Here is a 57,317-nt window from a genome sequence, read left to right on the forward strand (position 1 = left end):
GCATCGCGGGAGGCGGGCTTCCTGCCGTGTTATTTCGCCTCCATCGAACTATCGCTGGTGTCCGAGGACTATACCAACACGACTTAAGTGAGCTCAAATTGACTCGCGCCCTAAATGCCGTGGTTGAGGACTGCGTGAACGCGGTTGGCGTGGATCTCAATACCGCATCCAGCCCCCTGCTCGCTCGCGTTGCCGGCATCGGCCCGGGCCTGGCCGACAGCATCGTTACCCACCGAAACAGCAACAGCCCCTTCCGTTCGCGCAAGGGCCTGCTCGCCGTGCCGCGGCTCGGCGCCAAGGCGTTCGAGCAGTGCGCCGGCTTCCTGCGCATCAGCGACGGCGAGGATCCGCTGGACCGTTCCGGCGTGCATCCGGAAGCCTATCCGATCGTTCGCAAGATTCTCGCGGCGACCAAAAGCGACATCAAGGCGCTGATCGGCAATGCCGAAATCCTGCGCCAGGTGCAACCGAAGGCCTATGTCGACGAGACCTTCGGCCTGCCGACGGTGACCGACATTCTGCGCGAGCTTGAAAAGCCCGGCCGCGATCCCCGACCCGCCTTCAAGGCCGCGGTGTTCATGGAAGGCGTCGAGAAGCTGAGCGACCTGAAGCCCGGCATGATCCTCGAGGGCACCGTGACCAACGTCGCGGCATTCGGCGCCTTCGTCGATATCGGCGTGCATCAGGATGGACTGGTGCACATCTCGGCGATGTCCAAGACCTTCATCAAGGATCCGCGCGAAGTCGTGAAGTCCGGCGACATCGTCAAGGTCAAGGTGCTGGAGGTCGAGGTGCAGCGTAAACGCATCGCGCTGTCGCTGCGCATGGACGACGCCGTCGGCCCCAAGGCCGACCGCCCGCAGGCCGACCGCGGCCCGCGCGTCAACGAGCGCCAGTCGATGACTTCATCGGCGCCACGCAAGCAGGGCGAAGCCCCGGCCGGCGGCGCCTTCGCCGAAGCGCTGCGCCGCGCCGCGGAAAAGGGTGCGGGGAAGTCGAAGTAAGAGAAGCGGCGTCCCTGTTTCTCTCCTCGCCGCGCGAAGCGATGCTTCGCAAGGCGGGGAGAGGTTAGGAACAGCGCGCCGCTACTTCACGTCCTTCAGCAGCGCCACGTTGGCTGCGATCTCCTTGGCCACCTGCGCGTCGATTTCTTTGGGCTCCATCGGCATCGGCTCGACGCCGAGTTTCTTCAGGCTGGCTTGCACGTCAGGCTTGGCCAGCACCTTGAGGCCGGCATCCCGTATCTTGCCGATGATCTCGGGAGGCGTCTTCGATGGCACAAAAACACCGATCCAGGTGTTGCTGACGCCGTCCTTCAGGCCGGCTTCGGCCAGTGACGGAACATCGGGCAGTTCCACGATTCACTGCTCAGTCGAAACGACGAGCGCACGCACCTGTCCTTCCCTGATCAGGGGCAACGCGGTCGATGACGGACAGAAGTAGAAATCGATACGTCCGCCGAGGATGTCCGCGATCACTTCCGGTCCACCGCGATACGGCACATGGGTCGCCTCAAAACCGCCGGCGAGCCGGAATTTTTCGGCGCTTATGTGCACGGCGCTGCCTATGCCGACCGAGCCGAAATTGATCTGCGAGCCCTTGGCCCGGGCCGCGGCCAGGAAGTCCTGCACGGTCCTCCACGGGCGGTCGTTCGGCACGATCATGATATTGGCGCTGGAACCGAGCATCAAAACCCCGGAAAGGTCCTTGCTGGTGTCATACGGCAGGTTGGGAAAGATCGCCGGTGTAATGGCGATGGCCGATGAATGCGCCAGGATCGAGTAGCCGTCAGGCTCGGCCTTGGCGATCGCCCCGGTGCCGACCGAGCCGCCGCCGCCAACACGGTTTTCCACCACGATCGGCTGGCCGAGCTCGACGCCGAGCCGCTCGAACACGATGCGCGGCACCACGTCAGTGGCGCTGCCGGCGCCGAACGGGATGGTGGCCTTGATCATTCTCGACGGCCAGTCATCGGCCTGCGCAGCCACAGGAGCCAGCATCAACGTGGCGACACACGACCACTGCACAAACTTCATCATCACGCGCTCCAGCTCTGCCATTCCCAGGGAATAACGGCCCCGTGGAGGAGCCGATGGCTGGAAACGGTGCAAGAAATGGACCGGTGATGGAGATCGTCATTCCGGCGTCGGGCGAGCGAAGCTCGCACGACCCCGGAATCCGGAGGTGTTCATCACCCTATCGAGGTTCCCGCTCGCGCCCGGGAATGACAAGGTGTGACGTAATGAAGAATTCAGTTCTTCAGCGCCGCCAGCGCGACGCGCACGTTGGGGTCCAGTCCTTCGCCGCCGGCCTCCAGATGCGCCATGATCTGCTTGCGCATGCGTGGGTCCCAGAATTTTCGGATGTGCTCGGTGATCCCCGGCACGGCCTTGTCCTGGCCCTGGCTGTTGAAGAAGGTACCGATCTGGTTGGCCATGTAGATCAGCCGGTCAGGCGACGTCGATGTGTGCATGGTCATTTCCGTGATCAGTTTCTTTGTTGTTTTCCTGCGCGACCCGGTCGATCGCGACGCGGTGCGGATGCGTGAAGATTTCAAAGCCGTCGGCGCGCGCGATCGCCACCAGCGTGATGTTGGCGGCCTCCGCCATGCGGATCGCCAGCGCGGTCGGCGCGGAAACCGAGACGATGAGCGACGCGCCGATCGCGGCGGTCTTCTGCACCATCTCGACGGAGACGCGGCTGGTCAGCAACACCATGCCTTCGGACGCATCGACCTTGTCCTGCGCCAGGTGGCCCGCGAGCTTGTCGAGCGCGTTGTGGCGGCCGACGTCCTCGCGCAGCGCCACGACGCCCTGCGCGGGCGTCCAGAACGCCGCGGCGTGGACGGCGCGGGTCTCGATGTTGATCTTCTGCAACGGCGCCAGTGACGCCATCGCCGCCATGATCTGCTCAGGCGTAAACGCCCTGCCCGGCCCGACGACCGCCGCGGGCTTCACCGCTTCCGAGATCGAGTCGATACCGCACAAGCCGCAGCCGGTGGGACCGGCGATCTGCCGGCGTCGCGCGCTGATGCCTTCGGCGGTATCCGTCGCCAGCCACATTCGCAGTTCGATACCGTCGTCGAAATCGACTGCCTCGAACGACTGGATTTCGGAGACCGAGCGCACCACGCCTTCGCTCAGACTGAAGCCAATGGCGAAGTCGCGCAGGTCCTGCGGCGATCCCATCATCACGGCATAGGTGCCGCCATTATAGGTGATCGCCAGCGCGGTTTCTTCCGGTACGGCGCGCAAGCCCGTGCTGGCGCCGTCGCGGCGCCAGATCGTGCGTTGAACCGAGCGAACCGGGTTGTGCATCCCTACTCCGCGGCTTCGACCACCGGCATGGCGATGCGGCGCGACTGGCGTGCCTGCTCGTCATATTCCTTCTGCCATTCCGACGGTCCGTTCGACGGCGAGATCTGCACCGCCGTCACCTTGTATTCCGGACAATTGGTCGCCCAGTCCGAGAACTCCGTGGTGATGACGTTGGCCTGCGTGGTCGGATGGTGGAAGGTGGTGTAGACGACGCCCGCCGCAACACGTTCGGTGATCAGCGCGCGCAACGTGGTCTCGCCGGCGCGGCTCTGCAGCCGGCACCAGTCGCCATCGCGGACGCCGCGCATCTCGGCGTCGTGCGGATTCATCTCCAGCCGGTCTTCCTCGTGCCAGACCACGTTCTCGGTGCGCCGCGTCTGCGCGCCGACATTGTACTGGCTGAGGATGCGGCCGGTGGTGAGCAGCAGCGGGAAGCGCGGCCCGGTGCGCTCGTCGGTCGCGACATATTCGGTGAGCATGAACTTGCCCTTGCCGCGGACGAAGCCGTCGATATGCATGATCGGCGTACCCAGCGGCGCCTTCTCGTTGCACGGCCACTGCACCGAGCCGACTTCGTCGAGTTTGGCAAAGGACACGCCTGCAAAGGTCGGCGTCAACGCGGCGATCTCGTCCATGATCTCCGAGGGATGGTTATACTTCATCTCGTAGCCCAACGCCCGAGCGAAGCCGAGCGTGACTTCCCAGTCTTCCAGGCCGTTCTTCGGCGACATTACCTTGCGGACGCGCTGGATGCGGCGCTCCGCATTGGTGAAGGTGCCGTTCTTCTCCAGGAAGGTCGAGCCCGGGAAGAACACATGGGCGTAGTTCGCGGTCTCGTTGAGGAAGAGGTCATGAACGATGACACATTCCATCGACGACAGCGCGGACACCACATGCTTGGTGTTCGGATCGGACTGCAGGATGTCCTCGCCCTGCACGTAGAGGCCCATGAAGGTGCCTTCGACCGCGGCGTCGAACATGTTGGGAATGCGCAGGCCCGGTTCGGGATTGAGCTTGACGTTCCACATCGCCTCGAAGGTCTCGCGCACGGCGTCGCCGGCGATGTGGCGATAGCCCGGCAGTTCGTGCGGGAACGAGCCCATGTCGCAGGAACCCTGCACGTTGTTCTGGCCGCGCAGCGGGTTCACGCCGACGCCGGAACGGCCGATATTGCCGGTGGCCATTGCGAGATTCGCGATCGCGATCACCGTGGTCGAGCCCTGGCTGTGTTCGGTAACGCCGAGCCCGTAATAGATCGCGCCGTTGCCACCGGTGGCAAACAGCCGTGCCGCGCCGCGCAACTCCCGGGGATCGACGCCGGTCATGATGGCGGTGGCTTCGGGGCTGTGGTTGGGCTGCGCGACAAACGCCGCCCAGTCCTCGAACTCGCTCCAGTCGCAACGCTCGCGCACGAAGGCTTCATCCGCCAGGCCTTCGGTGACGATGACATGGGCGATCGCGGTGAGCACGGCGACGTTGGTGCCGGGCATCAGGGGAAGATGGTGCTGCGCCTCGATATGCGCCGAGCGCACGATGTCGGTGCGGCGCGGATCGATCACGATCAGCTTGGCGCCGGCGCGCAGCCGCTTCTTCAGCCGCGAAGCGAACACCGGATGACCGTCGGTCGGGTTGGCGCCGATGATCATCACGACGTCAGTGTCTTCCACCGAGTCGAAATCCTGCGTGCCGGCCGAGGTGCCGAAGGTCGAGGACAGGCCGTAGCCGGTCGGCGAATGGCAGACGCGGGCGCAGGTATCGACGTTGTTGTTGCCGAAGCCGGCGCGGATCAGCTTCTGCACCACGAAGACTTCTTCATTGGTGCAGCGCGACGAGGTGATGCCGCCGATGGCATCGCGGCCGTACTTGGCCTGAATGCCTTTGAACTTCTTCGCGGCGAAATTGAACGCCTCGTCCCATGACACTTCCTGCCACGGATCGGTGATCTTCTCGCGGACCATCGGGTTGAGGATGCGTTCCTTGTGGTTGGTATAGCCCCAGGCGAAACGACCCTTGACGCAGGAGTGACCGCGATTGGCCTTGCCGTCCTTGTACGGCACCATGCGCACGACTTCCTCGCCGCGCATTTCGGCCTTGAAGGTGCAGCCGACGCCGCAATAGGCGCAGGTGGTGACGACGGAATGTTCGGGCTGGCCGATATCGATCACGGCTTTCTCGGTCAGCGTCGCGGTCGGGCAGGCCTGCACGCAGGCGCCGCACGACACGCATTCCGAGCCGAGGAAGCTCTCGCTCATGCCCGGCGACACGCGGCTCTCGAAACCGCGGCCGGAGATCGTCAGCGCGAAAGTGCCCTGCACTTCCTCGCAGGCGCGGACGCAGCGCGAGCAGACGATGCACTTGGAGGGATCATAGGTGAAGTACGGATTCGACTCGTCCTTCGCCATCCAGTGGTCGTTCTCGCAATTTTCAGGCGAGTGATCGTGCGAATGGGAGTGCCCGTTCCTGGTCTTGGCGAAGACGTGGTTCTCGCCGTCATAGCCGTAGCGCACGTCGCGCAGGCCGACCGCGCCGCCCATGTCCTGCAATTCGCAGTCGCCGTTGGCGGCGCAGGTCAGGCAGTCCAGCGGATGGTCGGAGATGTACAGCTCCATCACGCCCTTGCGCAGCTTCTTCAGCCGCTCATTCTGCGTGTGAACGACAAGGCCTTCCATCGCCGGCGTGGTGCAGGAGGCCGGCGTGCCGGCGCGTCCCTCAATTTCCACCAGACAGAGCCGGCAGGAGCCGAAGGCGTCCACCATGTCGGTCGAGCACAGCTTGGGGATCTGCGTGCCCATCTCCATCGCGGCGCGCATGATCGAGGTGCCCTCGGGCACCGAAACGCTCTGCCCGTCGATAGTCAGCGTGACCATCTTTTCGGACTTCGAGCGCGGCGTACCAAAATCGATTTCGTGAATGAGCGACATGAGGTTGCTCCTTTATTCTGCAGCTTGCTGGCGGGCCGGCGGCGGCCCGAAATCTTCACGGAAGTGCTTCAGCGCGCTCATCACCGGATACGGCGTGAAGCCGCCCAGCGCGCACAGCGAACCAAACTTCATGGTGTTGCTGAGGTCTTCCAGAACGGCGAGGTTCTCGGCGACGCGTTCGCCGCGGCGAATCTTGTCGATGGTCTCGACGCCGCGCGTCGAACCGATCCGGCACGGCGTGCACTTGCCGCAGGATTCGATGGCGCAGAACTCCATCGCAAAGCGCGCCTGCTTCGACATGTCGACGCTGTCGTCGAACACCACGATGCCGCCGTGGCCGATCAGCCCGTCGCGCTTGGCGAAGGCTTCGTAATCGAATGGCGTGTCGAACAATTCGCGCGGGAAGTATGCGCCCAAGGGACCGCCGATCTGCACCGCGCGCACGGGCTTGCCCGTGAAGGTGCCGCCGCCGATATCGTCGATCAACTCGCCGAGCGTGATGCCGAAGGCGACTTCGAACAATCCGCCGAACTTGATGTTGCCGGCAAGCTGGATCGGCATGGTGCCGCGCGAGCGCCCCATGCCGAATTCGGCATAGGCCTTGGCGCCGTCATCGAGGATGAAGGGGATCGCCGCGAACGACAGCACGTTGTTGATCACGGTCGGTTTGCCGAACAGGCCCTTGTGCGCCGGCAGAGGCGGCTTGGCGCGGACGATGCCGCGGCGGCCTTCCAGGCTCTCCAGCAGCGAGGTTTCCTCGCCGCAGACATAGGCGCCGGCACCGACACGGACCTCCATATCGAAGCTGTGTGCGGAGCCGCGGATGTTGTCGCCGAGATAGCCGGCGCGCTGCGCCGCGGTGATCGCCTCGTTCATGGCGATGACGGCGTGCGGATATTCCGAGCGGATGTAGATGTAGCCCTTGGTGGCGCCGACCGCGATGCCGGCGATGGTCATGCCTTCGATCACCACGAAGGGATCGCCTTCCATGATCATGCGATCGGCAAAGGTGCCGCTGTCGCCCTCGTCGGCGTTGCAGACGATGAACTTGCGGTCGGCCTGGGTGTCGGCCACCGTCTTCCACTTGATGCCGGTCGGGAACCCGGCGCCGCCGCGACCGCGCAGGCCGGACGTGCTGACGTCGGCCAGAATGCCGGGCGAGCCCAGCGTCAGTGCGCGCTCCAGCCCCTTGTAGCCGTCATGAGCGCGGTAGTCCTCGACGGAGCGGGGATCGATCACACCGCAGCGCACAAAGGTCAGCCGCGTCTGCTTCTTCAGCCACGGCATCTCGTCTGCGACGCCAAGACGCAGCTCATGTTCGCCGCCAGCGACCATCGCATCGAGCACGGACGCGACGTCGTCCTCGGTCACCGGACCAAACGCCACGCGGCCTTCCGGCGTTGCGACTTCGACCATAGGCTCGAGCCAGAGCAGCCCGCGCGAACCCGGCCGAACGATTTCGATGCTGAGCTTGCGCTTCCCGGCCAGCGCTTCAAAGGCAGTGACGAGTTCATCGGCGCCGACCGATACGGCGGCTGCATCGCGCGGAATGTAGATCTTCAGAGTGTTCCCGGACGAGGTCATCGCTGCGCCTCCGCAACCAGCGCATCGATGCGCTTCTCATCGAGCCGGCCGACGATGCGGCCGTCGAGCATCGCCGACGGCGCCGTGGCGCAAAGCCCGAGACAATAGATCGGCTCCAGCGTAACCCGCTGATCTGCCGTGGTATTTCCAATCTTGATGCCGAGCTTAGCTTCGGCGCGCGCGGCCAGCGCATCGCCGCCGGCAGCCTGGCAGGCCTCGGCGCGGCAGATTTTCAGCACATGCTTGCCGGCAGGCTCATGGCGGAAGTCATGATAGAAGGTGAACACGCCGTGGACCTCGGCGCGCGACAGGTTGCGCGCCTCCGCAATCATCGGAATGGCAGGCTCCGGCACGTAGCCGAAGGCTTCCTGCAGCGCATGCAGCATCACCAGGGTGCCGCCTTCGACATGGGTCAGCCCGGCGATGATCTCCGCCCCGCGCGTTTCGTCCCATGGTTCGTAGACTGAGGTCATCGCGTTTCCGATTGTTGTTCCCAGAAACGCATGAAAGTTGGAATCGCTCCAAAGATCAATAAAGCAGTCTCATGCTGCGATACGGAAAACCAATCGACAGCCATGAATGCGATGGATTTTGAAGGGGTTGGTTGAGCTGCAACGCAACATACCCAGCAATCAGGAAGGCCTTCGCCCGGCCCTCACGACTCCAGCGACGGCGCCACTTCTCTGGCGATCTGCACCAGGGTCGCGACCAAGGGCGTCATCGGGTCGCGCTTCGGCACCACGAGGCCAACGCCGTAAGTGACTTCAGGATCGATGATCGGGATCATGCGAACCGAGTCCGACGCGGTCAGGCCCAGCGTCTCGGCCAGTTTGGCCGGCATCACGCTGGCCCAGCGCCCGGTCTTGACGTGGGTATAGAGCACGATGATCGAGTTGGAGGTCAGCATCGGCATCGCCACGGCGCCGACCGATTTCAAGGCGCGGTCGATGATGCGGCGGTTCTGCATGTCGGGCGTGAGCAAGCACAGAGGTACTTGGGCTACTTCCTCCCATGTCACCTTATCGCGGTCGCCGAACATGCCGTCCGGCGAGGTCAGCAGGCGATAGGATTCCTTGTAGAGCGGGATCGAGCGGACTTTGCCGAGCGGCTCGTTCTCGATGTAGGTCAGCCCGGCATCGACTTCGAGATTTTCCAGCAGGCCAAGCACGGCGTCCGAGGTGCACGACACCACGCGAAAGCGGACATCGGGGTGCCGGGCGCGAAACGGCGTGGTCAACGCGGCCACCATGCCCAGCACGGTGGGAATCGCCGCGATGCGGATTTCGCCGGACAGGCGGTCCTTCAAACCGTTGATCTCCTGCTTCATCGCGCGGGTATCGCCAACGATGCGGCGCGCCCATTCGAGCGCGCGCTCACCCTCGGGGGTAAAGCCCTGGAAGCGGGAACCGCGCTGCACCAGCATCACGCCGAGCATGTCCTCGAGCTGCTTCAGGCTGGTGGACATGGTTGGCTGGGTAACGCCGCAAGCTTCGGCGGCGCGGCCGAAATGCCGCTCCTTGGCCAACGACAACAACAGTTCGAGTTTGTCGATCAACGCGTCTCGCTCCCACCCCGGTACAGACGGCGGCGCATCGCGCTGATTGCGTTTGGGATGCTTCCGCCCTGCTTCAACATATGGCGCAGATTACCGTCACGGCAACCGGCAAGGCAGCGCCGCGCTGACAGAGCGCACGGGCAATTGGCCGTAGCTCGGGCGTGGCAGTCGATGAGCCTTGCCAAAGGCTCGTCTGCTTCAAGTAGGGACGATCGCGCAAGCGGTGCGCAGCAGGAGGCCGGACGAGATCAGCCGAGGCGGCTGATCTGCTCTTCGGTCACGACGCGCTCGACGTTTTCGGTCTTGCTCTTGATACGATAGCGGGGACGGCCATCGGCTTCGATCGGCAGGCAGGAGGTGATGGTATACACGCTGCGTTCCTTGACCATCGAGCGGCCCTGCGGCCCCTGAAGCTGATGGTGGACGTCGTCATTGATTGCGTAGTTATGCGCCATTATTGATACTCTCCACGATGGAGCGGCTTTTAGCCACAACTGCGCCGAAAAGCAAGAAATCTGTAGCAATTTCGGTCAGATAGCACGTCAGCCCTGATATGCAATCGGCGCCTGACGATAGTGAAGGTGATACCTTTGCTACCATTTCACGCCGTCATGCCGGTCGCCGCGGCAGCCAACGGATCGATTCCGCGGGAATCGACAGGCTTTCTGGAGCCAGCAAGATCACCTGGCGTTGCGGGTGAACGCTATCCCATAACTGGCCGGAGGACGGCGCCGCGCCGGCGAATCAGGCCCCAAAACCGAAAAACCACCGGCAGGGCATTGCCGGTGGTTTCGGAGGTTTACATTAAAGTTCGCATGTCTCCTTGAAGACAGTGGCCGTCAAAGGATTTGCCGGCTGCGCATCCAAACCATACATGATTTAGAAGGTTGACTGCAATAGCTGATTTACTCAGTCTATTTCAAGCGCACGGCTCCTTCTTTAGCCGGCTACCATCAGATGGTCCGGCGCCAGCCCGGCGCGATGACGCGTCATCATGGCGAGGTACGCCGCCTCGAGATGGCCGGTGAACATCGCGGTATTGAATGCCGGCGTGGCACGACGATGCGCCGACAGTTTCTGCCGAATAGCGGACAGCCGCTGCGGATGCGTTGCAAGATCAATCGCCTGACGCTCGAACTGCTGCAGCGTCGGGGCGATCAATTCCGGCACATCGATACTTTGCAAAAGGCTTGCCGCAACCCGACCCGCAAAAGTGTCGCCGCGGCAGGTCAGTAGCGGCAGCCCGGCCCATAGCGCATCGCTGGCGGTGGTGTGGGCGTTGTAAGGTAGCGTATCGAGGAACAGGTCGGCGACGCGATGCCGCGCGAGATGTTCGGCCGGTCGGGTGCGCGTGGCAAATACCAGACGCGCGGGATCGATACCGCGCGCGGCGGCTTCGCGCCGCAGGTTTTCTGCAGCGCTGTCTTCCAGCAGCCACAGCACGCTGCCATCCACCTGCGTCAGGATCCGCATCCAGACATCGAACATCGCCGGCGTGATCTTGTAGGCGTTGTTGAAGCAGCAGAACACAAAGCCCTCCGCCGGCAAGCCGCATTCCTCACGCGTGAAAATCCGATCGGCGATCTGCTTTTTGTCATCATTGGCCTGGTAGCAATTCGGCAGCGTGACGACCTTCTCGGCGAAAAACCGCCGCTGCGCCTCTGGCAACACCGTGGCATCGGCGACGATGTAGTCCATGTACGAGGCGCCGAGCGTACCGGGAAAGCCGAGATAGTTGACCTGAAGCGGCGCGGCGCGGCGCGCAAACACGCCACTGCGATGCTCGCCGAAATAGCCGTTGAGATTGACCAGAATGTCGATGCGCTGATCGCGGATCGCCGCCACGGCACCGGGGTCGCTGAGCCCAGCAATATCGACGACGCCATCGACAGCCGCCTCGATGCGTCGCCGCGTCGTGCTGCCGTCATCAAAACCGTTGTCGAACGCGAAGATCTCGAAACGCTGCCTGTCATGCTGTTCGAGCACGCCTGCCATGAGCAATGACGTCGCCTGCTCACGGAATTCGCCGGACAGATAGCCGATGCGGATCTTGCCGCCGCGCTGTGCCGGCGCGAATGAAGGCGCGAGCCGCGGCGCCGGGTAGCGCGCGGCGGCGTAAAGCGAAGCGCAACGCAGCAGGCTGGCGTCGGTCGTAGCAATCCCCTGCCACGCGAAAGGTTCGACGGAGAGTTTGCCGGACGCAAGGTCGGCGTCGATGCCCGAGATCAATTCATTTGTGCCGGCCCAGTCGCACGTCAACATCTTCTGATGCAACAGGTTGCCTTTCAGCAACGGCAGGTCGGGATTGATGCGCATCGCGCGGGCATAGGCTTCCGCGGCCTCGCCGGGCCGCCGCATCTGCTGGAAGATGAAGCCGCGCCCGAACGACGCCTCGGCCAGATCGGGCTGCCATTGCAGCGCAAGGTCGCAGGCGCCCAGCGCCTCGTCGTACCGCTTCAACTCGGCAAGCGAACGGCTCCTGTTGAAGCAGGCGGCGGCATAACGCGGGTTCAGGGCCATCGCCTTGTCGAAATCGGAGAGGGCCGCCGCGTAATCGCGCAGATCATTATGCACGATGCCGCGGTTGTTCCAGCTCTCGGCATTCGCGGGATTCAGCGCCAGCGATTCCGAGAAGCGTCGCAACGCTTCGTCGGGCCGCCCCAGCGCCTTCAGCACGAGACCGTAATTGTAATGCGTCGCGTCCGAACGCGCGTCGATGCGCAGCGCGGATTTCAGATAGGGCTCGGCTTCTTCAAATCGCTTCAGCGCGATCAGGACAGCGGCCAGAATATTCAGCACCGCGAGATTGGTCGGCGCCTTGCGCAGCACCTTGCGAAAATCGCGTTCCGCCTCGGTGAGCTGCCCGCTGCGGAACGCCGACATCGCGCGCTGAAACAGGATTTCCGGAGACGCCATTTCTATTCGGCCCTGCAGTTATTTATACCCGTGACGATGCCGGTTCAGCTGTCGGGCCCGGCGCCGTCGAGACGCAGTGTACGCGACGCGACGGCGCGCCCAAACAAAAACTCCCGGCGATTTCTCGCCGGGAGTTTCTGTTTCAGACGACAATCGTCGTGAGACGATCAGATCAGAACGAGCGCAGCGCCTGAACCGAGCCGCTGTAGACGTTCTGGTCGGTCAGCGTGTAGGCCTTGCCCGCCGGGTTCAGACCGATCGCAGCAGCCGAGGTGTAGGTGCCGACGAGGTTCTGATCCAGTCGGCTGTAGGAGAACTCAGCCGAGAAGGTAAGATCCTTGACGGGGGTCCAAGCGGTACGGGTACCGACCTGGGCGATGTTGAAGTCGAACGTGCCGGTCGCGGCAAGAACGCCAGCCGTTGCGCCACCCGGAGCTGCCGGCACGCTGGCGCCGAGACGGCCACCAGCACCGAAGGCTGCGAAGAGGAGCGCGTCGCCGGCGGCACCGTAACCAACGTGGTTATAGTTGCCGAAGACCGACGTGCGCCACTGCGGAGTCCAGTAGTGTTCGAAGAAGGCGCTGACTTCCCAGGAGTTCGCCTGGATAATCTGGCCACCGGTGCCGAACACGCCATCGAGCGCATAGCCGAACGCCAGGGTGCCCGCGCCGTTGTTGTAGTTGGCGTAGCGACCGCCGCTCTGGGTATCTACCGTGCCACCGAAGGTGTACTTGGTCGCGCCCTTGCCGTAGCTGGCTTCGAGCTTGAAGCTGTCACCGACGCCGGTGGGCAGGTTCTTGAGCTCGATCGCGCCGCTCACCGCAAAGCCATACGAGTCATCGGGATGACCGAGGGTGCTCGGGGTGTAGTAACCCGGTGACGCCTGATGCATCGCAGCCGCGAAGTGCAGCGTACCCCAGGCCTGATCGAGCCGAAGGTTACCGACGACATCCGGAAGGTGATTGCCGCCGACCGCGTTGCCGAGGAAGGAATTCGACGTGCTGCCGTAGTTGGTGGTGAGACCCGTGCCGGTGAAGGCACCGACCGCGCCCGGCGCCTGGATGAAGCCAGCGGTGTTGTAGAGACCGGCCTGACGATAGGCGAATGCATTTTCGAGCGAGATGGTGCCCGACACGCCGTTGCCGAACGAGGCGGTGTAGGCCAGCTGCGTGATGCCGGTCGCGTCGTTGGAGCCGAAGAACATGCCCGAAGAGATCGTCGGCTTGGTCAGCGCCCACTGCGGATCGAACTGCGAGACCGCCTTACCGATGGTGAAGCCTGCGAACTGGATGAACGCATAGTCGGTTTCAGCGAAGCCACCGGCGATGCTGTCGCCGTTCTGCGTCCACTGGAACTTGGTGTCCATGTAAGTGCGGAGGACGCCGTATTCCGTCGCGGTGCGGGTATCCATGTTCAGACCGATGCGCGCGCGGGTCTGGATGTAATCCTTGTTGAAGGTACCGTTGGAGCCAGCCGAACCGCTCACGATGTAGGGCGTGTCATAGGTGGCGCCGTTGAAGGTGGTGTCCAGCCGAAGCTGGCCGCCGATCTTGATGCAGGTGTCGGTGCCCGGGATGTAGTAGAAGCCGGCTCCGTAGAGCGAGCAGATCTTCACGTACTCGACCGCTTTGACCTTGACCGGAAGATCGGCGGCCTGCGCTCCACCGAAGGCGATCAAACCCGCTGCTGAGCCGAGGATAAGGCTCTTAATCATCGTCATGTTAAACCTCCAAGTTGTTTCTTAAAGGGAAGGTTCCGTATCTGCCGGTGCAGAACACCCGAAGATTGCTTCCCCTAGACCCCAAACTGACCGCTGATCGCTTCGCGTTTTCGGATAGCCCGCATAACGCGAGGCACTTCAGCGAAACTTCCAACGGGACGACCTCGGGTTGCCCCTTCGTCGTGAGGAACAATGCCTGCGGAGGTTGCATAAGGAAATTACTTTATGAACTCAGGTAACGTTTCCGCGATGCGGTGTGCTTTTGCGGTAACAGCGGCAAATGGCGTGTTGCCATGATCAATCAATTGATCCAGTTATGTATTTTGCAAATGTCCAGGATGAGCTGATGGCCGACCGATCAATCAACAACAAGCGCGCAGCTGTGGCCCTGGAAGGCGATCCAAGGCTTGCACGCGGTGCGGCAGTCCGCGATTCGGGCCAGAATCAGGAAATCGTCCGGCAATTTGTCTGGGATATCGCGTCAATCAACGTCCATCTCGACGAAATCCGTCACTTCTGGGCCAAGGAACTGGGAATCAGCGGCCCGCAATGGATGATCCTGATGGCTATCGGCGATCTGGACCGCGGCACTGGCGTCGCCGTGAAGGATGTCTCGGCGATGCTTCACGTCGACCCGTCGTTCGTCACCACCCAGTCCAAGATGCTGGAAAAGAACGGCTTTATGCGACGCGTCCCGTCGACTGAAGACGCCCGGGTGGTGCTGATGTCGCTGTCCGACAAGGCTGCCAAGAAGATCGCGACGCTGTCGTCGCGACGCGACGACATCAGCAAGTTCGTGTTTTCCGGCCTTGATGAAACGGCGCTGAAGGATATTACCGATCAGCTCAGCGTGCTGAAGGGCCGACTGGAAAAGGCGACGTTGATGCTGGCGGTCGATGGTTGAGCGGCGCGGCGCCGTCTCGCTTATTTCCTGCGGCCCACAAGCCGATCCGCGAGCCAGTCGAAGATGAACTCGTTGCCGATGGTGGGATTGTCGAACTGGGCATGCGAGGCGGCGGTTTCCAGCGCCATGAAGATCTTCAGTTCCAGCTTCAAGCCGTCGGCAATCAGCGCGTTGCAGCACTTCCTGACATGATTGGCATCGAGCCAATCGTGTTCGCCAATCGCCACCAGGATCGGGCAGCGGATATTCCTGGCGGTGCTGCTGCGGCATAGCCGGTCGATATCATCCGCAAAGTCGTGCGAGCCGGCGGCGCCCGCCATCCGCACGGCGAGAAACGCCCGCTCGTGCAGTTCCCAGATTCCGGCGTCGCACACCGCCGCGGCGAAGCGATCGTCGAAGCTGGCGCCCCGCGTGGCGATGCTCGCGCCCAGTCCGTCGCCGAACACGGCGATCTTGCTGGCATCGACGTCGTCGCGTTCGACCAGATAATCCATCCAGTTGCTGATCGCGGTTTCGATCTCGTAACGTCCAAAGGAATGATCGAGGTTGCGGCGATAGCCCTGGCCGGGCAGATCGACCAGCAACAGCGACAGGCCGCGCTCATGCGCATAGCGCGGTAACCGGTAGAGATGCTCTTCCTTGTACTGATCGGACGCGCCGATGCAGATCACTGCGGGCCGCCGTGCCCGTCCGGGGGCGGGGAGAAAATAGCCCTGCAAGGTCTTGCCGTCCGACCAGGCGAGGTCAATGACCTCGCCTGCCGGCGTCGAGTGCCGCAAATAGAGCTGCGAACAGGCGTGCATCAGTTCCAGCGCCGGTTCCTTTCGGGCGTCGCCATCGCCGAGGAATGCCTGGGCCGTGCGGTAGTAATTGGCGGCCCGAAGCCAATTGCTCAGCGCCGTCTTGGTATGGCCGCTGCCGAGCGCCGCTTCGCCGCGTTTCCGGTTGAGGTCTGCGGTACGCATCCATTGCTCATACCAGCTGTCCTCATGCTCCGGGTCGATGCCGCTGGCCGTCAGCAGGCATTCGGAAACGGTGCTGCCGCCCTCCTGGGCGGCGCCGAGCACGCGCATGAACTGGAACGAATAGTCATCGTGGCCAGGCCACTGCATCCAGCCGCGCGGGTCGTAGAACGGAACGGGGCTGTCGATGGCAATGATTTCCGGTCTCCCGAATATTCTTTTCTAAATATTGCTCAACCACGCATTGCATGCATGTGTAACTCAATTTTGTAACTGAGCAACCAAAAGTACCGTGGTATGCGGGGGATCCGATCAAAACCCCTTGATCCAACGGCGGCGGATTCATTTTCGAAGGCATCGAAAAAGGCTCGCGTTTTGGCGGCCCGCAGATATTCTACTATAAGTTGAATTATTTACAACGTGCATCAATCTGGTGTTTGATGCACGGATCGACAAGATCACGCTGGAGATTGCCAATCTCGATCTGCTGCAGACCAATTGCCTGATGGGCATGCTCGGCACCAATCTGCGCGGCCAGCTCGACGAGGCTTTCACCCGCCGCTTCCAGTCGACGACGCTTTTCAGGATGCCCAATGTCGAACAAGGGCTGCGGCTGTGGCAGGGCAATTTCGCCGACAAGCCGTATCGGCTCGCGGATGATATCGATCTGCATCGGCTGGCGCGGGAATATGAATTGTCAGGCGGCAGCATCATCGATGTGCTGCGCTACGCCTGCCTGCAGGCGGTGGTCCGCGATCCGCCCGTGATCGAGGCGCAGGATCTGCTCTATGGCGTCAAAAAGGAGATGCACAAGGATGGCAAATTTTTGAGCCGAGCGCTGCCGTGTGGCCGTAGGCCGGCAGGATAGATCCGCCGCCCGCATCGCGGACGGCGGATGATAGTCGCTTAAACGGCGTCCTTGACGACCTTCAGCGGCTGCGCCTTGACGGTCTTGCTGGCCGGCTTGGCTGCGAACTGCATCGGCTCCTTGGTGAAGGGGTTGATGCCTTCGCGCGCTTCGGTGGCCGGCTTGTTGACGACCGAGAGCTTGGCGAAGCCAGGAACGGTGAACTCACCGGACTCGTTCAATTCCTTGTAGCCGACGGTCGCCAGCTGCTCGACGACCGACTTCACGTCGCTCTTCGACACGCCGCTGGCATCGGCAAGCGCTTCGATCAATTGGGTCTTGGTCATCTTGGCCATGTTGATTTCCTTTGAATCGTTGGGGAGAAAAAACGAAATTCGAGCGAGGGCTGCTCCTGGTCGTTCACAAGACGGCTTGTGCAACCGGGTCTCGGTGCCAACCGGGAGCAATGCGGGCAAAGTCATAATTGTTGGCGCGCCCGAAAGGATTCGAACCTCTGACCCCTAGATTCGTAGTCTAGTGCTCTATCCAGCTGAGCTACGGGCGCGTGCCGTGACGTTGGCGGGCGTGGAGCCCGCTGGCGTCGGTGCGTTTCGAAAACGTTATTTGCGAAAGCGCGCCATAGCTACCGGCTCCGGACTGGCTTTGCAAGCGCCACAATGCCGGTTCTCGCTTCATTCGTGAATCTTCATAAAATCCAGCAAAACGCCGCATTTTCGGGAACCGGCGGCGGTATTTTGCGAACCGCACCGCACGCCGACGGCCGACCCCACCCAGAAAATTGTCGGATCGGCCCGAATCGCCCCCGTTACGCCCACTCAGGTTCAGGCCCGGGCGCGGTCGCTGCGGATGCCGTGCAACTGGACCGGGCGATCCGGCAACGTGATCCGGAATGTGGCGCCGAGCGTCCCTTCGACCAGATGGATGTCACCGTCATGGGCGCGCACCAGTTCGGCGGCGATGGCCAGACCCAGCCCGCTGCCGCCGGGCCGGGCCGAGCCCTGGAAGGCCTCAAACAGATGGTCGCGGGCGCGTTGCGGCACGCCGGGGCCGGTATCGGACACCTCCAGGATGGTCACGGCGCCCTCGCGACGGCCGGTGATGCGGATCTGCCGCGGAGCCGTGTCGCTGTGGGGCTGGCCCTCCAGCGCCTGCGCCGCGTTGCGCACCAGATTGAGCAAAACGCGAAACAGCTGGTCGGGATCGGCATCGATCGTTAATCCGCGCTCGATGGCGTTGACCCAGCCGATCGTCGCATCCGAGGCGAGGCCGACGGATTCCTGGACTTCGTTGACCACCGGCTCGACCAGGATCATGCGGCGGTCGGGGGCGGCTTCCTGGGCCCGACCATAGGACAGCGTCGACTGGCAGAACGCGATCGCGCGCTCCAGCGAGCGCATCAGCTTCGGCGCGAAACGCTGCACGCGCGGATCGGGCACGCTGGCGAGCTGATCCGACAAGAGCTGCGACGATGCCAGGAGGTTGCGCAGGTCGTGGTTGATCTTGGAGACCGCGAGGCCAAGCGCCGCGAGCCGGCTCTTCTGATGCAGCATCGAGACCAGATCGCGCTGCATGTCGGACAGTTCGCGCTCGGCGACGCCGATCTCGTCGCCGCGCTGCGACGGGATGATGATCCGCGACGAACTTTCGGGATTTTCGTGGAAGGCGACCAGATTGGCCGTCAAATGCCGCATCGGCCGCACGAACAAATAGTGCAGCGCCAGATAGACGAGGCCCGCGGTCAGGATCGCCAGTCCCAGCGACACCAGCAGCAGATTCCGGGAAAATCGGTACATCGCCTGGCGCAGCGGCAATTCGTCGATCACCACCTCGATGAACTGGGCGCCCGACGGCGCCGGCCCGATCACCCGGATCGACTGATTGCCGGTTTCCAGCATCACTTCGAACGTATCGACGATCGCCGACCATACCGTGACCGAGCGCATGTCGATATCGTGGTCGATCTGCGGCGGCAGATCGGCACTCGCCAGCAACCGGCGCTGCTGGCCCATCTTGATGGCGACGGCGCGGGCGCCGATGCTGCCGAGGATCTGCCGCGCCAGCGATTCCGGCACCATGCCGAGCGGGGCTGCATCGAGCACCAGCGCCGCGGTATTGGCTGCCGCCAGCTTGTCGTTGAGCCGGTTGAGCCGGAAATTGGCGATTGAAGGCACGTAAATCAGGATTTGCGCGATCAGCACCAGCGGAATGGTCAGCAGCAGCAGCTTGCCGGACAGCCCCAGCCCTCGCCCCGGCCGTCGCGGCGGCGTCTGCTGTTCGGGAATTTCGCCGGCTGCTGACACAGGGTTTGCCTCAGAACTCACGATGAAACGCTGCGCATTTCCGAGATACGGACGCCGAAGCGATTCGATGTATTTATTTTAGCATTCATATCCGCCATCCCCGTTGCCAGCCGGGCAATTGCTGGCACGACGGCAAAGACGCCGCGGCCTGTCCCTTTAAAACACCGCATATTGCGGCATAATCCGGTTTCTGCAGCCAATTTTCCGATATTGCTGCGTCCTACAGGGCAAGATTGACGAAAACAGGACGCTCCCGTATAAGCCCGCCAACTGTCCGCGATGGCCCGGTCTTGACCGGGGCGGCTCACTTGAAGCCGGACACGGCTCGCTTGGGCCAGCATCAGGACTCACCTCAATTAATCGGCGAATCGCCCGGTCAGCGGAGAACTACCCGTGAAGCGGACTTATCAACCCAGCAAATTGGTGCGCAAGCGCCGCCACGGCTTCCGCGCTCGCTTGGCGACCGTCGGCGGCCGCAAGGTTCTGGCTGCGCGTCGTGCGCGTGGTCGCAAGCGCCTCAGCGCCTGATCGGGCCTCTTTTACCCGAGATCTCATCATGGATCGGTTGCGGCAGCGGGCGGACTTTCTCGCCGTTGCCAATGGGCCACGGATGAACAGCCCTGCCTTCGTTGTGCAGAGTAAACGACGCGATGATGACGGCCCGATCCGGGTCGGCTTCACCGTGACCAAAAAAAACGGCACCGCCACCGAGCGGAACCGGATCCGGCGCAGACTTCGCGAACTGGTGAAGCGCGTCGATGTCGTATCCATGCGACCTCATAGCGATTATGTGCTAGTCGGCCGTCGTGTCGCGTTGAACCGCGACTTTATGACCATGCTCGACGACCTCCGCTCGGCGCTACAACGCCTCGACCGGCAATCCGCGAAAACACAACCTTCGAAAACGAGCGTGACCTGAGACTTCCAGTCTGCGACAAGCGCGCAGCCGGCAGCCCAAGCCGCACCCGCATTGAATGACGAGACCTGAACGATGCTTGACAATCGCAACACCATACTTGCTGTCGTTCTTTCTGGCCTGGTGCTGATCGGCTGGCAGTATTTCTTCAACATCCCGCAGATGGAGCGGCAGCGCGCGGCGCAGGTCCAGAGCCAACTCGCCAATCCGGCAACGCCCGCGCAGCCGGGCGCCGCACCGGGCGCGACCACCCCCGGCGCTGCCCCGGCGAACCAGCAGCCCGCAGCCGCCGCGATCCTCAGCCGCGACGCCGCCATCGCCTCCTCCCCGCGCATCAAGATCGAAACCCAGCGCGTCACCGGCAGCATCGCGCTGAAGGGCGCGCGCATCGATGACATCGCGCTGAGCCAGTTCCGCGATACGGTGGACCCGAAGTCGCCCGCGATCGTGCTGTTCTCACCGTCCGGCACCGCCTCGCCCTATTACGCCGAATTCGGCTGGGTCGCCGCCGCCGGCTCGAACGTGAAGATCCCGGATGCCAACACCCAGTGGACCCAGGAAGGTACCGGCAGCCTGACGCCAGCGACCCCTGTGACGCTGAAATACGACAATGGTGAAGGCCAGACCTTCCGCCGCACCATCGCGATCGACGAGCGCTACCTGTTCACCGTCAAGGACGACGTCACCAATGTCGGCACCGCGCCGGTGACGCTGTATCCGTTCGCGCTGATCTCGCGCCACGGCACCCCGCACGTCGAAGGCTATTACATCCTGCATGAAGGCCTGGTCGGCTATCTCGGCGACCAGGGCCTGCAGGAATACGGCTACAAGAAAATCGACGAAGCCAAGGCAGTGAACTTCAAGGTCACCAACGGCTGGCTCGGGATCACCGACAAGTACTGGGCCTCGGCGCTGCTGCCGGATCCCGCCGCCCAGTTGCAGGCGCGGTTCTCTTCCAATCTGGTCGGCACCGTTCACACCTACCAGACCGATTACCTGCAGGACGCGCAGACCATCGCGATCGGCGGCACCGGCACCGCCAACGCCCGGCTGTTCGCCGGCGCCAAGGAAGCCTCGACCGTCGGCATCAACTTCCCGCTCGCGGTCGGCCTCGGCGGCTACAACCAGGCGCTCGGCCTCAACCACTTCGACCTCCTGATCGACTGGGGCTGGTTCTACTTCATCACCAAGCCGATGTTCCTGGCGCTCGACTTCTTCTACCACCTGTTCGGCAATTTCGGCGTCGCCATCCTGCTGGTGACGGTGCTGGTCAAGATCATCTTCTTCCCGCTGGCCAGCAAGTCCTACGCCTCGATGGCCAAGATGAAGGCCGTGCAGCCGCAGCTGGCAGCGCTCAAGGAGCGCTATCCCGACGACAAGATGAAGCAGCAGCAGGAGATGATGGAGATTTACAAGAAGGAGAAGATCAACCCGATCGCCGGTTGTCTTCCCGTCGCCTTGCAGATCCCGGTGTTCTTCTCGCTCTACAAGGTCCTGTTCGTCACCATCGAAATGCGCCACGCGCCGTTCTTCGGCTGGGTCAAGGATCTCTCGGCGCACGATCCGACCAACCTGTTCAACCTGTTCGGTCTGTTCGCCTTCGATCCGACGCAGCTGCCGGTGATCGGCCATTACCTCGCGCTCGGCATCTGGCCGATCATCATGGGCATCACGATGTGGTTCCAGATGAAGCTGAACCCGACCCCGCCGGATCCGACCCAGAAGATGATCTTCGACTGGATGCCGCTGATCTTCACCTTCATGCTCGCCGGCTTCCCGGCCGGTCTGGTGATCTACTGGGCCTGGAACAACACCCTCTCGGTGCTGCAGCAGAGCTACATCATGAACCGCAACGGCGTGAAGATCGAACTATTCGACAATGTGAAGTCGACGTTCGGCAAGAAGCCGGCGGTCGAGAAGAAGACGTAAGAACGCAGGCCCTCATCCTGAGGAGCGGCCTTTGGGCCGCGTCTCGAAGGATGAGCGCCACACTCCTCATGGTTCGAGACGGGGCGAAGCGCGCCTCCTCACCATGAGGAGCCCACGACAAACCGAAGGACCTTCGCATGACCACTGAAACCGATGCGAAGCTGATCGAAGACAAGAAGCTCATTGAAAAGGGCCGACTGCTGTTCGCCGGCGAGTGGAATTTCATCTGGGCCTCGCCTTCGATCGAGACGCTGCCGCCGATGGCCGGCGTCGAGGTCGCCTTTGCCGGGCGTTCCAACGTCGGCAAATCCAGCCTGATCAACTCCCTGACCGGCCGCAACGCGCTGGCGCGGACCTCGCACACGCCGGGCCGCACGCAAGAACTGATCTTCTTCGAGGGCCCGGAGAAATCCCAGATGCGGCTCGTCGACATGCCCGGCTACGGCTATGCCTCGGCGCCGAAGGTCAAGATCGCGTCCTGGACCTCCCTGATCCATAACTTCCTGCTCGGCCGCACCAACCTGGCGCGGGTCTATGTGCTGATCGACTCCCGCCACGGCATCAAGGACGTCGATCTCGACGTGCTCAAGACGCTCGACAAGTCCGCGGTGAGCTATCAGGTCGTGCTGACCAAGGCCGACCAGGTCAAGAAATCCGAGCTTGAAGCTACCACCGAAGCAGTCCGCACCACGCTGCTGAAGCATCCGGCGGCCTTCCCGCAGCTGTTGGTGACATCGTCGCGCACCGGCGCCGGCATGGCCGAACTGCGCGCCGCCATGGTCCGCCTGCTCGGCGAGCGGAGCTGATGACGCGATCCGGCCTGTTTCGCATCCTGATCATCCTGGCCGGCGTGATGGGCGCCGACGGCGTCATCCTCGCCGCCGCGTCCGCACACCAGCCCGATGCTGTCAGGCTGGCGACAGCCTCAACGATGCTGCTGTTCCATGCCACCGCGGTGCTTGGCGCCGTCGCCCTGATCGAACGCGGCGTGGTCCACCTGCAGATCGGCCTTACTTCCGCGATCGGCTTCGTCATCGCGGCTGCGCTGTTCTCCGGCGACCTCGTGATGCGGCAATATGCCGGCCACGGCCTGTTCCCGATGGCCGCGCCGACCGGCGGCATACTGCTGATCGCCAGCTGGCTGGCGCTGGCAGTATCGGCGGCGTGGCCACGGCGGGCCTAGAACGAAGCGCCTTTGCGCCGCTGCGATCAATCGGCTAGAACGCCGCGCAGATTGCCCACTGTGAGATCCGCTTCATGACCGACGCGCCGAACATCATCAGTCCGCTCGATCAGGCCCGCATCCTGTCGGAAGCGCTGCCGCATATGCAGGAGTATGACGAGGAAACCATCGTCATCAAATATGGCGGACACGCGATGGGCGCCGAGGACATGGCCAAGGCCTTTGCCCGCGACATCGTGCTGCTCGAGCAGACCGCGATCAACCCGGTCGTCGTGCACGGCGGCGGTCCGCAGATCGCCACCATGCTGCAGCGGCTGGGTATCAAGTCCGAATTCGCCGCGGGCCTGCGCATCACCGACGCCGCCACCATCGAGATCGTCGAAATGGTGCTGGCCGGCTCGATCAACAAATCGCTGGTCGGCTACATCAACGAAGCCGGCGGCAAGGCGGTCGGCCTGTGCGGCAAGGACGGCAACATGGTCACCGCCACCAAGGCGACGCGGACCATGGTCGATCCGGATTCCAACATCGAGAAGGTGGTGGATCTCGGCTTCGTCGGCGAGCCCGACAAGGTCGACCTGACGCTGCTCAACCAGTTGATCGGCTACGACCTGATCCCGGTGCTGGCGCCGCTGGCGACCTCGAAGTCGGGCCAGACCTTCAACGTCAACGCCGACACCTTTGCCGGCGCGGTGGCCGGCGCGCTGAAGGCCAAGCGCCTGCTGCTTTTGACCGACGTGCCGGGCGTGCTCGACAAGTCGAAGAAGCTGATCCCGGAACTGTCGATCAAGGACGCTCGCAAACTGATCGCCGACGGCACGATCTCCGGCGGCATGATTCCGAAGGTCGAGACCTGCATCTACTCGCTCGAACAGGGCGTGCAGGGCGTGGTGATCATCGACGGCAAGACGCCGCATGCGGTGCTGCTCGAGCTGTTCACCAACCAGGGCACCGGCACGCTGATCCACAAGTGACCGCGCTCGTCCGGCGCGCAAGCGCCGGACGAGCGGCCTTGCGCTGACCGCGCCACAAGCGAGAATTTCATGACCGAACCCAGGCCAACCCGCTCCTTCGCCCATATCGAGACCTGGGTGTTCGATCTCGACAACACGCTGTATCCGCACCACGTCAATCTGTGGCAGCAGGTCGATGACAAGATCCGCGATTTTGTTGCAACCTTCCTCAAGGTGCCGCCGGAACAGGCCTTCAAGATCCAGAAGGACTATTACAAGCGCTACGGCACCACGATGCGCGGCATGATGACCGAGCACGGCGTGCACGCCGACGACTACCTGGCTTACGTGCATGCCATCGACCATTCGCCGCTGGAGCCGAACCCGGAAATGGGAGCCGAGATCGCGCTGCTGCCCGGCCGCAAGCTGATCCTGACCAACGGCTCGGTCGCGCATGCCGGCGCGGTGCTGGAGCGGCTCGGCATCGCCAGCGAGTTCGAAGCCATCTTCGACATCATCGCCGCCGACCACGAGCCGAAGCCGGCGCCGCAGACCTACGACAGATTCCTCAAGCTGCATGGCGTCGATCCCGCGAAAGCGGCGATGTTCGAGGACCTGTCGCGCAACCTCGTGGTGCCGCATGCGCTCGGCATGACCACCGTGCTGGTGGTGCCCGACGGCGCCAAGGAAGTGGTGCGCGAAGACTGGGAACTGGAAGGCCGCGACGCCGATTTCGTCGATCACGTGACGGACGATCTGACCGGGTTTCTGGCCGCACTCAACGTCGGGCGGTGATCTCTCCCCTGTCGTCCCGGCCAGGCGAATCTTTAAGCTGCCAGGCAGCCCACAATTTCTGCTGTCGTCGCCCGGCTTGACCGGGCGATCCAGCAAACACTGGCCCCCGTTACGAAGCCGCACCGCCGCCGTATACTGGATCACCTGCTTTCGCAGGCGATGACAGGTTGAGTTCTTGACTCTCCCATCCCAAATCCCGACAAAAGCCGTCCAATTCGCCTGTCCGGCCCTGAACGTTCCCAAGGAAATCCCGATGTCGCTGTCCGCTCTCGAATCCATCATCAACAACGCTTTTGAGGCGCGCGACGGCGTCAATGCCGCCACCAAGGGCGAAGTCCGCGAAGGCGTCGATCACGCGCTGAACTTGCTCGACAAGGGCGAGGCCCGCGTCGCCGAGCGCCAGGCCGATGGCGTCTGGAAGGTCAACCAGTGGCTGAAGAAGGCCGTGCTGCTGTCATTCCGCCTCAACGACATGAGCGCGATTCCCGGCGGCCCCGGTGGCGCGTCGTGGTGGGACCAGGTGCCGTCGAAGTTCGAGGGCTGGGGCGACAACGCATTTCGCGACGCCGCCTTCCGCGCCGTGCCCGGCGCCATCGTGCGCCGCTCGGCCTTCATCGCCAGGAACGTCGTGCTGATGCCGTCTTTCGTCAATCTCGGCGCCTATGTCGATGAGAGCACGATGATCGACACCTGGTCGACGGTCGGCTCCTGCGCCCAGATCGGCAAGCGCGTGCACATCTCGGGCGGCGTCGGCATCGGCGGCGTGCTGGAGCCGCTGCAGGCCGGCCCTGTGATCATCGAGGACGATTGCTTCATCGGCGCGCGCTCGGAAGTCGCCGAAGGCGTCATCGTCCGCAAGGGCGCCGTGCTCGCGATGGGAGTGTTCCTGGGAGCCTCGACCAAGATCATCGACCGCGACAGTGGCGAGATCTTCGTCGGCGAAGTGCCGGAATATTCCGTGCTGGTGCCCGGCAACCTGCCCGGCCGTCCGCTGAAGAACGGCCAGCCCGGCCCCTCGACCGCCTGCGCCGTCATCGTCAAGCGCGTCGACGAGCGCACCCGCTCGAAGACCAGCATCAACGAACTGCTGCGGGACTGATGTGACCGACGCTCTCTCCATCGCCCAGGCGCTGCTGCGCTGTCCGTCGGTGACCCCGGCAGACGCCGGCGCACTTGGCGTGCTGGAGAAGCTTCTGGGCGATGCCGGCTTCGACGTGCAGCGCGTGACCTTCAGCGAGGAAGGCACCGCCGACATCGACAACCTCTATGCCCGCATCGGCACGGCCGCGCCGCATCTCTCGTTCGCCGGCCATACCGATGTGGTGCCTGTTGGCGACGAGGCGGCATGGACGCACGGCGCGTTCTCCGGCGACGTCAAGGATGGCCTGCTGTATGGCCGCGGCGCGGTCGACATGAAGGGCGGTATCGCCGCCGGCGTCGCGGCTGTGCTCGATTATCTGGCAACCAACGACGGCAAGCCTCAAAAAGACGGCGGGGGCTCGATCTCGTTCCTGATCACCGGCGACGAGGAAGCCATTGCCGTCAACGGCACGGTCAAACTGTTGCAATGGGCGGACGCGCGCGGCGAAAAATTCGACCACTGCATCGTGGGCGAACCCAGCAACGTCGAGGCGATCGGCGACACCATCAAGATCGGCCGCCGCGGCTCGCAATCCGGCACGCTGGTCGTCGATGGCGTGCAGGGCCACGTCGCCTATCCGCACCGCGCGTCGAACCCGGTGCCGGACATCGCCGCCTTGATCGTGACGCTGAGCAACGAACCGCTCGACCGTGGCAACGCCCAGTTCCAGCCGTCGAATCTCGAATTCACCTCGGTCGACGTCGGCAACACCGCCAGCAACGTGATCCCAGCGCAGGCGCGCGCGAAATTCAACATCCGCTTCAACGACCATCACACGCAAGCGAGCCTGCGCGACCTGATCGACGCGCGACTGGTCGCAGCGACCGGCAACCGAATTCGCGCCCACATCGTCTGGGAGCCGTGCAACGCGGACTCGTTTGTCACCAGGCCCGGCGCCTTCACCGATCTCGTCACCGCCGCGATCTCGGAGGTTACCGGCCGCACGCCCGATCTCAACACCGGCGGCGGCACCTCGGATGCGCGCTTCATCACGCGCTATTGCCCGGTGATCGAATTCGGCCTGGTCGGGCAGACCATGCACCAGATCGACGAGCGCACGCCGGTCTCCGATCTGGAGAAGCTGACGAAGATCTATCGCGGCGTGCTCGAGCGGTACTTCGCATGACCATTCTCGTCCTCACCGCGCTGGATGCCGAGCTTGACACCGCGCGCGCGCCTGAGGGCGTCGATGTCGTGTTCACCGGCGTCGGCAAGATCAACACCACGATCGCCACGCTGCTGGCGCTGCAGGCCAGAAAGCCCTCGCTGGTGATCAACTACGGCACCGCCGGAAAAATCAGGGCGTCGCTACGTGGCCTCGTCGAGGTCGCCCATGTCGTGCAGCGTGACATGATCGCAGAGCCCCTGGCGCCGCGCGGCACCACGCCCTACGCGCCGGAACTGGACCGGCTGTCGTCCGGCCACGGCGACGTGATCTGCGGCACCGGCGACAGTTTCGTCACCACCTCCGATCCGTGGCTGAACACCAACCATGTCGATATCGTCGATATGGAATTGTTCGCGCTGGCCTCGGTCTGCCGGCACCAGAACGTGCCTTGGCGGGCCTTCAAGTTCATCACCGACGACGCCAACGATTTTGCCCACGAGCACTGGACCGCGAATGTCGCCGACGGCCAGCAATTGTTCTGGGATGCGGTGAAGCATCTGCTCTGATTGATGACGCGCCGTCCTCTCCCCGTCATTGCGAGGAGCGAAGCGACGCGGCAATCCAGATAGCCGCAATCGCTAAAAGAACTGGATTGCTTCGTCGCAAGAGCTCCTCGCAATGACGGCTGAGAGTTCAATAATCCACCTTCACCAAATAGAGCCCGTCCGGCGGCGCGACCGGGCCGCAGGCGCTGCGGGTCTTGGCCGCCAGCGCTGCCGCCAGATCGTCCGGGCTCCAGCGGCCGTGGCCGACCCACACCAGAGAGCCGACCATCGAGCGAACCTGACTGTGCAGGAACGCCCGCGCCGAGGTGACGATGTTGATGGCTTCGCCGTCTCTGATGACGTCGAGCTGGTCCAGCGTGCGCAGTGGCGACTTGGCCTGGCATTCGGTGTGACGGAACGTCGTGAAATCGTGATGGCCGACCAGCCGCTGCGCGGCTTCGTGCATCGCGTCGGTATCCAGCGGACGCGCGACGCGCCAGACATGGCCGAGATCGATGGCCAGGTTCGCGCGACGATTGACGATGCGGTAGACGTAATGTCGCTTCGTCGCTGAGAAGCGCGATTCAAAATCGTCCGCGACGATATCGGCCGACAGCACACCGATCGGATGCGGACGCAGATAGGCGTTGAGCCCGTCGCGGAGCCGGCCGGGTACGAACGGCCTGATGATATCGACATGCGCGACCTGGCCGAGCGCATGCACGCCGGCATCGGTACGCCCTGCGCCGTGCACGCGCGCGGCCTCGCCAGAGATCGCCTTCACGGCGTCTTCCAGCGCGCCCTGCACCGACGGCGCATTGTTCTGCACCTGCCAGCCGCAAAACGGCGCGCCGTCATACTCGATGAGCAACCGGTAGCGCGGCATCAGCCCAACCGCATGGGCGGCGCGAGCGGCGTGCCGCGCAGGAAATCCACCGCCTTCATCGGCTGCTTGCCGGCGCGCTGCAGGTCGATGATGCGGATCGCACCAATGCCGCAGGCGATGGTCAGCTGACCGTCGAGCAGATCGCCCGGCGTGCCCGAGCCACCGGCCAATGCGCAACGCAGAATCTTCACGCGCACCATTTCGCCTTCGAGCGGCACCTCGCACCACGCTCCCGGAAACGGCGACAGGCCGTGGATATGCCGCAGCACGTCGCGCGCAGGTCTGGTCCAGTCGATCCTGGCCTCGGCCTTGTCGATCTTGGCGGCATAGGTGACGCCGATCTCGCTCTGCTTGCTCAGTTGCAGGCGGCCGCGCTCCAGCGCGCCGATCGCCCGCACCATCAGGTCGGCGCCGAGCGGCGCCAGCGCATCGTGCAAGTCGACCGCCGTCATCGCGCTGGTGATGGCAATGCGCTCGGCCATCGCGACGTCGCCGGTGTCGAGCCCGACATCCATCTTCATCACCATCACACCGCTCTCGGCATCGCCTTCCATGATGGCGCGGTTGATCGGCGCAGCTCCCCGCCAGCGCGGCAGCAGCGAGCCGTGCAGGTTGAAACAGCCGAGCGGCGGCACATCCAGAATGTTCTGCGGCAGGATCATGCCATAGGCGACCACCACGGCGGCGTCCGCCTCATGCGCGCGCAACGTCGCTTCGGCCTCCGGCGTCTTCAGCGTCGTCGGCGTCAGCACGGGAATTCCGAGCCTGATAGCCTGCGCCTCCACCGGCGTCGGCTGCAGCTTCATGCCGCGCCCCGAAGGCTTCGCCGCGCGGGTATAGACCGCGACGACCTCGTGGCCATGCGCCACCAGTTCGAGCAGCGTCGGCACCGCGAAATCCGGCGTGCCCATGAAGATCAGGCGAAGGGGCATGGGCTGGTGTTCCTGCGGATGGATTCTCAGTTTACGCGTCATGGCCGGGCTTGTCCCGGCCATCCACGATGTTCAGCAAGAACGTGGATGCCCGGCATGCGCTGGGCATGACGGACGAGAGGCCCTCAACCAGGAAAACCTACTCCGCCCGCTTCGCCAGCTTGGTGAACTTCTTCAGCACGCGGTCGCGCTTCAGTTTGGAGAGGTAATCGACAAACAGCACGCCGTTGAGATGGTCGATCTCGTGCTGGATGCAGGTCGAGAACAGGCCGTCGGCGTCCTCTTCCTGCAGCTTGCCGTCGAGATCGAGGTAACGGATGCGGACCTGGGCGGGGCGCTCGACTTCCTCGTAATATTCCGGGATCGACAGGCAGCCTTCCTCATAGACCGAGAATTCCTCGGACGACGAGACTATCTCCGGATTGATGAAGACGCGCGGCTGCTTGCCGCCCTCCTCGTCGTCCTTCTTGGCGAGATCCATGGTGATCAGCCGCAGCGGCACCGCGATCTGGATCGCGGCCAGGCCAATGCCCGGCGCGTCATACATGGTCTCGAACATGTCGTCGGCGAGCTTGCGCACCTCCGACGTGACCTTTTCGATCGGTTGGGAGACGAGGCGAAGCTGTTTGTCCGGAAGGACGATGATTTCACGAATGGCCATGGCGGCGATGTAATCCGCGGACATGCCGGGGTCAATCCGCCTGCGGCGGCGGATCAGTTTAACGCGCTGTTAACCATGCCCTTCAGGATTCTGTTATCCGCATTTTTAAGGTCCTGTTAACTTTGAAAATTAGCGAGTTATTAACCATGTTCGTTAGTCTTTCATTTACCATAAATGTTCTTGCTTCGTTCCTTATTGCTCACGAATCTGCTATCGTCTGCGGATGAACGACACCCTCCTGATGCTCGGTGACATCCCGGTCAGCACTGCCACTGCCTTGATCGGCTTCGCCACTTTGGCGTTGCTGTTGCTGGTGATGATCGCCGTCGTGATCGCCAGGGCCGGCAGCCGCGGCGCGGCGCTGGCGATGGCGCAAGCCATCCGCGCCGACGAACTGGAAGAGCGGCTCAGCGAGATGCTGCAGGCGCAGAGCGTCGCGACCGGCCGGGTGGACGCGATGGGCCAGGCGCTGGCCGGGCGGCAGGCCGAGATGGCGCGCGCGGTCTCCGAGCGGCTGGATTCCGTCACCCACCGGGTCGGGCAAAGCATGGAGCAGTCGACCCGCAACACCATGGACAGCTTGCGCGTACTGCACGAGCGGCTGGGCATCATCGACAACGCTCACAAGAACCTCACCGATCTCACCTCGCAGGTCACCACCCTCCGCGACGTGCTCGCTAACAAGCAGTCGCGCGGCGCGTTCGGCCAGGCGCGGATGGAGACCATCGTGCGCGACGGCATGCCGAACGGCGCCTATGCATTCCAGCACACGCTGTCGTCCGGCAAGCGACCGGACTGCGTGATCTTCCTGCCGGACCAGCGGCCTTTATGCATCGACGCCAAATTTCCGCTCGAAGCCGTCACCGCGCTGCACGACGCCCGCACCGACGACGAGAAGAAATATGCCGCGCAACGGCTGCGGGCCGACGTGATGAAGCACGTCACCGACATCTCCGAAAAATACCTGATCGCCGGCGAGACGCAGGACACCGCGCTGATGTTCGTGCCCTCGGAATCGGTCTATGCCGAAATCCATGACGGCTTCGACGACATCATCCAGAAGGCCTATCGCGCCCGCGTGGTGCTGGTGTCGCCATCGCTCCTGATGCTGGCGATCCAGGTGATGCAGCAGATCCTGAAAGACGCGCGGATGCGCGACGCAGCCGACCAGATCCGCACCGAGGTGATGAACCTCGGCGACGACCTCGGCCGGCTGCGCGAGCGCGTGCTGAAGCTGCAGACGCATTTCGGCCAGGCCAATGAGGACGTCCGCCAGATTCTGATCTCCGCCGACAAGATCGAAAAGCGCGCCGGCCGGATCGAGGAGCTGGATTTCAGCAAGGCCGAGCCGGCGGAGATCGTACCATTGGCGGCGAAGCCGGAGTTGTTTCCGGGCAGGCTTCAGGCCGGCGAGTAGGGCTCGCAGTGTAGCCCGCTACTGAAACCACCGGCGGCGTGGTGACCAGCGCGCAAAACCCGGAGTCATTCCGGGGCGAGAGCGGCGCAAGCTGCGAGCGAACCCGGAACCCGGAGATGGCACGATGAACATCTCCGGGTTCCGGGTCTGCACTCCGGCCGGCGTTGCCGTCCGAACTGCATCCCGGAATGACAGTCGGGTTACGTCACCTTGCGCTGATGCGGCAGCGCCAGAGATGACGGCGGCTCGCCCGCCACCGGCACGTCCCAGATATCCTCGGCGTACTCCCGGATGGTGCGGTCCGACGAGAACCACGCCATGCGCGCGACGTTGAGAATGCTGGCGCGGCTCCAGGCGGAGGGCACCTGCCAGCGGGCGTCGATGCCGCGCTGGGCGTCGTAATAGGAATCGAAATCCGCACTCACGACGTAGTGGTCGAGATGGCGCAGCGCGTGGCCGACCGAGGCGAAGCGGCCGGGATCGTCCGGCGAGAAGTCACCGCGCTCGATCGCCTCGATGGCGCGGCCGAGATTCGGCGATTTCGAAATCACGTCTGAGGCATCCAGCCCACGGGCGCGGCGCGCCACGACTTCGGCGGCGTCCATGCCGAAGATCGCGATATTCTCCGGACCGACATTGTCGCGGATCTCGATATTGGCGCCGTCCAGCGTGCCGATCGTCAGCGCGCCGTTCAGCGACAGTTTCATGTTGCCGGTGCCGGAGGCTTCCATGCCGGCTGTCGATATCTGCTCGGACAGATCGGCTGCGGGAATGATGATTTCCGCGAGACTTACATTGTAGTCCGGCAGGAACGCTACCTTGAGCTTGCCGCCGACCGTGGTGTCATTGTTGACGACCTCGGCGACGTCGTTGATCAGCTTGATGATCAGCTTGGCATAGCGATAGCTCGCGGCCGCCTTGCCGGCGAAGATTTTGACGCGAGGCACCCAATCCTTGTTGGGCTCGTCCCTGATCGCGTGATACAGCGCCACCGTTTCCAGCAGGTTCAACAGCTGCCGCTTGTATTCGTGGATGCGCTTGATCTGCACATCGAACAAAGCGGTGGGATCCGCCTGGATGCCGAGCTTTTCGCCGATCACCCGCGCCAGCGCGATCTTGTTGTGCAGCTTCACGCGGCCGAACTGCTGCTGGAACGAAGCATCACCGGCGTAGGCCTCGAGCCGCGCAAGCCGCGTGGGATCGTCGAGCACGGCCTCGCCGCAGGTCGCGCGCAACAGGTCGGTGAGCTTCGGATTGGCCAGCATCAGCCAGCGGCGGAAAGTAATGCCGTTGGTCTTGTTGGTGATACGGCCGGGGTAGAGCGTGTTGAGATCGTGGAACACGGTCTCCTTCATCAGTTCCGAATGCATCGCCGAGACGCCGTTGATGCGGTGCGAGCCGATGAACGCCAGGTTGCCCATGCGGACGCGGCGGCCCGCGCCCTCGTCGATGATCGAGACCGAGGCCCGGAACGTCGTGTCGCCGGGCTTGGTGGCGTCGGCGCGGTCGAGATGCGCCTCATTGATACGGTAGATGATCTCGAGGTGCCGCGGCAGCAGCCGCTGGAACAGCTCGACCGGCCAGGTCTCCAGCGCCTCGGGCAGCAGCGTGTGGTTGGTATAGGACAAAGTGGCATTGGTGATCTGCCACGCCGCATCCCAGCGCATGTTGTGCTGGTCGACCAGGATTCGCATCAGCTCGGCTATCGCCAGGCTCGGATGGGTGTCGTTCATCTGCACCGCGGCCTTGTTGGCGAGGCCACGCAGATTGCCGTCGGATTCCAGATGCCGCTTCACCAGATCCTGTAGCGAGGCGGAGACGAAGAAGTATTCCTGGCGCAGCCGCAATTCGCGGCCGGCCGCGCTCTCGTCGTTGGGATAGAGGAACTTGCAGATCGCTTCGGCACGGGCCTGTTCGGCGCTGGCGCCGAGATAGTCGCCGGTGTTGAAGACATCGAGTTTGAGCGGATCCGGCGCGCGCGCCGACCACAGCCGCAGCGCATTCACATGCTGGCCGCGCCAGCCGACGATCGGCGTGTCGTAGGCGACCGCTTCCACGGTCTCGCGGGGATGCCAGACCACGCTCTTGCGGCCGCGGCCATCCTCGATGGTCTCGATGCTGCCGCCGAAATGGACGTGGTAAATCACCTCCGGCCGCTGCAATTCCCAGGGATTGCCGAAGCCCAGCCATTCGTCGGGATATTCCTGCTGCCAGCCATGCGAGATAATCTGCCGAAACAGGCCGAAATCGTAGCGGATGCCATAGCCGAAGGCCGGGATCGCCAGCGTCGCCATGCTTTCCATGAAGCAGGCGGCAAGCCGTCCAAGGCCGCCATTGCCCAGCGCCGCGTCGGGTTCGCACTTTCTGAGATCGTCGAGGCCGACGCCGAGATCGCCCAGAGCGGCCTCGAACAGCGGCAGCAGGCCCATGTTGTTGAGCGCGTCGGTGAACAGCCGGCCGATCAGGAACTCCAGCGAGAGATAATACACCCGCTTGCGGCCAGCGTCGTAGCTCTCCTTTTCGGAGGTCAGCCAGCGATGCACCATGCGGTCACGCAGCGTCAGCGCAGCGGCCTTGTACCAGTCATGGCGGGTAGCGAACGAGGCCTCCTTGCCGATCGACAGCGTCAGCTTGGTGATGATGGCGCTCTTGATTTCGGCCAGCGCCAATTCGTCGAGCGGCGCGTTGTGGGGCTGGAACTTCGTTGGCAATGATTGATCTGGCAAACGTGCAATCCCGTTGCTGAGTCCGATGGGCCGAGCATACGCGCTTTCGGCCGTATCAGGAACCCGCCGACCTGCGGAGCTTTTGCCACCGTAATGCCCGCGATTTGGGCAAAGAGGTAAATCTGAATGTAGTCCCGGCAAGCGAGCAAAGCGAACTCAAGCCGGGCGGCAACATTGTTGGTCACGCCGATATACAGCGTGCCGTAACGGCCGCTGACGAGGATGTAGGCGAAGTATGAGCGCGCTCGGCTCATGGCGGTGCCGACTTTGGCTGCACGCTTATGGGGCCCGGCGAGCGCTCGCTGTGCTCGCTTGCCGGGGCGACATGTTTATTAGAACAAATTAAGAACATTTTTACAAGTCACTGATATATCATCGTGATTCGACGCCCATCGGCGTCCATATCTATGGTCTTTCAGAACTCGCGAGGACTAGATGTCCACCATTGCCTTCGATCAGTTCGCCCTCACCCGGATTGCCGACTTCGCGCGATCCCTGTCGCGGCTGCATCAGGTCGCGCGCCGCCACCTTATCGACGACGACCAGATCGACCGCGAATTCAATACGGTATGTCTGTCGGTGTGGGGCTACACGACCGACGATGTCAGCGACGAGTTGTTCACGCTGGACGACCACGCCTGGCTCGACGCCCTCGATGAGGCCCATGCCCGGATTTTCGCCGCCGAGCAGGGCTACGACCTGATCGATGACGACGGCATGCTGACCGACTGGTGGGGCTATTGCTGGATGATCCTGGCCGAAAAGCGCGGCCTGCTGACGCCGGAAAATCGCGCCGCGGCCCGCGCCGACATCGAGGACAGGTATCTTTCGGCGCCGAACGTGATCGGCGTCATTGTCGGGCGCTGATGCTGATTATGGCAGCTCGGCGCGCTTGCCCGCCCGGGCCACCGGCGCGCTCTTCGGCACGCTGGTGACCGCCGGGACCGGGGCCGCAGGACGGGTCTCCGGCATTGGCGCTTCCTCGGCGATCATCTCCGCCGAGACAGGAGCGACCTTCATCTCACCGAGGCGAGCGCGAACGTCCGAAGTCAGGCCGGGATAGGACGCAACGGGGGTGAATTCCGCGGTCTGGCCGTTGCCGGTGCGAACGCCGGAAAACGCGACGAGGCCGTTGGCGGTGGCAATCACGTCGCCGGGGCGCAGCGATGAATCCAGCGTCAGATCGACGGGCGCCAGGCCGGTGGCGTCGCGCCCGTTGCAGGTGCAGTCGGCGCGCAACGCCTTGCGATAGGCAAAGGCGTTCTCCGAATCCGCATAGCGCTCGCCATTGGCCGACGAGGCGCCATCGATGTTGCTGCCGAAGAATACCTTGGTCGTGGTCGCCGGGCAGAACGCCTGGCACATCTGCGCCGGGCTGGCGGTGCGGCCGAGCGGGAAATACTTGCCATCACAGCTACGCACGCAGAACGACGGCCCGGAGCTGCCACCGGCGCTTACCATCGGACGCGGCGGCGGCGGTGCGGGGGTGTTGAGGCCGAACGGATCGGCGAAGAAATTGGTTTCCGCCGGCGCGCCGCGGCGCGGCTGCTGTTTCTGGGGAGGACCGCCACCGAACAGGAAATCGAACAGACCTTCGGCGACCGCTACACCGGGCGTCAGCGACAGCGAAACGGCGAGCGCAATGGCAGCGAACAGCGCCGGACGCGGAAGTTTTCTTGGGAATTTTCGATCGTGACGCAACGCCAACTCCGCAACGCACTGAAGGCCGGACGGATTTCGTCCGGCGCGGCTTCACAGTACGGCGGTATGGTAAACGAGATGTTTAGAACGCCGGTGCGATCGGATCGCCTGTGTCCCGCCTAGATGAAAAACACCCATGTCATGAGCAGGAAGACCGGGATCAACACGGCGCCCGACCACAGGATGTAGCCGAAGAAGCTCGGCATCTTCACGCCGGCATCCCGGGCGATGGCGTAGACCATGAAGTTCGGCGCGTTGCCGATATAGGTGTTCGCGCCCATGAACACCGCGCCCGCAGAAATCGCAGCGAGGGTGGCGGCCCCCGTCGTCATCAGCGTTTTGGCGTCTCCACCGGCGAGTTCGAAGAACACCAGGTAGGTCGGCGCATTGTCGAGGAACGAGGACAGGCCGCCGGTGAGCCAGAAATAGGCCATGTTGTTCGGCGTGCCGTCGGCATGGCTGACCAGCGCCACCAGCGGCGCGAACGCGCCCTGCGCGCCGGCCTGCAGCATCGCCATCACAGGCACGATGCAGACGAAGATGCCGGCGAACAGGATCGCGACTTCCTGGATCGGCCCCCACTTGAAGTCATTGGCCTTGCGGTGTTCTGATCGGGTCAGCCACAGCGAGGCAAACGTCACCAGCACGAAGATCACGTCACGCAGCAGATCCTGCAAGGCGAGCGGTGTGCCGAGCACGTTGAAAGAAATACCCGGCTTCCAGCTCGCGCTTGTCAGGATCGCACCGATGACGACGACCAGCAACAGCAGGTTGATCTTGCCGTGCAGATGCAGCGGCGCATCCGGCGTCGGATCGGCCTTCTTCGGGAAGTTGCCCTCGCGGTGATGCAGCCAGACATCCAGCACCATGAAGACCGCCAGCACGATACCCGCCGCGAACAGCGTGTCAGGCAGCAGTTGTGTGGTGGTCCAGAAGAAGTCGACGCCCTTGAGGAAGCCGAGGAACAGCGGGGGATCGCCGAGCGGCGACAGCGAGCCGCCGATATTGGAGACCAGGAAGATGAAGAACACCACGACGTGGACATTGTAGTCGCGATCGTCATTGGCGCGGATCAGCGGCCGGATCAGGATCATCGAGGCGCCGGTGGTGCCGACCACGCTGGCGATCAGCGTGCCGAAGCCGAGCAGCGCGGTGTTGGTGAAAACGCTGTCATGCAAATTGCCTTCGACATAGATGCCACCGGCCACTGTGAACAAAGCCAGCAGCAGCAGGATGAACGGCATGTATTCGAGCAGCACGGTGTGGGAGAGCGTGTGCACCGCCGTGGTCGCATCGGTAAAGACAAACAGCGGGATGACCACCAGCGCCGCCCAGAACGCGGCGAACTTGCCGTAATGGTGCTCCCAGAGATGGTGATAGAGAACCGGCCCGGTAGCGATGCAGAGCAGGATGCCGGCGAACGGCAACGCCCACAGCATCGACAGCTTCGCGCCATCGAGGCCGCCTTGCGCAGCATGCGCCATATCGGGCGCAAGCGTGACGATCAGGGTGCAGGCAGCAAGAACGATGAAGCGAACCAAGGCATGACCTTTCATTGCGGCCTGCGCGAACAGGCGCAGGCGCAAACGGGAAGGATCAGCCTTTCAGAAATTCGCCGGCCTTGTAAAGCGAGCGAAACGCAACGCCGGCCTTGGCGAAAGTCTCGGCGGCGCCCTCGTCGCGATCGACCATCGTGTAGACCAGCACCACATTGCCGCCTGCCTCACGCACCGCCTCCAGCGCCTTGACCGCGGAGCCGCCGGTGGTGGTGACGTCCTCGACGATCACGATGCGCTTGCCTTCCAGCGTTTCACCCTTCGCCAGCCCCTCGACGGCGAGGCGCGCGCCGTGCTCCTTCGGCTTCTTGCGAACGAAGAAGGCGGCGATCGGATGGTTCTTCAGCCAGGACAACTGCGCGATCGCGCCGGCCAGCGGCACCGCGCCCATCTCCAGCCCGCCGACGTAATCGAGATTGTCCTCGCGCAGCGCGTCATAGGTCAATTCCGCCAGCAAGGCGGCGCCCTCGGGGTCGCACATCGTCGGCTTCAGGTTGAAATAGAAATTGCTCTTGCGGCCCGAGGCCAGCGTGATCTCGCCGTAACCGAACGAGCGGGCATGGATGATTTCGAACAGGCGGGCGCGGGCGGCTAATTTGGGCAAGGTGTTCTCTTTCGCTGGGATCGGCGGCAATCTAGCGGTCGCGGCCCGGACATTCCAGCGCGCAGGCGTGGCCGTCAACAGCCGCGCTCCCCCGGTTTGCCGGCTGCCCGGACGATGGTACAGACGTAAAACCCTGGGGAGGCTGCATGACCATCGAACTGCACACGTGGAATACGCCGAACGGCCGCAAGATATCCGTCGCACTCGAGGAAATGGGGCTGCCGTACAAGGTGTTCCCGGTGCATATCGGCAAGGGCGAGCAGATGAAGCCCGAATTCCTGGCGATCAGCCCGAACAACAAGATCCCCGCCATCGTCGATCCCGACGGCCCGGACGGCAAGCCGGTCAGCGTGTTCGAATCCGGCGCGATCCTGCTTTATCTCGGCGAAAAGACCGGAAAATTCCTGCCGACATCGCTGGCCAAGCGGATTCCGGTGATGGAATGGCTGATGTGGCAGATGGGCGGCTTTGGCCCGATGCCCGGCCAGGTGCACCATTTCATCGCGCTGGAGAACGAGGTTGATCGCGCCTACGGCCTGAAGCGCTTCTCCGACGAGACCCGCCGCCTCTACGGCGTGCTGGACCGGCGGCTGGCGACCCACGAATTCGTCGCCGACGAACTCTCGGTCGCCGATTTCGCGATCCTCGGCTGGGCCTGGCGCCACGAGCGCCACAAGGTCGCGCTGGCGGATTTCCCCAACGTCGCGCGCTGGTACGACACGTTGATGGCGCGGCCCGGCGTGTCGCGCGGGTTTGCGGTGAAGCTGGATTGAGAGTGTCGTGTCCCGGACGCGCTGCGGCATCCTTCATGCCGCTGCGCGTCCGGGACCGTCACGAACTCCGCGTTTCGTAACGGCCCCGGATCAGCAGCGCACCACGCTGCAAATGCGGCGCATTGCGCCGCATCCGGGGCACGCGTCGTTACGTCCGCCGCGTCTCCAGCGCCATCCGCACCGCGAGGCCGGCGAGCACGGTGCCCATCAGCCAGCGCTGCAGCTTCAGCCAGGTCGGACGCTCCCCGAGAAACAGCGCGATCGATCCGGCGGCCATCGCGATGACGGCATTGACGCCGACGCTGATGGCGATCTGGATCGCGCCCAGCGCCAGCGACTGCGTCAGCACGCTGCCGACCGCGGGATCGATGAACTGCGGCAGCAACGCCAGATACAGCATCGCGATCTTCGGATTGAGCAGGTTGGTGACAAAACCCATCGCGAACAACTTGCGCGGACCATCCACAGCAAGCTTCTTCACCTGAAACGGCGAGCGTCCATTGGGCTTCAGCGCCTGCCACGCCAGCCAGCCGAGATAGGCCGCCCCCGACAGCCGCAGCGCATCATAGGCATAGGGTACGGCGAGCAGCAGCGCGGTGATGCCGAAGGCCGCGCACAGCATGTAGAACACAAAGCCCAGCGCGACGCCGCCGAGCGAGATCAACCCGGCCAGATGCCCCTGCGTGATCGAGCGCGAGATCAGATAGATCATGTTCGGGCCGGGGGTCAGCACCATGCCGAGCGAGACGAGGGCGAAGCCGATGAGGGAGGTGATGTGGGGCATGAGGATCTCGCGGGCGGGAGCTGCTTTCTATTTAGCGCGCGCGGCGATTTGACGCCATTTCGTAAAATGCGTCGCTGATGGTCGATTATTTCATTGCTGATCCGCGGCGCATCTACAGCGGCAGCGGCTCCCTCTCCCGCTTGCGGGGAGGTAAGAGGCGTACTGCGCGTTGAGAATTTAATGCGCCTCTTCCCAGTTATTCGCCGCTCGCGCGTCGACCTGCAGCGGGACGTGCAGCAGCACGGCCGGGAACGGCGCGTCCTGCATGGTTTGCTGGACCACCGGCAGCGTCGCCGCCACCTCGTCGTCGGGGACTTCGAAGATCAGTTCGTCGTGCACCTGCAGCAGCATCTTCGCCGACAGCTTTTTCTCGGCGAGCGCCTCCTCCATCCGCACCATCGCGCGGCGGATGATGTCGGCGGCGGTGCCCTGCAGGCGGGCGTTGATCGCGGCGCGTTCGTTGAAGGCGCGGACCGAGGCGTTCGATGCCTTGATATCCGGGTAGTGACACTTCCGCCCGAACAGCGTTTCGACATAGCCGTGCGCCCGGCAAAAATCCCGCGTCGCATCCATATAGGCGCGGATGCCCGGGAAGCGCTCGAAGTACTTCTTGATGTAGGCGCCAGCTTCCTCGCGCGGAATGCTGAGCTGGTTGGCGAGGCCGAACGCCGAAATGCCGTAGATGATACCGAAGTTGATCGCTTTGGCGCGGCGGCGAATGTCGGCCGGCATGTCTTTCACCGGCACGCCGAACATTTCCGACGCGGTCATCGCATGAATGTCGATGCCTTCCTGAAACGCGGTGCGCAGCGCCGGCACGTCGGCCACTTCCGACAGCAACCGCAACTCGATCTGCGAATAGTCCGCCGATACCAGCTTGTGGCCATCAGCTGCGATAAAGGCGCGACGAATTTTGCGACCGTCCTCGGTACGAACCGGGATGTTCTGCAAATTCGGCTCGTTTGACGACAGCCGCCCCGTGGTCGTCGCGGCCAGCGCGTAGGTGGTGTGAACGCGGTGGGTCTGCGGATGCACGTAGTTCGGCAGCGCGTCGGTATAGGTCGAGCGCAATTTCGAGACCTGCCGCCAGTCGAGAATTTTTCGCGGGAATTCGTGGCCCTGCTCGGCCAGTTCATCGAGCACCTGCGCGGAGGTCGACCACGCGCCGGTCTTGGTCTTCGAGCCACCGGGCAGGCCCATCTTGCCGAACAGGATGTCGCCGAGCTGCTTCGGGCTGCCGATGTTGATTTCCTCGCCGGCGATCTCGCGGATTTCGCCTTCGATGCGGGCGGCGGTCTGCGCAAAATCCGCCGACAACTTCGACAGCACCTGGCGGTCGATCGAGATACCGCGGCGCTCCATCCGCGCCAGCACGGCAATCAGCGGACGCTCCAGCGTCTCGTAAACAGTCGTCATGTGCTCGGCCGCCAGCCGCGGCTTGAGCACGCGCCACAACCGCAGCAGCACGTCGGCGTCTTCGGCGGCGTAAGCGGTGGCGCGATCGATCGGCACCTGATCGAACGCGAGCTTGGCCTTGCCGGAGCCGATCACTTCGCCGTAGCTCAGCATCTTGTGGCCGAGCCAGATCTCCGCCAGCGCGTCGAGCCCATGCGCATTGCGCCCGGCATCGAGCGCATAGGACATCAGCTGCACGTCGTCATGGTTGCGGATGGTGACGCCATGCTGCGCGAACAGCACGGAGGTGAACTTGATGTTGAAACCGACCTTGAGCAGCCCCGCGGATTCCAGCAGCGGCTTCAGCGCTTCCAGCGCGTCGGATGCCTTGATCTGGTCGGGTTCCAGTCCCGACGCGAACAGGCCGGTGACGTCGCCGGACTGCTTGTGGTTGAGCGGCACGTAGCAGCCGTCATTCGGGCCCAGCGCCAGCGCGATGCCGACGAGGTCGGCCTGCATCGGATCGATCGACGAAGCCTTGGCCTCGAAGGCGACATGGCCGGCGTCGAAAATCCGAGCGATCCAGCCGTCGAGTTCGGCGCGCGTGCGCACCGGCTTATAGGCCTCGCGATCGACCGTGAGTTTTCGCGCGGCGGCGGCGCGGGCGGCGGCGAAAGCCACTGCGGTGAGCTGCGTCTTGTCGCCCTGCCCTGTCGTGTGGGCGCTGACGGCGCCGCCATTGGGGGCGCTCCCTGCCCCCTTGCGAGGAAGCGGCAGGGAGGAGGGAGAGCCGAAAAGATCGTCCGATGTGGCGGGGGTGGACGGCGCAGAAGCCCCGCCGCGCGGCGCGCCGGCCACGCCACCTTCGGCTTCCACATCGGCGGGATCAATCTGCGAATATTCCGCGACGCGCCGCGTCAGCGTAGAGAACTCCATCGCCTTCAGGAACGCGATCAGTTTTCGCGCATCCGGCTCATGCACCGCCAAGTCATCCAGCGGCACGTCGAGCGCGACGCGATCGTCGAGCAGCACCAGCTGCCGCGAGATCCGCGCCTTGTCGGCGTGCTCGATCAGCGACTCCCGCCGCTTCGGCTGCTTGATCTCGCCGGCGCGCGCGAGCAGCGTTTCCAGATCGCCATATTCATTGATCAGTTGCGCGGCGGTCTTGATGCCGATGCCGGGCACGCCGGGCACGTTGTCGACGCTGTCGCCGGCCAGCGCCTGCACCTCGACCACCTTGTTCGGCGGCACGCCGAATTTCTCGATCACCTCGGCGATCCCCAGCCGGCGGTCCTTCATGGTGTCGTACATCGTGACGCAATCGGTCACGAGCTGCATCAGGTCCTTGTCGGACGACACGATGGTCGCGGTGGCGCCGCGCTCGCAGGCCTGCCGCACATAGGTGGCGATCAGGTCGTCGGCCTCGAACCCGCTCTGCTCGATGCTCGGCAGATCGAAGGCGCGCACTGCGTCGCGGATCAGTGCGAATTGCGGGATCAGATCATCGGGCGCCGGCGGCCGCTGCGCCTTGTAGAGCGGGTAAAGGTCGCTGCGAAAGGTCTTCTCGGACTTGTCGAAGATAACCGCCAGATGCGTCGGCCGGTTGTCCGGCGGCATGTCGCGCAGCAGCTTCCACAGCATGTTGCAGAAGCCGAGCACGGCATTGACCTGCAGCCCGTCAGATTTACGGCTGAGCGGCGGCAGCGCGTGATAGGCGCGGAAAATATAGCCGGAGCCGTCGACCAGAAAGACATGGTCGCCCTTGCCGGGAACGCTGGCAGGGGTGGTGGCGGCGGCGGTCTGATCTGATGTGTTCGGCATGGCCGCAATTTAGAGATTGTTGGCCGGGAATGACACCCCCATTGCCGTTGCCGCCGCCTGGCTTTTCGACAGCGCCCCCCCCCCCATTCTCTGCTGTCGTCGCCGGCGAAAGCAGGCGGTCCAGTACACGCCGGCAGGCGTAGACCGGGTTGCCCGGTCAAGCCGGGCGGCGACAGCTGGTTCTTGCGCCCGCGGCTGTTCCATGAGCCCCTGCGCCGGACACGAAAGGGAATGCTTATGCCTCAGCTCGATCTCTTGATGGAAAAGATGAAGGCCGTGGAGGCCGAGATCGAGACCGAACTGGCGCGGCGGCGCGAGGAGCTGCGGTTTCATTTCGAGAAACGGAAGATCGTATTCGAGCACGACATCGAGGCGCTGCAGCGGGCCATTAGGATCAAGGCGTCGAAATATCTTTTCAATGCCCACCCGCTAATCGTGCTGACCGCGCCGGTGATCTATTCGCTGATCGTCCCGTTCGTGCTGGTCGACCTGATGGTGATGGCCTATCAGGCGATCTGTTTTCCCGTCTACGGCATCCCGAAAGTGCGGCGGCGGGACTATCTCGTTTTCGATCGCCACCACCTCGCCTATCTCAACATCATCGAGAAGGTGAACTGCGCCTATTGCTCCTATTGCAACGGCGTCGCCGCTTTCGTGCGCGAGGTGACCGCGCGTACCGAGATCTACTGGTGCCCGATCAAGCATGCCCGCCGCATGCTCGGCCCGCATCCGCATTATGTCGGCTTCGCCGATTTCGGCGACGCTGAGGGATTTCGCAAAAGGATGGCTGATCTGAAGGACGGCGTGAAGCTGGATGACGGCAAGCCGAGCGCGATGTGAACGCAGCGCGGCTGTGGCCATCGATTCAGCCCCGCAGGTCTTTCAGGCAGTCGCTGAGGAATTCCATCACCGCGCGCACCACCGGCGCGCTGCGCAGATCGCGGTGCACGACCAACCAGACGTCGCGGCCGACGGCCTCTGAATCGACATCGCAGCGCTGCAGGTGCGGATCGGCATCGCCGATGAAATGCGGCAGCACCGCCAGACCTACGCCACAGCGCGCGGCTGCGGCCTGGTTCTCCAGGTCACTGCTCAGGAGCACGATCGCGCGGCCGGCAAGGATCGCCTTCAGCCATTTCTGTTGCGGCGAGTCGTCCATGCTGCGGTCATAGGCGACGAATTCAAAGGCCGATGGCGGCGTGTCTTTCAGATATTGCGGCGAGCCATACAGGCTGAAGCCGAAATGGCCGACCTTGCGCGCGATCAGGCCGGGTTCGATCGGGCGGCTCAGGCGCACCGCGATATCGGCCTCGCGCCGGTTCAGCGACGCCGCGCGGGTTTCCCCGAGCAGCGTGAGGCGGATGCCGGGATGGCGCTGGCGGAGCCGAAACAGCTGCGGCGCGATCAGCGCATTGGTGAGCGAGGGCCCCGAACTGATCGTGATCTCGCCGCGCAAGCCGGGTTTCGCCGCCAGCGCCGCACGTTCCACAGCGAACGCCGCGTCTTCCATCGGTGCCGCCGTCGCAGCTACGCGTCGCCCGATCTCGGTCAACGCGTAGCTGCGCGCCCGGCGGTCGACCAGCTTCATCCCGGTCTCATTTTCCAGCGCCGCAACGCGGCGCGCCACGGTGGCGTGATCGACGCGCAGCACGCGGGCCGCGGCGGACAGCGACCCTTCGCGCGCCAGCGTCACGAAATGGCGCAGGTTTTCCCAATCGGGCATGGGCAAAATCTCACAATGAAGATGCAGTATTGGGGAATTTTGCATATCTCCAGGCGACGGCAAAGGGGTGACACCGATTTCAAGGAGATCACCCATGACGACCATCATTCGCCTCAAGGCCCCCGGCGGCGTCGAGCAGCTCGAACGCGTGACTGTCGAGTTGCCGCCGCCCGGCCCTGATGACATCCGAATCCGGCAAACCGCAATCGGCATCAACTTCCTCGATATTTATCATCGCATGGGCATGTTTCCGCTGACCGCAGACGCTGTTCTCGGCGCCGAGGCTGTCGGGGAAGTCACGGCTACCGGCGCAAATGTCACCTCGGTGCAGACCGGCGACCGGATCGGCTATGCCGGCGCTCCTGTGGGTGCCTACGCCTCCGAGCGCAATCTGCCGGGGTGGCGAGCGGTCAAATTGCCCGGCGATCTCGCCGATACGACCGTCGCTTCAGCGCTGCTCAAGGGCCTCACGGCCTACATGCTGCTGACGCGGATCTATCCGGTCGATGCCGGCACCACGATGCTGGTACACAGCGCGGCCGGCGGTCTGGGGCAATTGCTGACGCGCTGGGCGCGACATCTCGGCGCCACCGTGATCGGCACGGTCGGTTCGGACGCCAAGGCCGCGTCCGCGCGCGACGCCGGTGCGCAGCATGTCATCGTCGGCCGCGACGCCGACTTCGCCCGCGAGGTGGCGATGCTTACCGACGGACGCGGCGTCGATGTCGCCTATGACGGCGTCGGCGGGACGACGCTGGCCAAGACGCTCGGCTGCGTGCGGCCGTTCGGCGTGGTGGCGAGCTTCGGCCAGGCCGCCGGACCGATCCCGTTGATCGATATCAACGAACTCGGACCACGGCGCAGCATCCTGCTGGGACGGCCGAGCGTAATGGCCTACATGAACAACGTCGAAGACTATCACCGCGGCGCGGCGGCGGTGCTGGCGGCGCTATCGGACGGCGTGCTGCAGGCCAGCGGGACCGCTTATCCGCTCGATGAGGCAGCCCGGGCGCAGTCCGATCTCGAGGCCGGGCGGACCAGCGGTTCGCTCTATCTGGTGCCGTGACGCTGTGCCGGCTACTCCGCCGGCTGCAGCCGCGCCGGTTTCCGCTTCGGCGCGATCCAGAACATCTGCGGGCGCTCGAACAGAAAGTTCGCCCGCAGCATTAAAGCCAGCCGCCAGATCACCAGCGCGCCGAGGATGCCGGCGAGGGTGACGAGTAGCGAAATGGTGCCGAGGTCGAACGGGGCGAATTTCAGCAGCAGCGTCCGCGCGGTGGCCATCGGCAGAAAGAAGGCGAGGTAGATGACGATGGAATGCGCGCCGCAGAACCGCAGGAACGCCAGCCACTGCATTTTCGCCAGCAGCGTGCCGATGACGATGATCGCCACCGCGCCGGCAAAGCCCAGCGCCAGCGAGATCACCGGCCATTCGCTGCAGCCGTCATAGACCAGAGCCGCATTGACCAGCGCCCAGCCGGAAAGCCCGGCCAGCGCCCATGCCGGCTTGGCGCGGGCGCGGTCCGACAGCACGAACACGCGCGCGGCGAACAAATAGCCGGAATAGAAATACACGAAGCGCGAACAGAACTCGTCGATCATGGTCCAGCCGGTGGCGACGTGCGCCATTTCCAGTGCCGCGGCGACGCTCCAGACCAGCCACGGCGGAATGCCGGCCGTGCGCAGCGCCTTGGTCAGCATGAAGAACACCGGCAGCATGTAGATGAACCACAGCGTGCCGAACGGCTCGATGTAGGATTCCAGATAGAGGGCTGCGACATAGGCCCAGCCGCCATGCTCGGCGGCGAGGCCGGGCGCCTTGAAGGCGAACTGGATGGTCACCCACAGCACGTAGAAATAGACGAAGTGCACCACCTTGCGGTCGAGATAGGTGCGCCAGTCGCGGTCGATCACGACCGCCAGGAACAGGCCGGAGAGCAGGAAGAAGTCCGGCATCCGGAACGGCTTGGCGAAGGCCACCAACGCATGCATGAAGCCGGTCCGACCGGCGGCGAGCTCGACGCCCAGCACCGAATGCATCATCACCACCATGACGATGCAGATCCCCTTGGCATAATCGACCCAGTCGATCCGCTCAGGCGATGTGATCTCCGGCGTCCCCGACAAAGCAGCCTGATCGGCGACGGCATAGGTGCCGCTGGTGGTCATGAGTGTCCCTTGTCGCCCGCCCAACCTGTTGGCGACATCATCCGGGCGAACAGTTTATACGGCCTTTCCGCGACCACGGAATCCGGCATCCTCGTGGGATTGTGATGAACAAGGTGCGCTTTTGCCCTGCGGCGGGGCCTGCGCTAAGACGCGGGCAACACCGAGAAAGCGTTAACCATTGACCCGCTCCTTCGATACGCCCCTTCCCATCGACGCGGTGCTCGACGACATCGCGCAGGCGATGGCGACCAGCAACGCCGCCGTGCTGGTGGCGCCGCCGGGCGCCGGCAAGACCACGCGGGTGCCGCTGGCGCTGCTCGATGCGCCCTGGTTGAAGGGCAGGAAGATCATCATGCTGGAGCCGCGGCGGATCGCCGCCCGCGCCAGCGCCGAGCGGATGGCGAAGACGCTGGGCGAACGCGTCGGTGAAACCGTCGGCTACCGCGTCCGCTTCGGCTCAAAAATCTCGCGCAATACCCGCATCGAGGTGGTCACCGAGGGCATCTTTTCGCGGCAGATCCTCGACGATCCCGAACTGACCGGCGTCGCCGCGGTTTTGTTCGATGAGTTCCACGAGCGCTCGCTTGATGCCGACATGGGGCTGGCGCTGGCGCGCGACGCGCAGGTGGGGCTGCGCGAGGATCTGCGCATTCTCGTGATGTCCGCGACCATCGACGGCGCGCGCATCGCCAGATTGCTCGGTGACGCGCCGGTGATCGAAAGCCAGGGCCGCGCCTTCCCGGTCGAGACGCGCTATCTCGGCCGCAAGGCCGATGCCCAGATCGAGCGGCAGATGGCCGACGCCATCGCCACTGCGCTGCGCGCCGATCCCGGCTCGGTGCTGGCGTTCCTGCCGGGCGCCGCCGAAATCCGCCGCACCCACACTTTTCTCAGCGAGCGTATCCATGACGCCGCGATCGAGATCGTGCCGCTGTTCGGCGCGCTCGATGCCGCCGTACAGGACCGCGCGATCCAGCCCGCGCCCACGGGACAGCGCAAGGTGGTGCTGGCGACCTCGATCGCCGAAACCTCGCTGACCATCGAGGGCGTCCGCATCGTGGTGGATTGCGGCCTCGCCCGCGTGCCGCGCTACGAGCCGGATATCGGGCTGACGCGACTGGAAACCGTGCGTGCGTCGCGCGCCGCCGTCGACCAGCGCCGCGGCCGCGCCGGGCGCACCGAGCCCGGCATCTGCTACCGGCTGTGGGACGAACCGCAGACGGCGTCGCTGCCGGCCTACACACAGCCGGAAATTCTCAGCGCCGATCTGACGTCGCTGATGCTCGATCTCGCGCAATGGGGCGTCAGCGATCCCACGCAACTGGCGTTCCTCGACGCACCGCCGGCCCCGGCGCTGAAGGAAGCGCGCACTCTGTTGCGCGAACTCGGCGCGCTGGATGCCGATGGCCGCATCACGTCGGAAGGGCAAAGCCTGCGCGCGCTGGCGCTGCCGCCGCGGCTGGCCCGGATGATCGTGGATTCGCACCGGCTGGGCGCGGGCGAGGACGCCGCCGATATCGCCGCTGTTCTCACCGAGCGCGGATTGGGCGGCGACAGCGTCGATCTCGACCACCGCCTCGACCAATTCCGCCGCGACCGCTCGCAGCGGGCGCAGAGCGCCCGTCAATTGGCAACGCGCTGGGCCTCGCAGGTGGCGGCGACGGAGAAAGCCACGAACGCCGAAGCCCGTGGCGCCCTCTCCAGTGACGTCGAACTCACCACCGGCGTCATGCTAGCGCTCGCCTTCCCCGACCGTGTCGCCAGAAATCGCGGCAAGGGCTCGTTCGTGCTGGCCAATGGCCGCGGCGCGTCGATCGACCAGGCACAGGCGCTGGCGCGCGCGCCCTATATCGCGGTGGCCGAACTGACAGGCACCGCCGCCAACGGCCGTATCCTGCTGGCCGCGCCGATCGCGCAGGCCGATATCGAAACGCGTTTCGCCGACCAGATCGCGGCGGTTGACGAAATCTCGTTCGACCGCGCCGCGATGGCGCTGCGCGGCCGGCGCAAGCGCACGCTGCACGCGATCACGCTGTCGGAAGCGCCGTTCGCGCTTGCCGCCTCCACCGAGACCGCACCGATCCTCGCCGACGGGCTGGTCGCCGCCGGCATCGAACGGCTGCCGTGGTCGAAGCCGCTGCAGCAATGGCGCGGCCGGGTGATGTTTTTGCGCGCGGCGGAGGGCGATAGCTGGCCGGACCTGTCCGACGCGGCATTGGCCGCCAGCCGGCAGGACTGGCTGATGCCGGCGCTGTACGACAAGCTGGCGCTGAAGGAGTTTTCCTCCGGCGACATGTCGGATGCGCTGATGGCGCTGTTGCCGTGGGAGAGCCGCGCCCGGCTCGACAAAGAAGCGCCGACGCATTTCGAGGCGCCGACCGGCACCCAACTGGCCATCGACTACGAGGCCGAACAGGGCCCGACCATCGCGGTTCGGCTGCAGGAATTGTTCGGACTCAACCGACATCCCTCGGTCGCCCGCGGCGCGGTGCCGCTGGTGCTGGAATTGCTGTCGCCGGCGCATCGTCCGGTACAGGTGACGCGCGACCTGCCCGGCTTCTGGCGTGGCTCCTATCAGGATGTGCGCTCCGACTTGCGCGGCCGCTATCCGCGCCATCCCTGGCCGGAAGATCCCGCCAGCGCGTTGCCGACGCGGCGCGTCAAGCCGCGGGGAACGTGAGGAAACGGGCCGTCACATGCAGACTGTCATCGCCCGCGAAAACGGGCGACCCGGTAAACGCCGGTTCCGGTGATGAAATCGCGACGCCGCCGCGTACTGGATCCTCCGCTTTCGCGGCGGATGACACCTGAGTTTGCGGGAGCGCATCGCATCGCGTCCGGGGCACGAGATCGTAATTCGCCTCCCCATTAACCCGGTGCTCATCCTTTTCGCCAAAATAGCAGGGGCGGGTTTCGTCCGGAACGGACGGCTCCGCTCATGTGTGGTGAGATCGCGCTTCCCTTAAGCGGCGATCAGTGGGGTTGGCGTATGCGTAGCATCATGTTCTTTGCAGCGATCCTGATCGGATTGGGCACCGTGATGGCGCAGGTCGCCGACCGAATGACCACCGTCTCGCCGGCGGCGGCGAAGACCGTTTCATTGGCGACCGCGCGGCAGGACAGTCCGCAAGCCATCGGCCGCAGCCTCAGCATTGCCGGCGACTCCCGCGGCCATTTCCAGACCGAAGGCCGTATCGATGGCCAGCGCATCGGCTTCATGGTCGATACCGGCGCCTCCGTGATCGCGCTGAACGAGAAGTCCGCGGCGCGGTTCGGGTTGCGGCCGACGCCCGCCGACTACAAGACGAATGTCTCGACGGCGAACGGCACCATCAAGGCGGCGCGGACAAAGCTGGCGATGGTCGATATCGGCGGCCTCGTCGTGCGCGACGTCGAAGCGATGGTGCTGCCCGACGAGGCGCTGTCGGAGAACCTGCTCGGCCTGTCGTTCCTGTCGCGGCTGAAGCGTTTCGAATATGCCAATGGCAAGATGGTGCTGGAACAGTAACCACCGCCCGGATTGAAGCTGCGCGCCTGAATCGGTTCGATACCGCACGGATGACACGCGCTCGCCTTCCCAGCGCCGTCTGCTTTCGCTATGGCTTGGCACCTGCCCACCATTAGCGAGGCCACCGATGTTTCCGAAGCCGAAGCCCTTACTGGTCCCCAACACCTACGCCTACGAATCCGAACCGATGGTGAAGGCGACCGGTTTTCGCGAATATGACGCGCGGTGGCTGTTCGGCAAGGAAATCAACCTGATGGGCATTCAGGCGCTGGGCATGGGGCTCGGTGCGCTGATCGCCGAACTCGGCCAGAAGCAGGAGATCGTCACCGGTCACGATTTCCGCGGTTATTCGGCCTCGATCAAATACGCGCTGATGACCGGCCTGATGGCGTCGGGCTGCAAGGTGCACGACATTGGCCTCGCGGTAACGCCGATGGCCTATTTCGCGCAGTTCGACCTCGACGTGCCCTGCGTCGCGATGGTCACGGCGTCGCATAACGACAATGGCTGGACCGGTGTCAAGATGGGCATCAACCGACCGATGACCTTCGGCCCCGACGAGATGAAACGGCTGAAGGAAATCGTGCTCAATGCCGAGTTCAACAACAAGCCCGGCGGTTCCTATCAATTCCATGAGAACTATCCGGCGCGCTACATTGCCGACCTCACCAACCGTCCGAAGCTGAAGCGCAAGCTCAAGGTCGTTGTTGCCTGCGGCAACGGCACCGCTGGCGCGTTTGCGCCTCAGGTGATGGAAGCGATCGGCTGCGAGGTGATCCCGCTCGATGTCGAGCTCGATCACACCTTCCCGAAGTACAATCCGAACCCGGAAGACATGGAGATGCTGCACGCGATCCGCGATGCCGTGCTCGAACACAAGGCCGATGTCGGGCTCGGCTTCGACGGCGACGGCGACCGCTGCGGCGTGGTCGACAACACCGGCGAAGAGATCTTCGCCGACAAGGTCGGCGTGATGCTGGCGCGTGACATGTCGGCGGTGATCAAGGACGCGACCTTCGTAGTCGACGTGAAGTCGACCGGGCTTTTTGTGACGGACCCCGTGCTGCAGGCACAGGGCGCCAGGACCACCTACTGGAAAACCGGTCACTCCTACATGAAGCGCCGCACCAACGAATTGAAGGCGCTGGCGGGCTTCGAGAAATCCGGCCACTTCTTCTTCAACCCACCGGTCGGCCGCGGCTATGACGATGGTCTGGTGTCAGCCATTGCGATCTGCGAGATGCTCGACCGCGCGCCGGACAAGACGATGGCCGACCTCAAGGACGCGCTGCCGAAGACATGGTCGTCGCCGACCATGTCGCCGCATTGCGCGGACGAGACTAAATACGGCGTCGTCGCACAGGTGGTTGCGCATTTCGAAACCGCGCAGAAGAACGGCGAGCAGGTCGCCGGACAAGCGATCCGCGATCTCGTCACCGTCAACGGCGTGCGCGTCACCTGTGCCGACGGCAGCTGGGGCCTGGTGCGGGCATCCTCCAACAAGCCGGAACTGGTGGTGGTGGTCGAGAGCCCGGTGTCGGAGGCACGCATGCACGACATGTTCGAAGCGATGAACGTGGTGCTGCGGACGCATCCGGAAGTCGGCGCGTATAACCAGACGATTTGAGCGACTCTTCCTTCTCCCCTTGTGGGAGAAGGTGGCGCGGACCAACGGGTCGGCGCAAGGCGCCGCCCGATGACAGGCTCCGTCCGCGTCGGATGAGGGGGTTCCGGGCTCTGGAGTTTGTAGCGCCCCCTCACCCGTCTTCGCTTCGCGAAGCCACCCTCTCCCACGCCGCAAAGCTTCGCTTTGCTGGGGGAGAGGGAAGATCAGAATTACGCCGCCGGCATCGGCGGCACGGGCAGCGCCGTCACCGACTTGATTTTCTCCATCGCAAAGCGCGACGTCACGTTCTTCAGCGCCACAGCCGCGATCAGCTTCTTGTAGAAGATGTCGTAGCTCTGCATGTCGGCGACGACGACGCGCAGCATGTAGTCGACATCGCCGGCCATGCGGTAGAATTCCATTACCTCGGGCATCGCGCTGACAGCGTCGGCAAATTTCTTCAGCCAGACGTCGGAATGGTCGCCGCTCTCTACCGAGACGAACACCGACAGGCCGAGCCCGATCTTGTTCTGATCGACCAGCGCCACCCGGCGCAGGATCACGCCGTCGGCTTCCAGCCGCTGGATCCGCTTCCAGCACGGCGTCGAGGACAGCCCGACCCGATCGCCGATTTCGGCGACCGAGAGCGAGGCGTCTTCCTGCAGCACCATCAATATCTTGCGGTCGATGGCGTCGAGGCGGCGGCTGGATTCTGGGGCTTGGGTAGCGAGATCGGTCATGGAGAGAACTTTGTTCTAATTATGAGGACGACAAACCTCATATATAGAAAATTCTTCCAAATCAACCCTGACCGGTCGCCCGTCCCGAATCGAATGGCTTCATTTGGCCAAAAGCTCTTCCACTTCAGCGCGTTGCGGGCAGGCAAAGGCGCCGCCGTAACGGGTGCATTTCAGCGCTGCCGCGGCGGAGGCGAAGCGCAGCGCGTCGGGGATGGAGCTGCCGCCGGCGAATTCCAGCGCGAAGGCGCCGTGGAAGATATCGCCGGCGCCGAGCGTGTCCACGGTGTGGACCGGAAAGGCCGGCGTGCGCTGCAGCTCGTGCTTTTCGTCGAGCCACAGCGTGCCCTTCGGGCCGAGCGTGACGGCGAGGAACGACGACGTCAGCTTCGCCATTTTGCGCAGGGCCGCGGCGTCATCGGTGATCCCCGCGGTGGCCTGCAAGGCTTCGTCGGAAAAGATGAGGTGCGACGACACGCTGAGCAGGCCCTCGCTCAGCGACATCGCACTGTCGATATCGACCACCACCGGAATGCCGCGGCGGCGCGCTTCGGCACAGAGATCGGTGGCGAAGCCGGCGCAGCGGCTCTCGATCAGGATCGCGTCGCAATTCTCGAGCAACAGATCGGCGTGCGGCAGCTTCACCTTCCACAATTCGGGATCGCGAAACGAGATGATGGTGCGCTCGCCGGAGGGGTCCATCATGATCCCCGAGATCGGCGTCACCAGCCCGGGCATATGCACCAGATGCGTGGTGTCGATGCCTTCCTTCGCAAGATCGTCGAACAGATACTGGCTGGAGCTCTCCGCGGCGTCGCCCATCGGGCCGGTCAGGGCGGCGTGGCCGCCGAGCCGGCTGATGCCGATCGCCGCATTCAGCGCATTACCGCCGCAGATCTGCGCGAAACGGTCGGCGTGGAATTTCTGGCCGCGGCCGGGCACCGCCTGCACGCCGAAAGTGAGATCGCGCACCGGCATGCCGATGCACAGGATATTCTTCTTCGAGCTCATGGCGTTTCCCCGATATGGTCTCAGCCAGGCTGCAACCAGCGGCCAAGCAGATGATGTGCGATGGCAAACGGATGCGGTCCGGCGAGCCCGTCGGGGTGTTCGCGCTTCAGCATCAAGGTCGCCTCATCCCGGTCAAACCACCGGGCGTCTTCAAGTTCCATGTGATCGATCGCAATCGTATCTGTGGTAGCGCGTGCCGAGCAGCCGATCATCAGGGATGACGGATAGGGCCAGGGCTGCGTCATGTAATATTTGACGTCGGTGCAGCGAATGCCGGCTTCCTCGAAAATCTCGCGGCGCACCGCGTCCTCGATGGTCTCGGCGGCCTCGACGAAGCCGGCGAGGCACGAATACATCCCCGGCGGAAACTGCTTCTGGCGGCCGAGCAGGCACTTGTCGCCCTTCTCCACCAGCATGATCGCGACCGGATCGGTGCGCGGAAAATGCTCGGTTTTGCAGCCGGGGCAGACGCGCTTCCAGCCGCCTTCGGCCATCGCGGTGCGGATACCGCAATTGGCGCAGAAACCGTGACGCTGATGCCAGGACACCAGCGATTTCGCCATCGCGATCGCCGAGAGCTGGTCCGGCGGCACCACGCCCTGCATCGCCATGCCGCGCAGTTCGGAGAACACATAGTCGGCGCGCGTCAGCAGCGCCTCGACCGCGGCCGCGCCGATGCCCATGCCGAACACCGCAGCGCCGTCGCGCAGGCCGAGAAAGATGGTGCCGGGATTCGCGCCGGCCTTCAGCGCTTCGGCGATCGTCAGCAGCGCACGCGGACCGGCGGCGTCCTGCTTCATCACCAGCGAATCGCGGTGCACCACATAAGCGCGGCTGTCGCTCTTGCCTTCGAGCGCGAACAGCTTCTCGTCGCTGAAGCGCAGATGCGCGGCGCGGTCGAGCTGGTGCGAGATGAACGCCGGATGGTCCAGCGGAAACAGTTCGTTGGGTGTCATGGGATCAACCAAGCCAGATCTTGCGGCGGAGTTCGCTGATGAAGGTCTGCACTTCGGCAGCGTCGTGGGCGAGCGGCGGCATCACGCCCCACACCGGCCGCGGCCAGGCCGCATCGGTCTTGCGGCGCGCGACGATGTGGATGTGCAGTTGCGGCACCATGTTGCCCAGCGCGGCGACATTGAGCTTGTCACATTTGGTGACCTCTTTCAGCGCGCGACTGACGCGGTTGATTTCGGTCATCAACTGGCCCTGCTCGACCTCGTCGAGATCGATGATCTCAACAGTGTCGGCGCGACGCGGCACCAGCATCAGCCAGGGGTAATTGGCGTCCTTGATCACGAGCACCCGGCTGAGCGGCAGGTCGCCAATGTCGATGGTGTCTTTTTGCAGCTGCGCGTGCAGCGTCCAGGTCGAGGAAGGGGGCATGGGGATTCCGGATGAAGTTGACCGAGACTAGAGGGTTTTGCCGGGACGGCAAACGGCTATTGCCCATGCCGACTCAGCGAGAGAGCGCCGACCACACGATCCACCCCGCGAACGCCGCGCCGGCGATCCAGAGCAGCACGATGATCACCGCGCCGGTCCGGCTGACCGGCGGGCGGCCCCGCACCGTCGCGCGGAATTCCGCCATCAGTTCCGGCGGAACCAGCCGCACCGCGAGCAGGATGCCTAGCGGCACCAGCAGCAGATCGTCGAGATAGCCGATCACCGGGATGAAATCGGGAATGAGGTCGATCGGGCTGAGCGCATAGGCGGCCACGCAGGCCGCCACCGCCTTGGCGTACCAGGGCACGCGCGGGTCTCGTGCGGCGAGCCACAAGGCGGCGACATCGCGCACGATTGTCGACGCCCATTGCCTGACCCGTGCGAGTATCGTCATGGACTTTCACCTCTGCCGGGATTTGAACGGGAGCGAGGTCTGTTGCAAGGCGACACGCTTGCTTTCCGCTCGCTTTGGCCCCAAATAAGCACCGGGAGATTGGCGGTGGACGAGCCACTCGCCAATCGGGTCAGGTCCGGAAGGAAGCAGCCCTAACGAGATCCGGATCGGGTCGCTCGTCAGTCTCCTACTTGCTTTGTCGAGCAAATTCAGCGCTCTGCTCGACCAGAAGATGAACGCGTTAAGGTTTGCACTTTCCAAGGCTTACGCTTTCCAAGGCCTGCACTTTGTAAGGTTTGTATTTTGTAAGGCTTGCACTTTCGGCGGCGACCGGCTTGCCGTCCCGCCCGAGGATGCACCCGTTGTTCCGCAATCCGGCCACTTGAGACAACACATTGCGGATTGACCGATGACCGACGCCGGCTTGCCCGTAACGCCCACCGACGACACGCAGCAGAGCGGCTTTGGCCTCGGCGGGCCGCCCGCCGTCGGCAAGCCCTACCGCGTTCTCGCGCGCAAATACCGGCCGTCCAGCTTCGACGACCTGATCGGCCAGGATGCGCTGGTCCGCACCGTTTCCAACGCCTTCGAGACCGGCCGCATTCCGCAGGCCTGGATCCTCACCGGCGTTCGCGGCGTCGGCAAGACGACGACCGCGCGAATCCTGGCGCGGGCGCTGAATTACGAGCTCGCCGACGACTCCATCAAGGGCCCGACCATCCACATGCCCGGCCTGGGCGTGCACTGCCAGTCGATCATGGAAAGTCGTCACATCGACGTGCTGGAAATGGACGCGGCCTCGCACACCGGCGTCGATGACGTCCGCCAGATCAACGACAGCGTGCGCTATGCGCCATCGAGTGCGCGCTACAAGGTCTACATCATCGACGAAGTCCACATGCTGTCGACGGCGGCGTTCAACGCCTTCCTGAAGACGCTGGAGGAGCCGCCGGAACACGCCAAATTCGTGTTCGCCACCACCGAAATCCGCAAGGTGCCGGTGACGGTGCTGTCGCGCTGCCAGCGCTTCGACCTGCGCCGCGTCGATGCCGACGTGCTGATGAAGCACCTGTCGAATATCGCCGGCAAAGAGAACGTCGAGGTCGAGCCGGAAGCGCTGGGGATCATCGCGCGCGCCGCCGAAGGCTCGGTGCGCGATTCGCTGTCGCTGTTCGACCAGGCGATTGCCCACGCCGCCGGCACCGTGCGCGCCGACGCGGTTCGCCAGATGCTCGGCCTGGCTGATCGCACGCGCGTCATCGACCTGTTCGATTCGCTGGCGCGCGGCGACATCGCCAGCGCCTTCGCCGAATTCCGCGAACAATACGACGTCGGCGCCGATCCGATCGTGGTGCTGTCGGACCTTGCCGAATTCGTCAATTTCGTCACCCGCGTGAAGATCGTCCCGGCCACCGCCGACAATGTCTCGTTCGGCGAGACTGAGCGGCTGCGCGCGCGCGATTTCGCGTCCAAGCTCTCGATGCGGGTGCTGTCGCGGATGTGGCAGATGCTGCTTAAGGGCATCACCGAAGTGCAGGGCGCGACGCGTCCTGCCGCCGCCGCCGAAATGGTGCTGGTGCGGATCGCCTATGTCGCCGACCTGCCGACGCCCGACGAAGCCATCCGGATGATCGGCCAGAACGGCGGCGGCTCCGCCCCGATGATCGGCTCCAACGGCGGTGGTGGTAGCGGCGGGGCATCGTCCCCCTCCTCGACGGCGTCGTCGATGCAGGCGTCCTCCCCGCGCGCGTCGATGCAGCGCGGTGGCGCCGAGATGTCGCCGCGCCCGCAGATGAGCGCGCCGGTGGTGGCACAGGCGCCCGTGGTGCTGACAATTTCGACCTTTCCTGAAC

At 64.0% G+C, this 57,317-nt stretch carries 51 protein-coding genes, 1 tRNA gene, 1 other RNA gene and 1 pseudogene (1 of these 54 running past the window's edge); 23 read left to right on the plus strand and 31 right to left on the minus strand.

Annotation, left to right across the window (positions count from 1 at the left end; translation table 11 throughout):
- The coding region (locus tag JWQ24_RS10795) for a helix-hairpin-helix domain-containing protein (protein WP_299807465.1) at positions 1 to 1,004 on the plus strand (1,004 nt) is incomplete at its 5' end.
- A gap of 81 nt (positions 1,005 to 1,085) precedes the next feature.
- Here the strand turns inward: JWQ24_RS10795 and JWQ24_RS10800 are convergent.
- The 10 genes and pseudogenes from JWQ24_RS10800 to JWQ24_RS10845 all read right to left on the minus strand — a co-directional run bounded on the left by JWQ24_RS10800 (position 1,086) and on the right by JWQ24_RS10845 (position 14,013).
- Positions 1,086 to 2,060: pseudogene (locus JWQ24_RS10800) on the minus strand (tripartite tricarboxylate transporter substrate-binding protein).
- A 191-nt stretch (positions 2,061 to 2,251) separates the two neighbouring features.
- Positions 2,252 to 2,473, minus strand: coding sequence for a formate dehydrogenase subunit delta (locus tag JWQ24_RS10805; RefSeq protein ID WP_299807467.1), 222 nt, complete (start codon positions 2,471 to 2,473; stop codon positions 2,252 to 2,254).
- Positions 2,451 to 3,317, minus strand: coding sequence for a formate dehydrogenase accessory sulfurtransferase FdhD (gene fdhD / locus JWQ24_RS10810; protein WP_299807469.1), 867 nt, complete (start codon positions 3,315 to 3,317; stop codon positions 2,451 to 2,453). Before fdhD ends, JWQ24_RS10805 begins: the two co-directional genes overlap by 23 nt.
- 2 nt (positions 3,318 to 3,319) lie before the next feature.
- Positions 3,320 to 6,238: a formate dehydrogenase subunit alpha gene (gene fdhF / locus JWQ24_RS10815; protein WP_299807471.1), complete on the minus strand. Its 2,919-nt coding sequence runs from the start codon at positions 6,236 to 6,238 to the stop codon at positions 3,320 to 3,322.
- A 12-nt stretch (positions 6,239 to 6,250) separates the two neighbouring features.
- Positions 6,251 to 7,822, minus strand: a complete 1,572-nt coding sequence (locus JWQ24_RS10820; RefSeq protein WP_299807473.1) for an NADH-quinone oxidoreductase subunit NuoF — start codon at positions 7,820 to 7,822, stop codon at positions 6,251 to 6,253.
- Complete coding sequence (locus tag JWQ24_RS10825) at positions 7,819 to 8,295, minus strand: formate dehydrogenase subunit gamma (protein WP_299807475.1); 477 nt, start codon at positions 8,293 to 8,295, stop codon at positions 7,819 to 7,821. The genes JWQ24_RS10820 and JWQ24_RS10825 overlap by 4 nt, the downstream gene beginning before the upstream one ends.
- Before the next feature lie 182 nt (positions 8,296 to 8,477).
- Positions 8,478 to 9,377 carry a LysR family transcriptional regulator gene (locus JWQ24_RS10830; protein WP_299807477.1) on the minus strand — a complete coding sequence of 300 codons (900 nt, stop codon included), beginning with the start codon at positions 9,375 to 9,377 and terminating at the stop codon, positions 8,478 to 8,480.
- A gap of 248 nt (positions 9,378 to 9,625) precedes the next feature.
- Positions 9,626 to 9,832, minus strand: a complete 207-nt coding sequence (locus JWQ24_RS10835; protein WP_143575526.1) for a hypothetical protein — start codon at positions 9,830 to 9,832, stop codon at positions 9,626 to 9,628.
- A gap of 484 nt (positions 9,833 to 10,316) precedes the next feature.
- A complete protein-coding gene (locus tag JWQ24_RS10840; RefSeq protein ID WP_299807479.1) occupies positions 10,317 to 12,293 on the minus strand; it encodes a tetratricopeptide repeat protein in 1,977 nt (658 codons plus the stop codon).
- Between the two features lie 172 nt (positions 12,294 to 12,465).
- Positions 12,466 to 14,013 (minus strand): porin, encoded by a 1,548-nt coding sequence (locus tag JWQ24_RS10845; protein ID WP_299807481.1) that lies wholly within the window; start codon positions 14,011 to 14,013, stop codon positions 12,466 to 12,468.
- A gap of 346 nt (positions 14,014 to 14,359) precedes the next feature.
- On the opposite strand from JWQ24_RS10845, the gene JWQ24_RS10850 reads away from it, so the two are divergent.
- Positions 14,360 to 14,917 (plus strand): MarR family winged helix-turn-helix transcriptional regulator, encoded by a 558-nt coding sequence (locus JWQ24_RS10850; protein ID WP_299807483.1) that lies wholly within the window; start codon positions 14,360 to 14,362, stop codon positions 14,915 to 14,917.
- A gap of 20 nt (positions 14,918 to 14,937) precedes the next feature.
- Here the strand turns inward: JWQ24_RS10850 and JWQ24_RS10855 are convergent, their stop codons facing one another.
- A complete protein-coding gene (locus JWQ24_RS10855) occupies positions 14,938 to 16,029 on the minus strand; it encodes an alpha/beta hydrolase (RefSeq protein WP_299807485.1) in 1,092 nt (363 codons plus the stop codon).
- A gap of 283 nt (positions 16,030 to 16,312) precedes the next feature.
- Here JWQ24_RS10855 and JWQ24_RS10860 point away from each other — a divergent pair, with 283 nt between their 5' ends.
- Entirely contained in the window at positions 16,313 to 16,747 is a 435-nt protein-coding gene (locus JWQ24_RS10860) for a hypothetical protein (RefSeq protein WP_299807488.1), read from the plus strand.
- 38 nt (positions 16,748 to 16,785) lie between these two features.
- On the opposite strand, the gene JWQ24_RS10865 is transcribed toward JWQ24_RS10860, so the two are convergent.
- The 4 genes from JWQ24_RS10865 to JWQ24_RS10880 form a co-directional block, all read right to left on the minus strand.
- Positions 16,786 to 17,082: an HU family DNA-binding protein gene (locus tag JWQ24_RS10865; protein WP_299807490.1), complete on the minus strand. Its 297-nt coding sequence runs from the start codon at positions 17,080 to 17,082 to the stop codon at positions 16,786 to 16,788.
- 132 nt (positions 17,083 to 17,214) lie between these two features.
- Positions 17,215 to 17,291 (minus strand) — tRNA-Arg (locus JWQ24_RS10870).
- Positions 17,292 to 17,568: 277 nt separating this feature from the next.
- Positions 17,569 to 19,047, minus strand: coding sequence for a HAMP domain-containing sensor histidine kinase (locus tag JWQ24_RS10875; RefSeq protein ID WP_299807492.1), 1,479 nt, complete (start codon positions 19,045 to 19,047; stop codon positions 17,569 to 17,571).
- Positions 19,048 to 19,064: 17 nt separating this feature from the next.
- Positions 19,065 to 19,388 carry a hypothetical protein gene (locus JWQ24_RS10880; protein WP_299807494.1) on the minus strand — a complete coding sequence of 108 codons (324 nt, stop codon included), beginning with the start codon at positions 19,386 to 19,388 and terminating at the stop codon, positions 19,065 to 19,067.
- A 52-nt stretch (positions 19,389 to 19,440) separates the two neighbouring features.
- On the opposite strand from JWQ24_RS10880, the gene rpmH reads away from it, so the two are divergent.
- The 10 genes from rpmH to JWQ24_RS10930 all read left to right on the plus strand — a co-directional run bounded on the left by rpmH (position 19,441) and on the right by JWQ24_RS10930 (position 27,638).
- Positions 19,441 to 19,575 (plus strand): 50S ribosomal protein L34, encoded by a 135-nt coding sequence (gene rpmH, locus JWQ24_RS10885; RefSeq protein ID WP_011471298.1) that lies wholly within the window; start codon positions 19,441 to 19,443, stop codon positions 19,573 to 19,575.
- 28 nt (positions 19,576 to 19,603) lie between these two features.
- Positions 19,604 to 19,966 (plus strand): ribonuclease P protein component, encoded by a 363-nt coding sequence (rnpA, locus tag JWQ24_RS10890; protein WP_299807496.1) that lies wholly within the window; start codon positions 19,604 to 19,606, stop codon positions 19,964 to 19,966.
- A gap of 72 nt (positions 19,967 to 20,038) precedes the next feature.
- Positions 20,039 to 21,892, plus strand: a complete 1,854-nt coding sequence (yidC, locus tag JWQ24_RS10895) for a membrane protein insertase YidC (RefSeq protein ID WP_299807497.1) — start codon at positions 20,039 to 20,041, stop codon at positions 21,890 to 21,892.
- Positions 21,893 to 22,029: 137 nt separating this feature from the next.
- Complete coding sequence (gene yihA / locus JWQ24_RS10900) at positions 22,030 to 22,698, plus strand: ribosome biogenesis GTP-binding protein YihA/YsxC (RefSeq protein WP_299807499.1); 669 nt, start codon at positions 22,030 to 22,032, stop codon at positions 22,696 to 22,698.
- Entirely contained in the window at positions 22,698 to 23,075 is a 378-nt protein-coding gene (locus JWQ24_RS10905; RefSeq protein WP_299807501.1) for a DUF423 domain-containing protein, read from the plus strand. Before yihA ends, JWQ24_RS10905 begins: the two co-directional genes overlap by 1 nt.
- 74 nt (positions 23,076 to 23,149) lie before the next feature.
- Entirely contained in the window at positions 23,150 to 24,049 is a 900-nt protein-coding gene (gene argB, locus JWQ24_RS10910) for an acetylglutamate kinase (protein WP_299807503.1), read from the plus strand.
- A 69-nt stretch (positions 24,050 to 24,118) separates the two neighbouring features.
- Complete coding sequence (locus tag JWQ24_RS10915; RefSeq protein ID WP_299807505.1) at positions 24,119 to 24,823, plus strand: pyrimidine 5'-nucleotidase; 705 nt, start codon at positions 24,119 to 24,121, stop codon at positions 24,821 to 24,823.
- Positions 24,824 to 25,076: 253 nt separating this feature from the next.
- The gene (gene dapD / locus JWQ24_RS10920) at positions 25,077 to 25,922 is read left to right on the plus strand and encodes a 2,3,4,5-tetrahydropyridine-2,6-dicarboxylate N-succinyltransferase (protein ID WP_299807507.1); all 846 of its coding nucleotides are present in this window, start codon (positions 25,077 to 25,079) and stop codon (positions 25,920 to 25,922) included.
- 1 nt (position 25,923) lies between these two features.
- On the plus strand, positions 25,924 to 27,090 hold the full coding sequence (gene dapE, locus JWQ24_RS10925) for a succinyl-diaminopimelate desuccinylase (protein WP_299807510.1): 1,167 nt from the start codon (positions 25,924 to 25,926) through the stop codon (positions 27,088 to 27,090).
- Complete coding sequence (locus JWQ24_RS10930) at positions 27,087 to 27,638, plus strand: 5'-methylthioadenosine nucleosidase (protein WP_299807512.1); 552 nt, start codon at positions 27,087 to 27,089, stop codon at positions 27,636 to 27,638. Before dapE ends, JWQ24_RS10930 begins: the two co-directional genes overlap by 4 nt.
- A 127-nt stretch (positions 27,639 to 27,765) precedes the next feature.
- Here the strand turns inward: JWQ24_RS10930 and truA are convergent, their stop codons facing one another.
- The 3 genes from truA to def form a co-directional block, all read right to left on the minus strand.
- Complete coding sequence (gene truA, locus JWQ24_RS10935) at positions 27,766 to 28,503, minus strand: tRNA pseudouridine(38-40) synthase TruA (RefSeq protein ID WP_299807514.1); 738 nt, start codon at positions 28,501 to 28,503, stop codon at positions 27,766 to 27,768.
- Positions 28,503 to 29,435, minus strand: coding sequence for a methionyl-tRNA formyltransferase (fmt, locus tag JWQ24_RS10940; RefSeq protein WP_299807516.1), 933 nt, complete (start codon positions 29,433 to 29,435; stop codon positions 28,503 to 28,505). Before fmt ends, truA begins: the two co-directional genes overlap by 1 nt.
- A 139-nt stretch (positions 29,436 to 29,574) precedes the next feature.
- The gene (gene def, locus JWQ24_RS10945) at positions 29,575 to 30,096 is read right to left on the minus strand and encodes a peptide deformylase (RefSeq protein ID WP_299807563.1); all 522 of its coding nucleotides are present in this window, start codon (positions 30,094 to 30,096) and stop codon (positions 29,575 to 29,577) included.
- Between the two features lie 223 nt (positions 30,097 to 30,319).
- Between def and rmuC the strand changes: the two genes are divergently transcribed.
- Positions 30,320 to 31,513, plus strand: a complete 1,194-nt coding sequence (gene rmuC, locus JWQ24_RS10950; protein ID WP_299807518.1) for a DNA recombination protein RmuC — start codon at positions 30,320 to 30,322, stop codon at positions 31,511 to 31,513.
- A 200-nt stretch (positions 31,514 to 31,713) separates the two neighbouring features.
- Here the strand turns inward: rmuC and JWQ24_RS10955 are convergent, their stop codons facing one another.
- Entirely contained in the window at positions 31,714 to 34,224 is a 2,511-nt protein-coding gene (locus JWQ24_RS10955; protein WP_299807520.1) for a glycogen/starch/alpha-glucan phosphorylase, read from the minus strand.
- Positions 34,225 to 34,674: 450 nt separating this feature from the next.
- On the opposite strand from JWQ24_RS10955, the gene JWQ24_RS10960 reads away from it, so the two are divergent.
- Positions 34,675 to 35,106 carry a hypothetical protein gene (locus JWQ24_RS10960; protein ID WP_299807522.1) on the plus strand — a complete coding sequence of 144 codons (432 nt, stop codon included), beginning with the start codon at positions 34,675 to 34,677 and terminating at the stop codon, positions 35,104 to 35,106.
- A gap of 6 nt (positions 35,107 to 35,112) precedes the next feature.
- Here the strand turns inward: JWQ24_RS10960 and JWQ24_RS10965 are convergent, their stop codons facing one another.
- The 3 genes from JWQ24_RS10965 to pyrE all read right to left on the minus strand — a co-directional run bounded on the left by JWQ24_RS10965 (position 35,113) and on the right by pyrE (position 38,100).
- The gene (locus tag JWQ24_RS10965) at positions 35,113 to 35,895 is read right to left on the minus strand and encodes a DUF2865 domain-containing protein (protein ID WP_299807565.1); all 783 of its coding nucleotides are present in this window, start codon (positions 35,893 to 35,895) and stop codon (positions 35,113 to 35,115) included.
- Positions 35,896 to 36,059: 164 nt separating this feature from the next.
- A complete protein-coding gene (locus JWQ24_RS10970) occupies positions 36,060 to 37,424 on the minus strand; it encodes a sodium:proton antiporter (protein ID WP_299807567.1) in 1,365 nt (454 codons plus the stop codon).
- Positions 37,425 to 37,536: 112 nt separating this feature from the next.
- Positions 37,537 to 38,100, minus strand: coding sequence for an orotate phosphoribosyltransferase (gene pyrE / locus JWQ24_RS10975; RefSeq protein ID WP_299807524.1), 564 nt, complete (start codon positions 38,098 to 38,100; stop codon positions 37,537 to 37,539).
- Positions 38,101 to 38,246: 146 nt separating this feature from the next.
- Between pyrE and JWQ24_RS10980 the strand changes: the two genes are divergently transcribed.
- Positions 38,247 to 38,873, plus strand: a complete 627-nt coding sequence (locus tag JWQ24_RS10980; protein ID WP_299807526.1) for a glutathione S-transferase N-terminal domain-containing protein — start codon at positions 38,247 to 38,249, stop codon at positions 38,871 to 38,873.
- Between the two features lie 148 nt (positions 38,874 to 39,021).
- On the opposite strand, the gene JWQ24_RS10985 is transcribed toward JWQ24_RS10980, so the two are convergent.
- Positions 39,022 to 39,657, minus strand: coding sequence for a LysE family translocator (locus tag JWQ24_RS10985; protein ID WP_299807528.1), 636 nt, complete (start codon positions 39,655 to 39,657; stop codon positions 39,022 to 39,024).
- A 177-nt stretch (positions 39,658 to 39,834) separates the two neighbouring features.
- A complete protein-coding gene (gene polA / locus JWQ24_RS10990; protein ID WP_299807530.1) occupies positions 39,835 to 42,873 on the minus strand; it encodes a DNA polymerase I in 3,039 nt (1,012 codons plus the stop codon).
- Between the two features lie 237 nt (positions 42,874 to 43,110).
- Here polA and JWQ24_RS10995 point away from each other — a divergent pair, with 237 nt between their 5' ends.
- A complete protein-coding gene (locus JWQ24_RS10995; protein ID WP_299807532.1) occupies positions 43,111 to 43,713 on the plus strand; it encodes a hypothetical protein in 603 nt (200 codons plus the stop codon).
- A 25-nt stretch (positions 43,714 to 43,738) separates the two neighbouring features.
- On the opposite strand, the gene JWQ24_RS11000 is transcribed toward JWQ24_RS10995, so the two are convergent.
- Positions 43,739 to 44,596, minus strand: coding sequence for a LysR family transcriptional regulator (locus JWQ24_RS11000; protein WP_299807534.1), 858 nt, complete (start codon positions 44,594 to 44,596; stop codon positions 43,739 to 43,741).
- Between the two features lie 94 nt (positions 44,597 to 44,690).
- On the opposite strand from JWQ24_RS11000, the gene JWQ24_RS11005 reads away from it, so the two are divergent.
- On the plus strand, positions 44,691 to 45,662 hold the full coding sequence (locus JWQ24_RS11005; protein WP_299807536.1) for a quinone oxidoreductase: 972 nt from the start codon (positions 44,691 to 44,693) through the stop codon (positions 45,660 to 45,662).
- An 11-nt stretch (positions 45,663 to 45,673) separates the two neighbouring features.
- On the opposite strand, the gene JWQ24_RS11010 is transcribed toward JWQ24_RS11005, so the two are convergent.
- A complete protein-coding gene (locus JWQ24_RS11010; protein ID WP_299807538.1) occupies positions 45,674 to 46,765 on the minus strand; it encodes an acyltransferase family protein in 1,092 nt (363 codons plus the stop codon).
- Positions 46,766 to 46,943: 178 nt separating this feature from the next.
- Between JWQ24_RS11010 and hrpB the strand changes: the two genes are divergently transcribed.
- The 3 genes from hrpB (at position 46,944) to JWQ24_RS11025 (ending at position 51,900) form a co-directional block, all read left to right on the plus strand.
- Positions 46,944 to 49,445 (plus strand): ATP-dependent helicase HrpB, encoded by a 2,502-nt coding sequence (gene hrpB, locus JWQ24_RS11015; RefSeq protein ID WP_299807540.1) that lies wholly within the window; start codon positions 46,944 to 46,946, stop codon positions 49,443 to 49,445.
- 309 nt (positions 49,446 to 49,754) lie between these two features.
- Positions 49,755 to 50,273: a TIGR02281 family clan AA aspartic protease gene (locus JWQ24_RS11020; protein ID WP_299807542.1), complete on the plus strand. Its 519-nt coding sequence runs from the start codon at positions 49,755 to 49,757 to the stop codon at positions 50,271 to 50,273.
- A 127-nt stretch (positions 50,274 to 50,400) separates the two neighbouring features.
- A complete protein-coding gene (locus JWQ24_RS11025) occupies positions 50,401 to 51,900 on the plus strand; it encodes a phosphomannomutase/phosphoglucomutase (RefSeq protein WP_299807544.1) in 1,500 nt (499 codons plus the stop codon).
- 209 nt (positions 51,901 to 52,109) lie between these two features.
- Here the strand turns inward: JWQ24_RS11025 and JWQ24_RS11030 are convergent, their stop codons facing one another.
- The 5 genes from JWQ24_RS11030 to JWQ24_RS11050 all read right to left on the minus strand — a co-directional run bounded on the left by JWQ24_RS11030 (position 52,110) and on the right by JWQ24_RS11050 (position 55,464).
- Complete coding sequence (locus JWQ24_RS11030) at positions 52,110 to 52,619, minus strand: Lrp/AsnC family transcriptional regulator (RefSeq protein WP_299807546.1); 510 nt, start codon at positions 52,617 to 52,619, stop codon at positions 52,110 to 52,112.
- Between the two features lie 99 nt (positions 52,620 to 52,718).
- Positions 52,719 to 53,627: a sugar kinase gene (locus tag JWQ24_RS11035; RefSeq protein WP_299807548.1), complete on the minus strand. Its 909-nt coding sequence runs from the start codon at positions 53,625 to 53,627 to the stop codon at positions 52,719 to 52,721.
- A gap of 20 nt (positions 53,628 to 53,647) precedes the next feature.
- Entirely contained in the window at positions 53,648 to 54,583 is a 936-nt protein-coding gene (gene nudC / locus JWQ24_RS11040) for an NAD(+) diphosphatase (protein WP_299807550.1), read from the minus strand.
- A gap of 4 nt (positions 54,584 to 54,587) precedes the next feature.
- Complete coding sequence (locus JWQ24_RS11045) at positions 54,588 to 55,010, minus strand: HIT family protein (RefSeq protein ID WP_299807552.1); 423 nt, start codon at positions 55,008 to 55,010, stop codon at positions 54,588 to 54,590.
- A gap of 73 nt (positions 55,011 to 55,083) precedes the next feature.
- Positions 55,084 to 55,464 carry a DUF1232 domain-containing protein gene (locus JWQ24_RS11050; protein WP_299807554.1) on the minus strand — a complete coding sequence of 127 codons (381 nt, stop codon included), beginning with the start codon at positions 55,462 to 55,464 and terminating at the stop codon, positions 55,084 to 55,086.
- 94 nt (positions 55,465 to 55,558) lie between these two features.
- Here JWQ24_RS11050 and ffs point away from each other — a divergent pair.
- Together ffs and JWQ24_RS11060 are read left to right on the plus strand one after the other, a co-directional pair.
- Positions 55,559 to 55,655: signal recognition particle sRNA small type (gene ffs / locus JWQ24_RS11055), an RNA gene on the plus strand.
- A 218-nt stretch (positions 55,656 to 55,873) separates the two neighbouring features.
- Positions 55,874 to 57,317, plus strand: partial view of a DNA polymerase III subunit gamma/tau gene (locus JWQ24_RS11060; protein ID WP_299807556.1) — the 5' portion only. The gene runs 422 nt beyond the window's last position; only the first 1,444 of its 1,866 coding nucleotides appear in the window; the start codon lies at positions 55,874 to 55,876; the stop codon falls past the right edge of the window.

The sequence above is a fragment of the Tardiphaga sp. genome (assembly GCF_028290495.1).
Taxonomy (GTDB): Bacteria; Pseudomonadota; Alphaproteobacteria; order Rhizobiales; family Xanthobacteraceae; genus Tardiphaga.

Excerpts from the sequence above, each read along its gene's own strand:
- rmuC (WP_299807518.1), top strand. The coding sequence starts at position 30,320 with ATGAACGACACCCTCCTGATGCTCGGTGACATCCCGGTCAGCACTGCC.
- dapD (WP_299807507.1), top strand. The coding sequence starts at position 25,077 with ATGTCGCTGTCCGCTCTCGAATCCATCATCAACAACGCTTTTGAGGCG.
- JWQ24_RS10845 (WP_299807481.1), bottom strand. The coding sequence starts at position 14,013 with ATGACGATGATTAAGAGCCTTATCCTCGGCTCAGCAGCGGGTTTGATC.
- def (WP_299807563.1), bottom strand. The coding sequence starts at position 30,096 with ATGGCCATTCGTGAAATCATCGTCCTTCCGGACAAACAGCTTCGCCTC.
- JWQ24_RS10805 (WP_299807467.1), bottom strand. The coding sequence starts at position 2,473 with ATGCACACATCGACGTCGCCTGACCGGCTGATCTACATGGCCAACCAG.
- JWQ24_RS11000 (WP_299807534.1), bottom strand. The coding sequence starts at position 44,596 with ATGCCCGATTGGGAAAACCTGCGCCATTTCGTGACGCTGGCGCGCGAA.
- JWQ24_RS10825 (WP_299807475.1), bottom strand. The coding sequence starts at position 8,295 with ATGACCTCAGTCTACGAACCATGGGACGAAACGCGCGGGGCGGAGATC.
- JWQ24_RS11035 (WP_299807548.1), bottom strand. The coding sequence starts at position 53,627 with ATGAGCTCGAAGAAGAATATCCTGTGCATCGGCATGCCGGTGCGCGAT.
- JWQ24_RS11045 (WP_299807552.1), bottom strand. The coding sequence starts at position 55,010 with ATGCCCCCTTCCTCGACCTGGACGCTGCACGCGCAGCTGCAAAAAGAC.
- JWQ24_RS10835 (WP_143575526.1), bottom strand. The coding sequence starts at position 9,832 with ATGGCGCATAACTACGCAATCAATGACGACGTCCACCATCAGCTTCAG.
- JWQ24_RS10865 (WP_299807490.1), bottom strand. The coding sequence starts at position 17,082 with ATGGCCAAGATGACCAAGACCCAATTGATCGAAGCGCTTGCCGATGCC.
- JWQ24_RS11030 (WP_299807546.1), bottom strand. The coding sequence starts at position 52,619 with ATGACCGATCTCGCTACCCAAGCCCCAGAATCCAGCCGCCGCCTCGAC.
- polA (WP_299807530.1), bottom strand. The coding sequence starts at position 42,873 with ATGCCGAACACATCAGATCAGACCGCCGCCGCCACCACCCCTGCCAGC.
- truA (WP_299807514.1), bottom strand. The coding sequence starts at position 28,503 with ATGCCGCGCTACCGGTTGCTCATCGAGTATGACGGCGCGCCGTTTTGC.
- JWQ24_RS10820 (WP_299807473.1), bottom strand. The coding sequence starts at position 7,822 with ATGACCTCGTCCGGGAACACTCTGAAGATCTACATTCCGCGCGATGCA.
- JWQ24_RS10840 (WP_299807479.1), bottom strand. The coding sequence starts at position 12,293 with ATGGCGTCTCCGGAAATCCTGTTTCAGCGCGCGATGTCGGCGTTCCGC.
- argB (WP_299807503.1), top strand. The coding sequence starts at position 23,150 with ATGACCGACGCGCCGAACATCATCAGTCCGCTCGATCAGGCCCGCATC.
- nudC (WP_299807550.1), bottom strand. The coding sequence starts at position 54,583 with ATGACACCCAACGAACTGTTTCCGCTGGACCATCCGGCGTTCATCTCG.
- JWQ24_RS10985 (WP_299807528.1), bottom strand. The coding sequence starts at position 39,657 with ATGCCCCACATCACCTCCCTCATCGGCTTCGCCCTCGTCTCGCTCGGC.
- JWQ24_RS10855 (WP_299807485.1), bottom strand. The coding sequence starts at position 16,029 with ATGCAGTGGCCTGGCCACGATGACTATTCGTTCCAGTTCATGCGCGTG.
- fdhF (WP_299807471.1), bottom strand. The coding sequence starts at position 6,238 with ATGTCGCTCATTCACGAAATCGATTTTGGTACGCCGCGCTCGAAGTCC.
- JWQ24_RS11025 (WP_299807544.1), top strand. The coding sequence starts at position 50,401 with ATGTTTCCGAAGCCGAAGCCCTTACTGGTCCCCAACACCTACGCCTAC.
- yihA (WP_299807499.1), top strand. The coding sequence starts at position 22,030 with ATGACCACTGAAACCGATGCGAAGCTGATCGAAGACAAGAAGCTCATT.
- JWQ24_RS11005 (WP_299807536.1), top strand. The coding sequence starts at position 44,691 with ATGACGACCATCATTCGCCTCAAGGCCCCCGGCGGCGTCGAGCAGCTC.
- JWQ24_RS10970 (WP_299807567.1), bottom strand. The coding sequence starts at position 37,424 with ATGGCGCATGCTGCGCAAGGCGGCCTCGATGGCGCGAAGCTGTCGATG.
- yidC (WP_299807497.1), top strand. The coding sequence starts at position 20,039 with ATGCTTGACAATCGCAACACCATACTTGCTGTCGTTCTTTCTGGCCTG.
- JWQ24_RS11050 (WP_299807554.1), bottom strand. The coding sequence starts at position 55,464 with ATGACGATACTCGCACGGGTCAGGCAATGGGCGTCGACAATCGTGCGC.
- JWQ24_RS10880 (WP_299807494.1), bottom strand. The coding sequence starts at position 19,388 with ATGCTGGCCCAAGCGAGCCGTGTCCGGCTTCAAGTGAGCCGCCCCGGT.
- JWQ24_RS10930 (WP_299807512.1), top strand. The coding sequence starts at position 27,087 with ATGACCATTCTCGTCCTCACCGCGCTGGATGCCGAGCTTGACACCGCG.
- fmt (WP_299807516.1), bottom strand. The coding sequence starts at position 29,435 with ATGCCCCTTCGCCTGATCTTCATGGGCACGCCGGATTTCGCGGTGCCG.
- fdhD (WP_299807469.1), bottom strand. The coding sequence starts at position 3,317 with ATGCACAACCCGGTTCGCTCGGTTCAACGCACGATCTGGCGCCGCGAC.
- JWQ24_RS10905 (WP_299807501.1), top strand. The coding sequence starts at position 22,698 with ATGACGCGATCCGGCCTGTTTCGCATCCTGATCATCCTGGCCGGCGTG.
- JWQ24_RS10980 (WP_299807526.1), top strand. The coding sequence starts at position 38,247 with ATGACCATCGAACTGCACACGTGGAATACGCCGAACGGCCGCAAGATA.
- rnpA (WP_299807496.1), top strand. The coding sequence starts at position 19,604 with ATGGATCGGTTGCGGCAGCGGGCGGACTTTCTCGCCGTTGCCAATGGG.
- JWQ24_RS10915 (WP_299807505.1), top strand. The coding sequence starts at position 24,119 with ATGACCGAACCCAGGCCAACCCGCTCCTTCGCCCATATCGAGACCTGG.
- JWQ24_RS10960 (WP_299807522.1), top strand. The coding sequence starts at position 34,675 with ATGTCCACCATTGCCTTCGATCAGTTCGCCCTCACCCGGATTGCCGAC.
- JWQ24_RS10850 (WP_299807483.1), top strand. The coding sequence starts at position 14,360 with ATGGCCGACCGATCAATCAACAACAAGCGCGCAGCTGTGGCCCTGGAA.
- JWQ24_RS10995 (WP_299807532.1), top strand. The coding sequence starts at position 43,111 with ATGCCTCAGCTCGATCTCTTGATGGAAAAGATGAAGGCCGTGGAGGCC.
- JWQ24_RS11020 (WP_299807542.1), top strand. The coding sequence starts at position 49,755 with ATGCGTAGCATCATGTTCTTTGCAGCGATCCTGATCGGATTGGGCACC.
- JWQ24_RS11010 (WP_299807538.1), bottom strand. The coding sequence starts at position 46,765 with ATGACCACCAGCGGCACCTATGCCGTCGCCGATCAGGCTGCTTTGTCG.